Origin of the sequence: Nocardia sp. NPDC049190 (assembly GCF_040648115.1) — a bacterium.
GTDB lineage: Bacteria > Actinomycetota > Actinomycetes > Mycobacteriales > Mycobacteriaceae > Nocardia.
In genome coordinates this window covers 57,672-105,364 of record NZ_JBEZDE010000026.1, presented here as the reverse complement: position 1 = coordinate 105,364, position 47,693 = coordinate 57,672, and the positions used below count along the sequence as shown (strand labels likewise).

35 protein-coding genes and 6 pseudogenes are annotated in these 47,693 nt (G+C 65.8%); 22 read left to right on the top strand and 19 right to left on the bottom strand.

Annotated features, from left to right (window positions below; genetic code table 11):
* Positions 1–257: 257 nt before the first annotated feature.
* Positions 258–1,105, top strand: a pseudogene (locus AB0B25_RS22180) (TIGR03564 family F420-dependent LLM class oxidoreductase); the annotation flags it as partial.
* 180 nt (positions 1,106–1,285) lie between these two features.
* Here the strand turns inward: AB0B25_RS22180 and AB0B25_RS22175 are convergent.
* The 3 genes from AB0B25_RS22175 to AB0B25_RS22165 all read right to left on the bottom strand — a co-directional run bounded on the left by AB0B25_RS22175 (position 1,286) and on the right by AB0B25_RS22165 (position 3,061).
* Positions 1,286–1,954: a hypothetical protein gene (locus AB0B25_RS22175; RefSeq protein ID WP_357182552.1), complete on the bottom strand. Its 669-nt coding sequence runs from the start codon at positions 1,952–1,954 to the stop codon at positions 1,286–1,288.
* A gap of 361 nt (positions 1,955–2,315) precedes the next feature.
* Positions 2,316–2,528, bottom strand: coding sequence for a hypothetical protein (locus tag AB0B25_RS22170; RefSeq protein WP_357182549.1), 213 nt, complete (start codon positions 2,526–2,528; stop codon positions 2,316–2,318).
* 68 nt (positions 2,529–2,596) lie between these two features.
* Positions 2,597–3,061, bottom strand: a complete 465-nt coding sequence (locus AB0B25_RS22165; RefSeq protein WP_357182546.1) for a carboxymuconolactone decarboxylase family protein — start codon at positions 3,059–3,061, stop codon at positions 2,597–2,599.
* 78 nt (positions 3,062–3,139) lie between these two features.
* On the opposite strand from AB0B25_RS22165, the gene AB0B25_RS22160 reads away from it, so the two are divergent.
* The 5 genes and pseudogenes from AB0B25_RS22160 to AB0B25_RS22140 all read left to right on the top strand — a co-directional run bounded on the left by AB0B25_RS22160 (position 3,140) and on the right by AB0B25_RS22140 (position 7,721).
* Positions 3,140–3,613 (top strand): Rrf2 family transcriptional regulator, encoded by a 474-nt coding sequence (locus tag AB0B25_RS22160; protein ID WP_357182544.1) that lies wholly within the window; start codon positions 3,140–3,142, stop codon positions 3,611–3,613.
* A gap of 71 nt (positions 3,614–3,684) precedes the next feature.
* Positions 3,685–4,137 (top strand): annotated as a pseudogene (locus AB0B25_RS22155) (wax ester/triacylglycerol synthase domain-containing protein); the annotation flags it as partial.
* Between the two features lie 27 nt (positions 4,138–4,164).
* The gene (locus AB0B25_RS22150; RefSeq protein ID WP_357182562.1) at positions 4,165–4,980 is read left to right on the top strand and encodes a hypothetical protein; all 816 of its coding nucleotides are present in this window, start codon (positions 4,165–4,167) and stop codon (positions 4,978–4,980) included.
* 253 nt (positions 4,981–5,233) lie between these two features.
* Positions 5,234–6,511 (top strand): SDR family oxidoreductase, encoded by a 1,278-nt coding sequence (locus AB0B25_RS22145; RefSeq protein WP_357182541.1) that lies wholly within the window; start codon positions 5,234–5,236, stop codon positions 6,509–6,511.
* A gap of 7 nt (positions 6,512–6,518) precedes the next feature.
* A complete protein-coding gene (locus tag AB0B25_RS22140; protein ID WP_357182538.1) occupies positions 6,519–7,721 on the top strand; it encodes a cytochrome P450 in 1,203 nt (400 codons plus the stop codon).
* 39 nt (positions 7,722–7,760) lie between these two features.
* On the opposite strand, the gene AB0B25_RS22135 is transcribed toward AB0B25_RS22140, so the two are convergent.
* From AB0B25_RS22135 to AB0B25_RS22125, 3 genes are read right to left on the bottom strand one after another with little or no spacing between them, the layout of a single operon-like run.
* Positions 7,761–8,717 carry an aldo/keto reductase gene (locus tag AB0B25_RS22135; RefSeq protein WP_357182559.1) on the bottom strand — a complete coding sequence of 319 codons (957 nt, stop codon included), beginning with the start codon at positions 8,715–8,717 and terminating at the stop codon, positions 7,761–7,763.
* A 60-nt stretch (positions 8,718–8,777) separates the two neighbouring features.
* The gene (locus tag AB0B25_RS22130) at positions 8,778–10,148 is read right to left on the bottom strand and encodes an aldehyde dehydrogenase family protein (RefSeq protein ID WP_357182535.1); all 1,371 of its coding nucleotides are present in this window, start codon (positions 10,146–10,148) and stop codon (positions 8,778–8,780) included.
* The gene (locus AB0B25_RS22125) at positions 10,148–11,248 is read right to left on the bottom strand and encodes an AMP-binding protein (protein WP_357182532.1); all 1,101 of its coding nucleotides are present in this window, start codon (positions 11,246–11,248) and stop codon (positions 10,148–10,150) included. Before AB0B25_RS22125 ends, AB0B25_RS22130 begins: the two co-directional genes overlap by 1 nt.
* A gap of 130 nt (positions 11,249–11,378) precedes the next feature.
* On the opposite strand from AB0B25_RS22125, the gene AB0B25_RS22120 reads away from it, so the two are divergent.
* From AB0B25_RS22120 to AB0B25_RS22105, 4 genes are all read left to right on the top strand, one after another.
* Entirely contained in the window at positions 11,379–18,035 is a 6,657-nt protein-coding gene (locus AB0B25_RS22120) for an SDR family NAD(P)-dependent oxidoreductase (protein WP_357182529.1), read from the top strand.
* Positions 18,036–18,106: 71 nt separating this feature from the next.
* On the top strand, positions 18,107–18,373 hold the full coding sequence (locus tag AB0B25_RS22115) for an acyl carrier protein (protein WP_357182526.1): 267 nt from the start codon (positions 18,107–18,109) through the stop codon (positions 18,371–18,373).
* A gap of 34 nt (positions 18,374–18,407) precedes the next feature.
* Positions 18,408–19,655, top strand: coding sequence for a wax ester/triacylglycerol synthase domain-containing protein (locus AB0B25_RS22110; protein WP_357182523.1), 1,248 nt, complete (start codon positions 18,408–18,410; stop codon positions 19,653–19,655).
* A 140-nt stretch (positions 19,656–19,795) separates the two neighbouring features.
* Positions 19,796–20,980, top strand: coding sequence for an acyl-CoA dehydrogenase family protein (locus tag AB0B25_RS22105; RefSeq protein ID WP_357182521.1), 1,185 nt, complete (start codon positions 19,796–19,798; stop codon positions 20,978–20,980).
* 372 nt (positions 20,981–21,352) lie between these two features.
* Here AB0B25_RS22105 and AB0B25_RS22100 read toward each other — a convergent pair.
* Positions 21,353–21,816 (bottom strand): annotated as a pseudogene (locus tag AB0B25_RS22100) (DIP1984 family protein).
* A 181-nt stretch (positions 21,817–21,997) separates the two neighbouring features.
* Positions 21,998–22,897 carry an AraC family transcriptional regulator gene (locus tag AB0B25_RS22095; RefSeq protein ID WP_357182518.1) on the bottom strand — a complete coding sequence of 300 codons (900 nt, stop codon included), beginning with the start codon at positions 22,895–22,897 and terminating at the stop codon, positions 21,998–22,000.
* A gap of 171 nt (positions 22,898–23,068) precedes the next feature.
* Between AB0B25_RS22095 and AB0B25_RS22090 the strand changes: the two genes are divergently transcribed.
* On the top strand, positions 23,069–23,827 hold the full coding sequence (locus AB0B25_RS22090) for an SDR family oxidoreductase (RefSeq protein ID WP_357182515.1): 759 nt from the start codon (positions 23,069–23,071) through the stop codon (positions 23,825–23,827).
* Positions 23,828–23,957: 130 nt separating this feature from the next.
* Here AB0B25_RS22090 and AB0B25_RS22085 read toward each other — a convergent pair whose 3' ends face one another.
* The 3 genes from AB0B25_RS22085 to AB0B25_RS22075 form a co-directional block, all read right to left on the bottom strand.
* On the bottom strand, positions 23,958–24,578 hold the full coding sequence (locus AB0B25_RS22085) for a hypothetical protein (RefSeq protein ID WP_357182512.1): 621 nt from the start codon (positions 24,576–24,578) through the stop codon (positions 23,958–23,960).
* A 351-nt stretch (positions 24,579–24,929) separates the two neighbouring features.
* Positions 24,930–25,688: an alpha/beta hydrolase gene (locus AB0B25_RS22080; protein WP_357182509.1), complete on the bottom strand. Its 759-nt coding sequence runs from the start codon at positions 25,686–25,688 to the stop codon at positions 24,930–24,932.
* A gap of 330 nt (positions 25,689–26,018) precedes the next feature.
* Positions 26,019–26,882 carry a LysR family transcriptional regulator gene (locus tag AB0B25_RS22075; protein ID WP_357182507.1) on the bottom strand — a complete coding sequence of 288 codons (864 nt, stop codon included), beginning with the start codon at positions 26,880–26,882 and terminating at the stop codon, positions 26,019–26,021.
* Between the two features lie 109 nt (positions 26,883–26,991).
* Between AB0B25_RS22075 and AB0B25_RS22070 the strand changes: the two genes are divergently transcribed.
* A complete protein-coding gene (locus AB0B25_RS22070) occupies positions 26,992–27,702 on the top strand; it encodes an SDR family oxidoreductase (RefSeq protein WP_357182504.1) in 711 nt (236 codons plus the stop codon).
* A gap of 110 nt (positions 27,703–27,812) precedes the next feature.
* On the opposite strand, the gene AB0B25_RS22065 is transcribed toward AB0B25_RS22070, so the two are convergent.
* Both AB0B25_RS22065 and AB0B25_RS22060 read right to left on the bottom strand, forming a co-directional pair.
* Positions 27,813–30,266, bottom strand: coding sequence for an SDR family oxidoreductase (locus AB0B25_RS22065; protein WP_357182501.1), 2,454 nt, complete (start codon positions 30,264–30,266; stop codon positions 27,813–27,815).
* A 160-nt stretch (positions 30,267–30,426) separates the two neighbouring features.
* On the bottom strand, positions 30,427–30,894 hold the full coding sequence (locus AB0B25_RS22060) for an SRPBCC family protein (RefSeq protein WP_357182498.1): 468 nt from the start codon (positions 30,892–30,894) through the stop codon (positions 30,427–30,429).
* Positions 30,895–31,224: 330 nt separating this feature from the next.
* Here AB0B25_RS22060 and AB0B25_RS22055 point away from each other — a divergent pair, with 330 nt between their 5' ends.
* Both AB0B25_RS22055 and AB0B25_RS22050 read left to right on the top strand, forming a co-directional pair.
* The gene (locus tag AB0B25_RS22055) at positions 31,225–32,631 is read left to right on the top strand and encodes a cytochrome P450 (RefSeq protein WP_357182495.1); all 1,407 of its coding nucleotides are present in this window, start codon (positions 31,225–31,227) and stop codon (positions 32,629–32,631) included.
* A 132-nt stretch (positions 32,632–32,763) separates the two neighbouring features.
* Positions 32,764–33,447, top strand: a complete 684-nt coding sequence (locus AB0B25_RS22050; protein ID WP_357182492.1) for an epimerase — start codon at positions 32,764–32,766, stop codon at positions 33,445–33,447.
* A 330-nt stretch (positions 33,448–33,777) separates the two neighbouring features.
* On the opposite strand, the pseudogene AB0B25_RS22045 reads toward AB0B25_RS22050, so the two are convergent.
* Positions 33,778–33,852, bottom strand: a pseudogene (locus tag AB0B25_RS22045) (hypothetical protein); the annotation flags it as partial.
* A gap of 469 nt (positions 33,853–34,321) precedes the next feature.
* Here AB0B25_RS22045 and AB0B25_RS22040 point away from each other — a divergent pair.
* The 4 genes from AB0B25_RS22040 (at position 34,322) to AB0B25_RS22025 (ending at position 38,976) form a co-directional block, all read left to right on the top strand.
* The gene (locus AB0B25_RS22040) at positions 34,322–35,578 is read left to right on the top strand and encodes an acyl-CoA dehydrogenase family protein (RefSeq protein WP_357182489.1); all 1,257 of its coding nucleotides are present in this window, start codon (positions 34,322–34,324) and stop codon (positions 35,576–35,578) included.
* A complete protein-coding gene (locus tag AB0B25_RS22035; RefSeq protein WP_357182487.1) occupies positions 35,575–36,351 on the top strand; it encodes an SDR family oxidoreductase in 777 nt (258 codons plus the stop codon). The genes AB0B25_RS22040 and AB0B25_RS22035 overlap by 4 nt, the downstream gene beginning before the upstream one ends.
* The gene (locus AB0B25_RS22030; protein WP_357182484.1) at positions 36,348–37,385 is read left to right on the top strand and encodes a phosphotransferase family protein; all 1,038 of its coding nucleotides are present in this window, start codon (positions 36,348–36,350) and stop codon (positions 37,383–37,385) included. The genes AB0B25_RS22035 and AB0B25_RS22030 overlap by 4 nt, the downstream gene beginning before the upstream one ends.
* A gap of 205 nt (positions 37,386–37,590) precedes the next feature.
* Entirely contained in the window at positions 37,591–38,976 is a 1,386-nt protein-coding gene (locus AB0B25_RS22025; RefSeq protein ID WP_357182481.1) for a hypothetical protein, read from the top strand.
* Positions 38,977–39,249: 273 nt separating this feature from the next.
* Here AB0B25_RS22025 and AB0B25_RS22020 read toward each other — a convergent pair whose 3' ends face one another.
* The 3 genes and pseudogenes from AB0B25_RS22020 to AB0B25_RS22010 all read right to left on the bottom strand — a co-directional run.
* A complete protein-coding gene (locus AB0B25_RS22020) occupies positions 39,250–40,158 on the bottom strand; it encodes a TetR family transcriptional regulator (protein WP_357182478.1) in 909 nt (302 codons plus the stop codon).
* 423 nt (positions 40,159–40,581) lie between these two features.
* On the bottom strand, positions 40,582–41,067 hold the full coding sequence (locus tag AB0B25_RS22015; RefSeq protein WP_357182475.1) for an IclR family transcriptional regulator C-terminal domain-containing protein: 486 nt from the start codon (positions 41,065–41,067) through the stop codon (positions 40,582–40,584).
* Between the two features lie 104 nt (positions 41,068–41,171).
* Positions 41,172–41,273, bottom strand: a pseudogene (locus AB0B25_RS22010) (helix-turn-helix domain-containing protein); the annotation flags it as partial.
* Between AB0B25_RS22010 and AB0B25_RS22005 the strand changes: the two are divergent.
* From AB0B25_RS22005 to AB0B25_RS21990, 4 genes and pseudogenes are all read left to right on the top strand, one after another.
* The gene (locus tag AB0B25_RS22005; protein WP_357182472.1) at positions 41,239–41,799 is read left to right on the top strand and encodes an AMP-binding protein; all 561 of its coding nucleotides are present in this window, start codon (positions 41,239–41,241) and stop codon (positions 41,797–41,799) included. The pseudogene AB0B25_RS22010 and the gene AB0B25_RS22005 sit on opposite strands and share 35 nt — an antisense overlap.
* Positions 41,699–42,631: pseudogene (locus AB0B25_RS22000) on the top strand (AMP-binding protein); the annotation flags it as partial. The gene AB0B25_RS22005 and the pseudogene AB0B25_RS22000, both read left to right, overlap by 101 nt.
* Positions 42,588–42,848: a hypothetical protein gene (locus AB0B25_RS21995; RefSeq protein WP_357182557.1), complete on the top strand. Its 261-nt coding sequence runs from the start codon at positions 42,588–42,590 to the stop codon at positions 42,846–42,848. The pseudogene AB0B25_RS22000 and the gene AB0B25_RS21995, both read left to right, overlap by 44 nt.
* Positions 42,849–43,488: 640 nt before the next feature.
* The gene (locus tag AB0B25_RS21990) at positions 43,489–45,570 is read left to right on the top strand and encodes a serine/threonine-protein kinase (RefSeq protein WP_357182469.1); all 2,082 of its coding nucleotides are present in this window, start codon (positions 43,489–43,491) and stop codon (positions 45,568–45,570) included.
* A 243-nt stretch (positions 45,571–45,813) separates the two neighbouring features.
* On the opposite strand, the gene AB0B25_RS21985 is transcribed toward AB0B25_RS21990, so the two are convergent.
* Both AB0B25_RS21985 and AB0B25_RS21980 read right to left on the bottom strand, forming a co-directional pair.
* Entirely contained in the window at positions 45,814–46,728 is a 915-nt protein-coding gene (locus AB0B25_RS21985) for a serine hydrolase (protein WP_357182467.1), read from the bottom strand.
* Positions 46,729–46,960: 232 nt separating this feature from the next.
* Positions 46,961–47,659 (bottom strand): hypothetical protein, encoded by a 699-nt coding sequence (locus AB0B25_RS21980; RefSeq protein ID WP_357182464.1) that lies wholly within the window; start codon positions 47,657–47,659, stop codon positions 46,961–46,963.
* Positions 47,660–47,693 lie beyond the last annotated feature (34 nt).

Here is a 47,693-nt window from a genome sequence, read left to right as displayed (position 1 = left end):
CCACCCGACCAGACTGACCGATGCCCTGACCGACACACCGCAACCTGTCGGCGTGTCGGTGACAACAGGGCAAAGGCTCCCGGGCGCGGCACTAGGCAGGACTGTGCGCAGCCGTGAACTCCGATCCGCGAGTGTCGATCATCGTGATTTCAAACCGGGTACCGAGGGAAGCGGAGGGCCGCTCCGCGGCGTTGTCCGAAAGCATGACACTCGGAGTAGCCCTCGCCGCACAGAATCCCACCAAATAGGTCGACGAGATCGTGCGGCAAGCCCGACTCGTCGCGGAAGCCGGCCTGCGATCGGTGTGGTTCGGGCAGCGCATGGACTACGACTCACCGACGCCGGCCGCCATCGTCGGACGGGAGGTGCCCGAGCTGCAGGTCGGCACTCCGGCGATCCCGGTGATAGGACGTCACCCGCTCTTGGTTTCGTCGCCGGCGCAGACCGCGCAGGCGGCGACGCACGGTCGGTGCCACCTCGGCATCGCTGTCGGATCCACCCTTGCTGCAAGCGCTTTCGGCGTGCCCTTCGACCGGTCGATCACCCGTCTGCGCGAATTTCTCACCGGGCTGCGGGAACTGCTGGCGACCGGGACCGCCGATGTTCACGGGGACCTGCTCACCCCCACGCCACCGTTGCCAACTGCGGTGGCCGGGGCGCAACCGCAGGTTCCGGTCCTGGTCGCCGCCATCGGCCCGCAGGCCCTGCGGGTGGCCGGCGACCTGGCCGACGGCACGCTACCGTATCTGGCCGGCCCGAAGACCCTGCGCGATCACGTCGTCCCGGTGATCACCCGGGCTGCCGCGACCGCTGCGCGCATCATCGCCTTCGAACCAGGCGTGGTCACCTCGGATATCGAGGCCACCCGCGCCAAGGCGGTCGAACAGCTGGCGTTCTACGAACAGGTGCCGTCCTATCGCCGCGTCATCGAACTCGAGGGGGCGGCGCGGGCCGCGGACCTTGCAATCATCGGCGATGAAGAGACCGTCGCGGCCGAATCGAGCGCTACTACGATGCGGGGGCCACTGAGGTCGTGCTCACCACGACCGACCTGGCGGGTGAATCCGATCAGCGCCGGACCTGGAACCTGCTCGGTGAGCTCGCCACACAGCGGCTGGCGCGCTGTATATGTTATTCCGAGGCCGTCGATGCCAGCAGAGCTGGCAGCCACCACGGCCATGGGCGACGTCGGCCAGTCCTCCGGCCATGATCACTGCTGGATGCGGGCTGTCGTGGACGATTCGTCTGTCCTCGGCCACGACAGCCCATAATCGCCCTCCGAGGGTCAGTGAGTGTCGTTCCAGAACTGGGCGCCGGCGGCGATCAGTGCCGGGATCCCGAGGAGGATGGTTCCGACGACGGCGCCCATAGCGGCCAGCGCGGCACCGGTGATCAGGCAGCCACCGATCGCGGCGGGGATGGCGAGAAGCCCGATGGTCACCACGCCACCGGCGGCGCCACCGACGACGCCACCGGCCACACAGCCGATGCCCGCACCGATGGCGCTGCCGAGCAGACTGCCGACGGTGACGGCCGCCATCATCGACATGCTGAAGTTCCCCAGCGCCGCGTTGAGGTTCGGGTGCGACAGCGCGTCGATCTCTTGCGCTGTGGCCGGGCTGACCGGCTGCGCGGCAGCCGGGTCGGTGCTCGGGGTGAGTGTGACGGTGTCACCGTCGAGCTGGGCGACGATCGGCATCGCGTTACCGCCGCGGATGTAGGTCAGTGGCAGTGACGCGACCACCGCGTCGTGCCGGTCGATGAACCGCAGGTGGTTGTCATCGACGGCTAGGGATCCGGCGTCCATGGTGACCACAACCGAGCGGTCGATCGCATTGGCCTGGAAATGGATATCTGGGCTTTCCTGAGCCGGATCGGCTCCGGCATATCCCGCCGTGATGCCCAAAGCAGAAATGACCATTGCCGCGACCGCGGCGCTCTTACGGAAAATCATTGTGGTCGTCACTCCCAATCGAGATGTCGGCAACGCGAATCGGCTGCCACGATCACCAGTCGGGCGCGCTACCACGAAAGTTCCCTTGAACGTGCAGGGGTGCTGTCGTCAAACCATAACCCGGCCGGTCTATTTCGGACTGCGGTAGGCCCGTCGTAGCCGGACTTGTTCGAAATCGGTTGTGCTGACCACTGCTTCGTGGGCGGGTCGGTGGGAGTAGGCCCACGCGGTTTCGGATTCCAGGTGAGCCGGGTGTGATGTCCAAGGGCGACGCCGTCGATGAGGGTTTCCTGCTTGCGCTGCTTGTGCCACACCTCGTAATCGGTGTAGCGGGTTTCGTCCGGATTGAGCGGACCGCGCTCTACGACCAGGCGACTACCGAGCGGTGCTTGTTGCGATTGCGGTCGTAGACCGACGGGTACGGAATCCCCTCCGTGGTGAGGCGTTGCGCGACAGCGAGTACCGCTATGCTCGGCGCGTGTTCGGCTGGAACAGTGATCTCCGACGACATTTCGGTGAATCTCGACGGCAGCGTGAAGAGGCTGGATGTCGGATCGGCGAATTTCGGCGTCACGATGCCGCTTGACAACCGTGCTCAGCGACTTGGAGGGGCATCACGTTTCGGTGATCGGGGTTGCGGAATCACATTGCGGCTCGAGCGGTGACGGCGTAGCGGCTGGTGATGGCTACTCGATTGAAGGCGTTCATCACGATGGTCAACCAGGCGACCGCCGAGATCTGGTGCTGGGTGAGTTCGGTTGCCGCGGTGGCGTAGTGGTCATCGCTGACGTGGTCGTTCGAGACGAGGGTGATCGCCTCGGCCAATTGCAGGGCGGCTCGCTCGGGCGCAGTGAAATAGCCGGTTTCGGCCCACGCCGGCAGGACCGCGAGCCGATCGGGGCTCTCACCCTTCTGCAGGGCGTCGCGGGTATGCATACGTAGGCAGAACGCACATCCATTGATCTGGGAGGTGCGGATCTTCACCAACTCGACCAGGAGTGGGTCGAGTCCCGCTGCTGCCGCGCTCTGCTGGGCGGCCTCCGACAACGCCAGCAATGCCTGGTAGCTGGCCGGATCCTGCGTGCCGATGTTCACACGCTCCTGCATGACTTCTCCTGTCGTTGGATACCTGTCCAACCTATCTCGGACTAAATGAATCTGCAATATCCGAGATAGGATGTGGTCATGAAGCTGCCCGTAAGCACCGAATGGCTACTGCACTGCGCGAGCTCGCTGGCCCAGTTGGAACCAGGAGGCACCGCGTCGGCGGCGCAGCTCGCACAGTATTTCGACCTACCGGCGGCCTACCTCGCCAAGCAACTGCAGGCGCTGGTGCGGGCCGGTGTGCTGGTTGCGACGACGGGTCCACGCGGCGGATTCCGGCTGGCCCGGCCCGCCGCCGAGATCACTCTGCTGCAGATCGTCGAAGCGGTGGACGGCGCGTCATCTCCATACGAGTGCCGTGAGATCCGTCAACAGGGCGGTGGTGCGGTGCCCGCCGAGATGTGCCGGACCCCTTGCATTCTCGCGGTGAAGATGGCCGAAGCGCATGAAGCCTGGCGGCGCAGCCTGGCCGCGACCACCCTCGCCGACATTATCGCCGCTCTGCCCGATTCGATCCCGGTGCGTACCCGGCTGCGACTATCGGGACAGCCATAGCCCAGACATTCATCATCGGAATGACCGTACCGTGATCCGGTCGTATGCTTTTACGAAGGTGACTCGGGCTGATGAACGGGGCGGGCGGGATAACGATGGTCGCTATTCGCAGTGCCCGGGGGGCATCCGCCGCAGCAGTGGACCGGGCGTTCCGGGCGCTTTCGCCCCGCTCCCCCGATACACAAATGCTTGTCGGTGCGGTCCTCCACGCGGAGGGTCGACCTCCAGTCTTGAGCGAGCTTCGGGACCACATTGCCGCCCGATTACCCCTACTTCCTGCCCTGACTTCGTATCTGCCCCTGGGGGCCACCCGGTGGGCAGTCTCCTGTTACCCGGATCTCGAAGTACACGTGGCAGAGCGTGCGGCGACCGGTGAGCAGGAAAACTTGGAAAGTGTCGTCGCTGAACTCACCAGGACCGAATTGCCCGACGACGCCCCGCATTGGCGACTGTGGCTGCTCCATGGCTATGCCCCACGGCAGTATGCCCTGCTGTATCTGGCTCACCACTACCTGCAGGACGCCGGAGGCATCCTGTACACAATGGAGTCGTTGTTCGGCCCGGAAATCCCCGCCGAGGCATCCTCGGCGGTGTATCACGGCTCCACCCGGCGTCGCCCGACGGCGGTGGACTATGGGCGTTGTTTCCTGATGTCCGTCCGCAACGTTCGGCAGGCGAGAAAGTGGAATGTGCAGCACTGCCGGACAACGCCGCACCGCACACTCCACTGGAGCCGTGTACCCATCGACGCGCTCGGATCGATCGCCGCGACTTTCGGCGGAACCCGCAACGATGTTTACATCGCGGCCATGGCCCACAGCCTGGCGCATTGGCTGGGTATTATGAGCGATCTTCCCGATCCACCCGACCTGGCTTTCGCGGTGCCGGCCAATATCCGCCGGCCGGAGGAGGTGGATCTGCCGGGCAATCGAACCGCGCTTACCCACATCAGACTGCCCGCGACGTCTCTCGATCCGGCGCAACGGATAGCCGGCACGATCCGCGCGACCATGCCATTGAAATCTCCGTATGTCCGAGCAGCGCTACGCGCTGGCGTCGACTACGTGCCGATGTGGCTTGCGCGTGCCACCGTGAACACGATCGCAGGTCGTCGACGTGGCCCGGTAGGCGTGTCACAAATCACTCTTCGTCATCGCCTGGCCTTCAGGGGCAGCCCCTTCACCGCCGTATACCCGGTGATGTGCGCACCTGCAGGGACTCCGCTCGCGGTTTTCTCGTTCACCTATGAGGGCTATGCCACGGTATGTTTCAGGGCGGACATCGGATTTCCCGGCCTCGACGGAATTCACCACACGTGGCGGGAAACAATCCGAACCTGGAGCATGAGCGCGCTGCTCGGAAGCTGACTACGCGATGGCCGGCGGCCATCTGGTCTCCAGCGCGCGCGAACCGGCCGCCCCGCCGACTACTCCGGCTCACCGGCCCGGTGCGGTTTGTGCCGGTTGCGAACGCTGCTGCTTCGGCGCCGCTCCAGAATGCGTCCATCACTTCGATCTCGGCGTTGCCTGCGTGATCGCGAAGCTGACAGCATCGGAGATCTGCCGGAGATCGGCGGTGTGAAAGCAGCCCTCGAGCGACCAGCGGGTCGCAACCGCACGAATGAGTTCGTCGTCGTTGGTGCCCGTTGGGTGCCCCTTGGCTCCAGCACCCAACTGCGGTTCAGTCCAGGCCTCGATCTCCTCAAACCGTTATCGGGCAATAGTTTTCGCACCGATCCGGCCGAGGCGGCAATGGCGAACCGGTAGTCTGGGTCTCGCCCGGCGGTCAGCAAAGGTCGATATGTCTTCTGTTGCAGTTACTGGTTCGACCGGTTTTCTCGGTCTTCACCTCGTTCGTGAGTTACTCGTTCGCAATCATGATCTCGTCGCTCTGGTCCGCGATCCTGGGGCGTTGGATCGTATCGCGAGGTTTCTCGAACTCGTGGGCGAGCCGCCTCAGCTATTGGATGCACTGCCCCGGCGAATCCGCATTGTCGAATCGGACGTGTCGTTGCCGATGCTCGGGCTGTCCCACGCGGCCTTCCAGCGGCTGGCCGACGAAGTGGACGTCGTCTGGCACAGCGCCGCCAGCACCGAACTGCACGACGACCTGGAGTCGCTGCGGCCGATCAACGTGGACGGAACTCGCCACATCCTCGAGTTGGTATCGGCCGGGCACCGCAGGCCGCTGCTGTGTCATGTCAGTACCGCTTTCGTAGCGGGAGCCCGTCGAGAGGGGGTGGTGTACGAGTCGGAACTGGACGGTTCGGCAGGGTTCGAGAACGCCTACGAGGAGACCAAATTCGAGGCGGAAACCCTGGTACGGGACTGGTCTCGCCGGCACGACCGGGCTGTGGTCGTGGCGCGTCCCAGTGTCTTGGTGACCGACCGCCCGCCGCATGTGGATCTGCCACCGCATACGTTGTTGTCCCTCGGACAGATCATCCGGGATGCTGTCACCCGCCTGTGCGGGACATCGCGGACTGTGGCGCGCGTGGTCGCGCATCCGCAAGGGCACCTGAACTTCCTCCCGGTGGAACTCGCCGCGCAGACCTTGGCCCGGCTGACCGAAGCGAAGCACCGCCGTCAGGTGGCGACGTACCACGTCGTGCACGGACACGACGTCTCGGTGCGAGTGTTGATGGACCTCATGGAAACCCTGGCTCCGTTGCGGATGACGATGGAATCCGACGTACCTGCCGAACGGACCGCACTGGAAGCATTCCTCGACAGGTCGCCCACCGCGGCAATGCTGAAGCATCACCGCAGGTACGACGACACCCGGACAATGTCACTACTCGGCCCACCCGCGTCACCGGTCCGCATCGACCTCGACTACCTCTCAGCGGGTATCGATACCGCTCTGGTAGCTCCGCGGGTTCCGGCCTCAGAGATTTGAGCTGAATATGGCAAACGCCGCCTACGACTTGCTCACCGCTGAAGCGAGAAACGATCCCTATCCTGTGCTGGGCCGGCTGCGGAACGATCGGCCGGTAACCTTCAGCGAACAGCTGCAAGCCTGGATCGTCACCAGCTATACCGACCTCCGCTGCGGGCTTGCCGCCCCGGCGGTCTCCGCAGACCGGATCAGCCCGCGCTTGGCCCAATTTCCCAAAAGCGAACGCAACCGGTTCGTTCCGCTGTATGAGATATTGAGTCGATGGCCATTGATGCTCGATCACGGTGAGCATGCTCGATTGCGGACGCCGATTGCGCGAGCGATGACACCGGCGACTGTGGCGGGCTTCCGCGAACTGATCCGTGATACAGCCCGGTCGATGCTGTGCGAGGGAGTCGAACGCGGCGGCATGGACATCATCGCGGAACTGGCCTTGCCGCTGCCATTGTCGGTGACATCGCGGATCCTCGGCGTTCCCGACGACGCCATAAACTTGCTGAAGCGCTGCGCTGTGGACATCGTCGACTTCTTCGGTGCGGATCCACCGGCCTATCTGCCCCGCGCGGCGGCCGCGATGGAAGCCGTCCTACTGACGAGCGACCTGCTACGTCCGATTGTGCGCGCCCGGCGCGAGACACCGCGGCACGATCTGCTGAGCACCCTCGCGGGCGATCCGGCGCTGAGCGATGACGATATCGTCGCGATCTGCCTGATGATGGTTTTCGCTGGATTCGAGACCACGAGCAATCTGATCGGCAACGGGATCCTGCTGCTGCTCCAACACCCGGAACAGCACGCCGCGGTGCTTCAGGATCGCGGGCTGATCCGCGGCGCCGTCAAGGAAGCGCTCCGCTACGAAAGCCCCGTACAACGAATCTCGCGCCTGACGACCGGCCCGATCACCCTGCGCGGCACACGAATCGAACAGGGTAACCTCGTCTACTTCCACGCGGGCGCAGCCAATCGCGACCCTGCGGTCTTCCCGCACCCGGATCGGTTCGACATCGGGCGCGGCAGCGACCGACACCTCGCGTTCGGCTATTCGGTACACACCTGCCCCGGTTCGACGCTGGCCCAGGCCGAAGCCGAGATCGTGCTCGACGAGTTGTGCCGCGTCGCGCCCACGGTCCGGCTCGCCGATGAGCCGATTCGATGGCGGATGAACCTGTCTGTTCGCTCGCTCGAATCACTGCCGGTGACCTTCGTTTGATCCGCGGCTGCCCGGCCGGGGGCCGCCGGTCGGCGACCGTCACAGGCCCAACTGTCGGGCCATCGTGGGGTCACAGCGTTCTCCGGCGACGGCAGTCGCCGCAACCGCGGCCGAGAGGTCGCCCAGTTCGGATTCCGACAGGGCAAGATCCGCCGCGAACACATTCTCCTCCAGATACTTTCGACGCTTGGTACCGGGAATCGCGACTACATCCATACCACGGTGATGTACCCATGCCAGCGCCAGCTGTGCTGCGGTCACACCGTGGCGATCAGCGAGCCTTTGCAACCGGGCAACGATCGGCAGGTTGCGTTCCAAGTTCCCATCGGCAAACCGCGGTTGCGTGACCCTGCGGAAGTCCAGTGGCTCGAAATCCGCTGCCGCAGTGAAACGTCCGGTAAAGAACCCCCGACCGAGAGGAGAGGCCGCCACCAGAGTCACGCCGAGTTCCCGGCACGTTCCCAAGACACCGTCCTCTTCCAGGTCGCGGGTCCACAGCGACCATTCGCATTGGACAGCCGCGAGTGGATGCACTGCGTGCGCTCGCCGGATCGTCGCGGCACCCGCTTCGGAGAGCCCCAGCTCCCGGACCTTGCCCGCGGCGACCAGTTCGGCCATCGCCGCGACGGTTTCCTCGATCGGAACCGCCGGATCGACGCGATGCTGGTAGTACAGGTCGATATGGTCCACGCCGAGACGTCGCAGTGACTCCTCGCACGCGCGCCGCACATAACGGGCATCGCCACGCACGGCTCTGCTATATCCATCCGTGGCGCGGACCAAGCCGAACTTGGTGGCGATCACCGCCTCGTCACGACGGTTCGCGAGTGCGTGCCCGATCAGCTTCTCGTTCCCACCCCGGCCGTAGATATCGGCTGTGTCGAAGAGTGTGACACCCAGGTCCAGAGCCCGATGGATGGCGGCGGTGGACTCGACATCGTCTGTCGGACCGTAGAATTCGCTCATTCCGGCACACCCGAGACCTTGCGCTCCCACAGTCAGACCGCCGACTCTGCGTTTCTGCACCGAAGACCTCCTCTGCGTTCCGTCATGTCATCATCGCCAGACCACTTTGCCGCGCATCAGGAAATCCGCCAGATATCCATCCGGTGGAACGCCCGCCTCCATAGCGCATGTCGGGTGGCTGCCGATATGGACGTTGCCGATCGACGGCTCGGCGACCAGCCGGTCGATCAGTTCCTCGTCATCGGTCACCGCGGTCAGCACGAGCGCGTCCCGCAGCGGTCCCGGCCCGTCGGTCCGCGACCACGGGGCGACCCACACGCAGGGGAAGGGCAGCTCGACACCGATTTCCGCAGCCCTTGGCCGGTCCACTTGCACCACTGCCGGCCGCAGTACAGCACTGCCGTCGCCCAGCTCATCCACGACTCCGTCGCTTCCCAGCCACATCCGAGCGTCCTGAACGTGACGCAGCAGGTACTGCTCGATGACCCGTGCACTCGCCAGTGAACGCACGGGAAGCGCTGCCCGGTCGTCCTGCGGGGGCAAGCTCGGCAACTCGGCCAGCCGCGCGGCCAGGGCCTCGGCGAGCGGTCCCGGATCACCGTCGACCAACACGGTTGTCGCATTCACACAGGTGGTGCCACCGTCGTGGGCCACCGAGTGCACGACCATGTCCAGATGGTCACGCCAGTCGTCACCGGCGAGCAGGACCTTCGATCTCCCGGCGCCGTGCGTGGCCACGCTACGGTCGGTCGCGTACCGACCGGCCAGATCCGCTCCGTACACCACCGCCAAGTCCGCGCCGTGGATCAGTGCATCGACGCCCTCGGAGTCCGTCGGCACCAAACTCACCTGATCCGCCCCGAAGCCGGCCGTGCGCAGCGCGGCAACCAGACGGTGCGGGGTGAACGGTTCCTGCGGGGAGGGCCGCACCGCGACGCGATATCCGAGCGCCACCGCCTCCAGCCACTGCGATTGCACGGCGGGGTGATTACCCGCCGCGCTGACGGCGAGTACATCACCGCGCCGAACCCAGGTGACGTGGCGAACTCCGAGTTCGGAACCGGTGCGAGCGCCGTGGTCCGACGCCGCGCGCGGACAGGCATCCCGCACCGCACGTTCGACATGTTCCGCGCAGGTCTGTATCCAGTGCGTCGCGCGGCGCACCGCGGCGATCGGCACACCACTGACCCGGCAGGTCAGCCACTGATAGTCGGCAGGCGACAGCCCACACAGCGTGCTCGTCGCGAACAGGTGACCTGCCCGCGCCAGCATGGCGATGCGCTCCTGAGTCGGCGGCACCGACGCTTGTCGCAGAGCGGACAGCGCGCGACTCACGAACACCTGCGGCGCCAGGCTCAGCTCGGCAACCGAACTCCCGGTGACATCGTCGACGCGTTGGCGGGTTACGGCACGGAACGCACCGCGCGGGCCGAGCACGTCGAGCTGCGCGACGTCCGGCATCAGTACACGCCTTCGATGACCGTCGTCCCGGCGAAGGCAGTCATCGATGTGATGTCAGCGACCGAGTCACCGAGCCGCCCCGGCGGCGGCTCGACCCGGACAGCGAGATCGCGCTCGAAGTTGTTGGGCAGCAACATCGCTCGGCTGACGTGGTGCACGATCACCTGCCCGCGCTCGCCGTACGCGACGGGCAGCCGGGTCTGCGGATCGACGACCTCGAGGGTGATGTGCGGAGAGAAGGTGTCGTAGACGCACCGACTATCGTCGGCCGGACCGGGGCGCTCGATCGTCGTGCCCAGCATCGTGACGTTGCCGTAGTAGCCATACAGTTCGATGTCGGGGAAGACGTCGGCGCGCAGGAACCGGCGGGTATCCGGATCCATTCGCGCTCCCCCCCACACGATCAACTGGACCTTGGCGTTGATCAGCTCGACCAGTTCGTCGTCCCGGCACAGCCGCTCCAGCAAGGGAGGAGTGCACACCAGAACTCCGATGTCCTGGCTGTGCAGGACGTGCGCGCTCTGCGCTATGAGGTGGTCGACGTAGCGGTCGGTGACGGCGGACTCACCCGCACCGATCATCTTCTTCACCCAGCGAGGATCCATATTGATACAGAAACGGACGCCTCCCCGGCGCCGGACCAGTTCGGCGGTCCAGTCGCCGAACAGTTGCGGCCCGCTCGGGACCAGGGTCAGCCAGTTGACACCGTACGGATGGTTGCGGGCGTCCATGTCCCGCATCGCCCAGTCGATGACGCGGTCCATCCAGTCGGCCAGGAACACCAGGCGTTTGGGGCTGCCTGTCGTGCCGCCACTTTCATAGACACCGAATACCGTCGCGTTGCGGCCGTACCCCCGTGGAATCAGGTCCTGGACCGGCACCGTGCGTAGTTCGTCGACAACGTTGGGAAACCGCCGGAGATCGGCAAAGGTCCGGACATCGTGTACCGGATCGAAATCGAGCGCCGCGGCGCGGGCGAGCCAGAAGTTCGACCCGGTGTCCGGGGAGAAATGCCAGCGCATGGCCGCAGCCAGGAAATCCTCGGTGTCGGGTGTTTCGCCGATGGCGGGTTCCAGAACCGGGTACGGGAAGCCTCGCATGCGGATTCCTTTCGATCCCAAGTGGTTTCGTCTCGATGCACGATACGATCATGCCTCGAAGCGCAATGCGAACACTTTCTCGCGAATGACGACCCGCCTGTAATGTCAAGGCCCACAAAGGAAGTGTGCTGTGAACTCTAGCGATGAGTCAATCGTAGCTCCAGATCGTGGGCATCGGGGAAACGGTGGGTTCGGTGTCGCCGCCGACGACCGGCGCCTCGTCGAACTCGTTCGCGAGGCAGCTGCCCGAGCACACGGAAACCTTGCGGCCGAGGCCATCGCGACCGACCGGGCGTTCTGGGACTCGGGTCTCGGATCGATCGCCGGCGTACAGCTGGCCAACCTTCTGTCCGACGCGCTCGACGTGCCCATCGAAGCAAGTGTCGTCTTCGAGTACCCGACCCCGCGGGCGCTCGCCGAATATCTCGGGAGTGTCCTGACCGTCACCGCGCACGCCCCGACGCGACCGACCGTGGCCGCACCGGATCGCGTCCCGTCCGACGAGCCACTCGCCATCGTCGGGATGAGTTGCCGGCTGCCCGGCGCAGTGGCGTCCGCCGACGATCTGTGGCGGCTGGTCGTCGAGGAACGCTCGGCCCTGTCCCCGTTCCCTGGCAACCGGGGCTGGGACCTGGGCAGCCTCTTCGATCCGGACCCGGATCGCCCGGGCACCTGCTACGTGCGCCACGGCGGGTTCCTCGACGATGCCGACCGCTTCGACGCGGCGTTCTTCGGCATCTCGCCCCGCGAGGCACTGGCGATGGACCCACAGCAGCGACTGGTGCTGGAAACGACGTGGGAAGCGATCGAACACGCCCGGATCGACCCGACCAGCCTGCGTGCGACACAGACCGGCGTGTACCTCGGTATGACCACCCACGGGTACGAGAGCCTGCCGCAGGAGCCCGGCCAGGACGGCGCGTACCTGGGCGCCGCCGACTCGTTCGCGGTCACCTCGGGACGCGTGGCGTATGCCCTCGGATTCGAGGGCCCCGCGTTGACAGTGGACACCGCCTGCTCGTCCTCCCTGGTGGCACTGCACTTGGCGGGTCAGGCGCTGCGCGCGGGTGACTGTTCGTTGGCCGTGGCCGGCGGCGTGTCGGTGATCTGCACTCCGACGCCCTTCGTGCAGTTCAGCAAACAACGTGCCCTGGCGCCCGACGCCAGGTGCAAGGCGTTCGCCGCGGCGGCCGACGGAACCGCTTGGGGCGAAGGGGTAGCGGTACTGCTGGTAGAACGACTGGCCGATGCCCACAGGAACGGCCATCGGGTGCTTGCGGTCATCCGCGGATCGGCGATCAACCAGGACGGCCGCAGCAATGGTCTGACCGCACCGCACGGCCCCGCACAGCGCCGGGTGATTCAGCGGGCACTGGCTGACGCCGGCCTGGGGCCGCACGATGTCGACATGGTCGAGGCCCACGGCACCGGTACCCAACTGGGCGACCCGATCGAAGCTCGGGCGCTGATGGCGACCTACGGTCGCGCGCGCCCGCCCGACCGGCCGTTGTGGCTGGGCTCGGTGAAATCGAACCTCACCCACACTCTGGCCGCGGCCGGGATCGCCGGTGTCATCAAGGTTGTGCAGGCGATGCGCCACGGCGTGCTGCCGAGAACGCTGCACGTCGACCGACCGGCGGAGTTGGACTGGCCCGCCGGCGGGGTGTCGCTGCTGACCGAGTCGCGGCCGTGGCCATGCGTCGAACGCCCTCGCCGCGCCGGGGTGTCCTCGTTCGGAATCAGTGGGACGAATGCACACGTGATCCTGGAAGAGGATTCCACGCCCGATGGCCCGCTCTGCTCCGGACCGAGTCCGGCACCCGAGCCCGGCACCGTGCCGTGGGTGGTATCCGGCCGCAGCGGTCCCGCATTGCGCGCACAGGCAGCCCGGCTCGCTGACCACCTGCGCTCCCACCCGGATCTCCGGGTGGTCGATATCGCTTATGCACTGGCCACCACCCGCACGGCGTTCACACACCGCGCCGTTGTGCTCGCGGACGACCGGGACGATTACCTCGGTGGTCTCGACGCGATTGCGGCGGGTCGCGAGCAGTCGGGCGTAGTTCAGGGAACGGCGACACCGGACCCCAAGATCGCGTTCATGTTCACCGGCCAAGGGGCACAGCGTGTGGGCATGGGACGCGAACTGTACGACCACTCCCCCGTTTTCGCGGATGCGCTGGACACGGCCTGCGCCCATCTGGACCCGCTGCTGGACCGGCCGCTGCTGGAAGTCCTGTTCGCCGAATCGGGGTCCGCGGACGCCGAGCTCCTCGATCGGACCGAGTTCGCCCAACCGGCGCTGTTCGCATGTGAACTGGCACTCGTACGCCTGCTCGAGGTGGCTGGAGTTCGGCCGGACATGCTGTTCGGCCACTCGGTCGGCGAACTCGTCGCCGCACATGTCGCGGGCGTGTTGTCGTTGACGGACGCGTGCACGCTGGTCGCCGCGCGGGGCCGGCTGATGCAGGAGATGCCTTCCGGCGGAGCGATGCTGGCGGTTGGGGTCGGCGAACGCGAAGCCGCCGAGGCACTGGCGGTGCACCATCTCGACCTGGCCATCGGGGCGGTCAACGGGTCGGAGTCCGTCGTGCTGTCGGGCGATGCCACTTCCATAGCCGACCAGGCCGCCTACTGGGAGTCGTCGGGGCGCCGGACCCGGCTACTGCGGGTCGGCCGCGCCTTCCACTCACCGCACATGGACGGCATGCTCGAACGGTTTCGACGGGTGGCCGAGAGTGTCACATTCGCCGCACCGCAGATCCCGATCATCTCAGGTGTCACCGGCGCTCCCCTCACGGCAGCGCAGGCATGCTCGCCGGAGTACTGGGTCCGGCAGGCTCGGGACACAGTTCGCTGCTACGACGCGCTGCTCCGGATGGACACCGACGGCGTCACCGGGTACCTGGAGGTCGGCCCGGACGGAGTGCTCACCGCACTGGCCCTCGATTGCCTGCCCGAGGCCCAGCAACTCGGCCCGGTCCTGTGTCCTGGTCGGCCCGAGGCCCGCACCGCGGCAACAGCTCTGGCCAGAGCCCACGTGCACGGAGTGCCCCTACACCAGGAAACCCTCTTCGCCGCACTGCGACCGAGAAAGGTCGACCTGCCGACTTACGCTTTCCAACGGCAACGCTACTGGCCCGCAGGCCGGGCTATCCCACGGATGGGCAGTGACGACCACCCGTGGCTTTCCACACCCGTCGAGCTTGCCGGCACCGCCGGGCATATCTTGGCCGGCCGGCTTTCCCGCCGCAACGACTCGTGGCTCGACGACCACACCATCCGAGGCAATCCGGTTCTCCCGGGAACAGCTCTGATGGAGTTGGCGTTGCATGCCGGCGGCCGCCTCGGCTGCAATCGGCTCGACGAGCTGATTCTGCAGGAACCGCTGCTGCTGCCCGACGACACCGATATTCGGCTCCAGATCTCGGTGGGGGCGCCGGGGGGCGACGGTGACCGACCGTTGACCATCTACGCGCGGCCGGAAACAGCAGTCGATGCCGCCGAGCCCCAGCCATGGATTCGGCATGCGACCGGAGTCCTGCGCTCCGACCACGAGCCACCTGCCGGCGAGGTGCAGTGGCTTCCGCCCGACGCGGTCCCGCTCCCCTTGGACGACCTGTATCAGCAACTCGCCGCGCGGGGAATGGTCTACGGTCCCGCATTCCGTGGCCTGCGAGCCGCGTGGCGTTCGAATGCCGACATCTACGTCGAAGCAAGTCTGCCCGAAGGGGTATCCGTCGACGGGTTCGGCATCCACCCTGCTCTCCTCGACACCCTCCTGCACGCCACCCTCGACACATTCCTGCACGCCACCCTATCCGCGGTACCGACCGGATTGTGGCTGCCGTTCGTGTGGAGTGGCGTCACTCTGGGCGCCCTGCGTCCCGGCACGCTTCGGGCCCGGATCCGGGTCGAAGGTCCCGATGCGAACGATTCGATGAAGTTGTCGCTCAACGTGACCGACGAGACCGGCCGGCCGGTCATCGACGTTGCCTCGCTCATGTTGCGGCCCGTACGGATGTCCGAGGCCGCATCGGGCCAGGCTTCAGAGGTCGGCGCCGGTATGAAGCACCGGCTGTCGACCGCGCGGTCCACGGCGGAGGCCCTGTTCCGGCTCGACTGGGTTCCTGCCCCGGCACCGGACGCATCACCGCGTTCCGCGAAACGCGGTATCGCTGTGCTGGGCACCGACCGGATCGGCGTGACCAGCGCTCTCGAATCGAGCGGGTACTCGGTCCTGACCGCGCCCGACTGGAACACCTTCGCCCGCACCGTGGGACCTGGCGCACCGGCACCGGAGGTGGTTCTGATTCCCTGCACCAGCCCGGACGGGGACGGTACAAGCGTGATCCAGGCGGGACACGCCGAGACCGCTCGCGTCCTGGATCTACTTCGCGCGTGGCTCGCTGATGAGCGCTTCGCCGACTCGCGCCTGGCGGTGGTCACCCGCGAAGCGGTAGCGGTCACCGCGGGCGATCACGTCGCTGACCTCGCCTGCGCGCCGATCTGGGGGCTGGTCCGTGTCGCACAGACCGAGAACCCCGATCGGATCCTGTTGCTGGACGTAGACCTGGGCGCGGGTCTGCCGGCGGCTCTGAACGCGGCGGTCGCCTCTGGACAGACGCAGTCGGCTTCGCGGTCCGGCACCGTATACGTGCCGCGGCTGGCGCGCGCGAACACCGGAACCACGGAACTCGAGCCGCCTACCGACAGCTCATCGTGGCACCTGCACCTCGAGGAGTCGGGCGATCTCGACCGGATGACTCTCGTATCCCGCCCTCTCGCACCGTTGCCGCCGGGGCAAGTACGGATCGCCGTACGCGCGGCGGGTGTCAACTTCCGCGATGTGCTGGTCGCTTTGGATATCTACCCAGGCGTGTCGAGTATGGGGCGGGAGGCTGCGGGAGTGGTGACCGAGGTGGGTGCGGACGTCACCGCCTTCGCTGTCGGCGATCGGGTGATGGGCGTGTTCGACGACGCCTTCGCGACCCATGCCGACGCCGATCACCGCTGCCTGGTCCACATCCCGACCGATTGGTCGTTCGCCCAGGCAGCCGGATTCCCCATTGCGTTCCTCACTGCACATCACGCCTTGGTCGATCTGGGACATCTCACACGGGGCGAGTCGATCCTGATCCATTCGGCCGCCGGGGGTGTCGGTATGGCGGCCGTGCAGTTGGCCCGTCATCTCGGAGCCGAAGTATTCGCTACCGCGAGCCCAGGCAAGTGGGTGGCGCTACGCCGCCAGGGCCTCGACGATCGGCATATTGCGTCCTCGCGCACGCTCGACTTCGAAGAACTCTTCCGGCGGGCAACGGACGAACGCGGAGTCGACGTCGTGCTCAACGCCTTGTCCAGGGAGTTCACCGACGCCTCGCTGCGCCTGCTGCCACGAGGCGGGCGATTCCTGGAAATGGGCAAGACCGACCTCCGTGACCCCGACACGGTCACCGGGGAGCACCCTGGCGTCACCTACCGGCCGTTCGACCTCGCCGATCTCGAACTCGACCGGGTTGCCGACCTGTTCCGGGCACTACAGGCACTGATCGATGAAGGGGCCATCGGCCCACTGCCGGTCCGCGCTTGGGACATTCGGCGGGCCGGAGATGCACTCCGCTACGTAAGCAATGCGCGACATACCGGCAAAGTCGTACTCACCGTGCCGGTTCAGCCGGATCCGGAACGCGCTGTTCTCATCACCGGGGGCACCGGCACCCTCGGCGCCCAGATCGCACGGCACCTGGTAACCCGACACGGTGCGCGGCGCTTGGTGTTGGCCGGTCGTCATGCGCCGACCGCCGAGTCGGTCGCGGAACTCACGACCGAACTGGCCGCGCTGGGAGCCGATGTTCGCATCGTGGCCTGCGATGTCTCGGTGCGCGAAGAGGTTGCCGCACTGCTGACCTCGATTCCCTTCCTGGGATCTGTCGTGCACGCGGCTGGCATCGTGGCTGACGGCACTCTCGAATCTGTCGACACCGACCGGCTGGACCGTGTCCTGCGCCCGAAACTGGACGGCGCTGTTCATCTGCACGAACTGACCCGCGATCTGGATTTGGCCGAGTTCGTGCTGTTCTCCTCGGCCGCAGGCGTCTTCGGCAATGCCGGCCAAGCGAATTACGCTGCGGCCAACACATTTCTGGATGCCCTGGCCTACCACCGCGGGGCCGCAGGGTTGCCTGCCTGCACCGTCGCATGGGGCCTGTGGGCTGCACCCTCGCCGATCAGCCGCGGTCTGGATCCAAGCGGCCACCGGCGCGTCGCCCGTGGCGGAATGGTCCCGCTGTCGACCGCCGATGGCGTCGAGATCTTCGACGCGGCCCGCTTCAGCACACGAGCGATGACGATCGCGGCACGCTGGGATTTGTCGGCCCTGCGCGCTTCCGGAGTCGAACAACCGCCGATACTCCGCGACCTCGTTCCCAGGCGCGAAGGCAAGGTCGGTGCTACCACCGAACCGGCCCGACACGACAAGGGTTCGTGGACCGACAAGCTCGTCGGAGTCACCGAACCGGAGCGCGACCGTCTCGTACTCGAGCTGGTTCTCACGCAGGCAGCCGACGTCCTCGGCTACTCCGACAGCCACTCGATCGCCGCAGGCGAGACTTTCCAGGACCTCGGATTCGACTCACTCACCACCGTGGAGTTGCGCAACCGGGTGAATCGACTGACCGGCCTGAACCTGCGCACCGAGGCGCTCTTCGATAATCCCGATCCCACCGCCCTCGCACGCCGTGTAAGCAAAGAACTCCTACGACGCCCGGCTGCCGATTCCCCCCAGTAGGGCGGCCGCTGACCAGCCGACACGAACACATTTCCAGGTTTTGCCATCATTGCCGAAAGGAATTCAACAGCATGTCGAGCTGGTTGAGCGATGAGCTACGCAGTGTCCTCCAAAAAGATCTCGCCCTCGGTGTGGAGAACATCGGTCCCGACGATCGTTTGATCGAAGATCTCGGCATGGATTCGGTGGCATTCGCGATTGCGCTGGTCGCCATCGAGGAACACACGGGACCGCAGGTGACCGGACAACAACTGATGGAGTGCCGCACGATAGGCGAAGTCGATGCTTTGATTCGGGTCGCGCTCGCGGGCGGTCCGGACATGTCGGCGGATGCGTAACAGTCTCCGCTCGGACGAGGGGAGCACATCTCTCATGCCTGCCGAAATCGAATTGAGCAGCCTCGACAGCCACCACTTGCGCCTGGATGTTCCCGCACATCCGATGAATTGGGTTCTTGTGCTCGAATTGTCCCCCGACGGCGAGCCCGTCCGGATCGAGGATGTGCGGGCGCGCATCGCACAGCGGTTCGGCGAAAGCGATCTGTACCGATTGGTGCTGCCGACACATCCACGACGCAAACCCCGTTTCACTCTCGCAACGTCGATAGACCCGACCGAGCATGCGAAGGAGTATCACGTCGCGGACCGATTCGGAATGCTGCGGCAGGTGGAAGAACTCATGGGTAGCCGAATGCGACGTGATGTTCCGCCTTGGGACTTCACGCTTGTCCACCAGCAGGACACCACATCTCAGGCCTTGCTGTTGCGTGTGCATCATGGGCTGTCGGATGGGCTCGGCGCACCCGGCTTCGTCGCAATGGTCAGCGATACCGCCTCCGGAAGCACCGCGGAGTACCAGCGCTTTGTCAGCACACCGCGATTCGATGTCGGTCCGGTCGGTGTGGTCGCGGCAGTGGCGGCCGGGGCGCGGAGTTCTCGACTGCTCAGGCGTCAAGGTTGGCGCCCGAAACACCTACGCCCCGACGGGGACCGGGCCGTGCGTCGGGTAGCCGAGATCGCCGTACCCACCGAGACGGTGCGGCAGAACCGACTGAAGCTAGGCGCCTCGACACAAGAGTATGTATATGCCGCGGCCGGACTCGCCTTCGCGCGGGCTTTCCCGGAACATGCCGATCGCCCGCTCCGCATAATGTTTCCGGTATCGCTGGACCAGACGCTGGCACACACGGGGAATGCCGCGTCACTGGCGATCCTCGAACTATCCGACGCAGCGGATTCATTGTCGAAGCAAGTCCACAGCATCCGGACTGCACTGCTCAGCTCGGATCCGTCGCGCCAGGCCATCGACGCCCCCAAGACCTCACACGGATTGAGCTACCTGCCGTGGCGCGCCCAGGTGTTGATGACCCAGCTGATGGCAGCTGACAGCTGGGACCTGGCGGTAGGTGTCAATCCTGCTTTCAGTCCGGACAACCGGCTGCTGGGGCGAGAAGTGACGAATGTCGTCGGCTTCCACCCGATGCTGGGTCGTGAACTCGCGGTGACCGCGCTGATCCTGCGCGATCAGGTCACGATCGGGATGATGGCGGACCCCGCCGCGTTGCCCGATGTCGGGCTGTTCGCCGAGCACCTGCGGGAACTCATCGCGGGGCAGGTGTGACGTGGGCACGGCGCTGACCAGAGAGCCCGATCTCCCCCAGGTCGCAAACTGGCGGTGGGACTTCGAGGCATTTCTGATTCGGTTCCCGTCGGACAGTCCGGCGTGTTTGGTTTGCATCGGACAACCATAGGAGGCCCCTGGTGCCGAACAACGCGGTGATGAACGGTAGCTCGGTCGAGAATTTCTGTGCCGCAGTCGAGGCCGTGCTCGATGACGGATTTCGAGAGATGGCGGCGGAAGCGGAGCGACAGGGCGTTTTTCCACGAGAAGTTCTTGCCCGACTCGGCGCTGCCGGGGTCTTCACCGATAAGTGGGCGGGAGGGTATCGGTTTCAACTCGCCAAACTCGTCGGACTGTACACCGCACTCGGTGCGGAATGCTCGGGCGGCGTCGGCGTAGGAGTGAGTCTGCACGATTCAGCGCTCGCGATACTTCACCGATTTGCCAGTTCGGATCATCTCCGCTCGCTCTGCGCCGATGCGACGGCAGGCACTGCGGTGCTCTGCATCGGCGCATCAGAGCAGACGGGCGGCTCGGACCTGCAAGCTGTACGGACGACCGCCGTCCGCGACGGTAGCGGATATGTGTTGACCGGGGCGAAAGCGTTCGTATCGCTGTCCAGCGTCGCGGACTTCGCGCTGGTGCTCGCGCAATGCGTAGAGAACGGCAGCGACCATCGGCCGGGGAACCTCGGTTTGTTCGCACTGCCCCTCACGTCAGCGTCGGTGGGTGAACCGTACGACAAGTTGGGGGCGAACTCATTGGACACGGCCCCGATCGAGTTCGACACATGGTTGCCCGCTGAGGCGCTGTTGGGTCGTCCTGGCATCGGATTGGCCGCGATAACATGGGGATTGACACACGAGCGCCTGTCGATCGCGGCGCAGGTGTCGGGTGCATGCGACCGCGTTCTCGGCCTCACTGTTGCGCGGATGATGCGACGTGAGCAGTTCGGCAAACCCCTGTTCGGCCATCAGGCATTGCGCCTGCGGGTGGCAGATCTGCACGCCAAGGTCGCGATGCTGCGACTGGCGTTGCAGGGGATGGCGGCGTCGGAGCAGATCGACGTGCGAACGGCTGCCGGCTTGAAAGTCACCGCTGCGCGGCTGGGTCAAGAAGTCGTCGGGGAATGCCTCCATATCTTCGGTGGCGCCGGATATCTGACGGCGGAAACTCCGCTTGCCAGATGGTGGCAGGACATGCAATTGTCCCGGATCGGCAGCGGCACCGACGAAGTGTTATGGGAAGTAGTCGCCGCCGGGATGAAGCCGGATTTCAATGAATACGATGCGCTGTTCGGTGAGCCTGAGCCCAGGAAGGAGTAGCGACCCTGGGGATGGCCGAATACACCAGTGGGACTGGAGCAAAAGAGCGCCGGCGCCGGGCTCACGCTTCTCACCTCACTGTCCCCGGAGAAGAGGCGAACCACCGCAAGCTCAGACCGCCGGCCGGGGCTTGTGATTGACGATCATGTCGTATTCGGCGAGCAATGCCGCGCGGATGCGCCGCTTACCGTGTACCCCACGGGGCGGCGGCGGATGTCCTCGACTGCCTCGGCCACCGCGATCCGGCGGACCTCTCTCGTGGGTGTCGGGCGCCAATGATGGAACAGGTAGGTCGACTGGTTCGAACCGGACCATTTCGCCGGCCCAGGGTTGTGCACGCCTCCGCGACAACTACCTTCTCCACCTCGGTCGTCAGTCCAGCAGCTCCCCCTCCCAGTTAGCGCGTTGGATTTGCACGTCGAGTTCGCGCAGCTCCCGGGCAAGCTCATCGGCCTGCCCGCGGAAATCGGCGACCGGCAAAGCGGATAACATCCTCAGCCCGGGCCGCAACTGGCGCGCGTACTCGTTCTTACCTGCCGCCGCGTCTGCCGCGTCGGCGACCACGGAGTGACGCAGGCGCAACGCATCCCGGCGGGCCGACGCGTCGGTCGGGTTTCGTCCGAGCCGATCTGCGCGCCGGCGTTGGTGCGATTGATGAGCCGGATCAGCATCTCGTATTCACCGAATACTTCGCCGGCCTCGGCAAGCAGGGCCGCCGCGTCCTCGGCAGGCTCCTCGCCCTCCTGAAAGCGGGCGCTATTCACGATGCGAACGCGCAGTTGCTCGATCCGACGCGCAGAATCCGCGCGCAGCGACAACACCTCGGCCAGCTTCACGTCCCCACCTCCGATGTCGACTGTGCAGGCTCATCGTATGCGGGATGAAAACACCAGCGGCGCAGTGGCGCTCGACAAGTGAGTAACCTGGCACAATCGCCAGGCGACGCTCGGGCGCCTACGGCGGCGGGCTCGGCCTCGCCCGCACGAACGCAAGAGAGGCCTTGGCGGGGTATACCGATCAGGGGATCATCTGTGGGACTTTCGGTTCGGCGTGCAGCCGGAGAATGTCCTGGCTGGGTGGTGAACCGAACTGGCGGCGGTACTCCCGGCTGAACTGCGACGGGCTGTCGTACCCAACGGCGTAGCCGACACCGGCCACGTCGGCGGAGCGGGTGGCCAGCAGCAATCTGGCCTCCTGCAATCGGATCTGTTTCTGGAACCGGATAGGGGTCATCGCGGTGACGGCTTGAAAGTTGCGGTGGAACGCCGAGACGCTCAGGCCGGACATCCGCGCCAGGTCCTGCACCTGGAATGTCTGCCGATAGTTGTCCCGAATCCAGTGCACGGTGCGGGAGATATGGGCGAGGCTACTGTCGGCCGCGCCCAGCTGTCGCACGGTGCGGCCCTGCTCGCCGGTGATCAACCGCCACAGGATCTCCTGGATGACAAGCGGCGCGAGCACCGTGACGTCCCGTGGCCGGTCCAGCAGCCGCACCAGCCTGACGATGGCGTCGACCAATTCCGCCGACGCGTCGCTGACTGCTATAGCGGACACGGCGCCCCCGGCTCGGGGGATGTCGCCCGGACCGGCTTGCAGAAGCAACTGTGCGATCGTGGCCGGTCGTAACTCGAGCCCGAAACCGATGGCCGGCTCCGCCTCGGTGGCATCGATGAAGTGGCCGGTGACGGGCAGGTCGACCGAGGTGACGAGGTACTGCCCGGCTCGGTACTCGTAGACGCGATCGCCCAGCGCGAGACGTTTGGCGCCTTGGGCGATCAGCGCCATCATCGTCCCGCTCATCGACGCCGAGGGCAGGTTCGGCGCGACGACCTTCGAGATCATCACGCCGTCGATGGCGGTGGTCATGTCCGGTCGTGCGTGCCGGTTCAGCAACGTCCGCAGCTCCTCGAGTCGCATATTCGAAGTGAACCACGTTGCAGCCGCCCTACTGCTCTTCAAAGCAGGATTGTGCAAGAGTCCGCGACCATCGTTCTATGGTTTCCGCAGGTGAACGCGTTCAAATGGAATCTGTCCGAATACCTCGGAGCACTTGAAAGCTTCACAAAACTCATAGACAGGTGGACAGCCATGCGGATCGCAATCGTCACCGGCGCCAGTTCTGGGATCGGTCAGGCCGCGGCCGTGCAGATCGCTGAGCGCGACACGGGCGTCGTCGTGACGTTCAACAACAATCGTCCCGGTGCGCTCGAGACCGTTGCGCTCATCGAGAAAGGCGGTGGGCAGGCGGTGGCGCTCCCGCTGGACGTCAGCCGCACCGAGACGTTCCCCGTCTTCCGGGACGACGTCGCCCAGGTGCTGAAGGACAAGTGGCAGCGGGAGACCTTCGACATCCTGATCAACAACGCGGGCATCGGCGAGGCGATGCCGTTCGAGGACACCTCCGAGGAGATGTTCGATCGGTTGATGCGGATACACCTCAAAGGTCCGTACTTTCTCACCCAGACCCTGCTGCCGTTGCTGGCCGACGGTGGCGTGATCGTCAATACCACCAGCGGCGCAGCCTTGCCGACCAGCGTGGAGCCGGGCTATTCGGTCTACGGGTCGATGAAGGGTGGACTGCTGGTGCTGACCCGCTACATGGCTAAAGAACTGGCCAAGCGGGGCATCCGAGCGAACTCGATCGCCCCGGGAGCCACGCGGACGCGGCTGTCCGACAACGCTTTCGACCGATTCCCCGAAGTCATCCCGCCGCTCGTGGCCAACACTGCCCTCGGTCGGCTCGGCGAGCCCGAAGATGTAGGACTGGCCATCGCGGCGTTGGTGTCCGAGGAAGGCCGGTGGATCACCGCACAGGACATCGAGGTCTCGGGCGGTTTCGGTCTCTGATGCCGATCGGCCGGGTAGCCAGGAATCCGACCGGCGGGAATTCTCAGCGGCGCACCGTGTGTCGTGAACAGATCATTACCGGACGCTGCCACCAGTTTTTCGGATTGCATGATCGACTCTGCACGAGCAGTCAGCCGAACCAGACGACCAGGCGAACATTCTCATCCCCATGCTCGGCAGCGAGATCCCGCATCGCCGTCCACAATCGGGTCCAGCGCTCGTCGTCCGGAGGAGCGAGCATTCGTGCGGTCACGACCACGGGCCGGTACACCGCGCCGTCCAGACACACCTCACCACCCGGCGGCCACTCCGACGGTGCGAGGAGCCGATCCCCGCCGAAGAGGTCGGTCGCCGCCTCGATCAGATCGCCCGAAGCCGCCCATGCAATGTCGGACAGGACAAGTTCGCCGTCCGTGCCTGGCCGCCACTCGCCTGCGTAGTAAAAGGCGGGCCCGTCGGCCAGCGGCGCGTCCCAGTCGACCGCGGCGACTTCAGCCCACGTGGCGTACGTGTGGTTGTGCTGGCAGTCGTTGTCCGGATCAGTACACAACTCCCGCACCGAATCCGAGACGTCGTTCGGCAACCCTCTGTCGGCGAAGAGCGGACGGAGCTCCTCGATGCCGCGGACGTCGAAGAGACAGCCCCACACCTTGTAGTCCCGCCCGAGCTGTAAGTCGAGCAGGTCGACCGCTACCTTCCAACACCCGTCGGCCGAGCGGCTCTCGATGACACCGTCGATGTCTGTTCCCATCGAGACAATGCTCTCAGCATGCCAACGGCGGGAATTGCAGGCCGGAACGCGTCCATCGTGGTCCGGTACATCGCCGAGTTCCACCTCGGCGGCGCACCTCTGCGCCGATGCCAACCAACGACCACAAATCGACAACCTGCTGCGCGGCATCGATGATCTCGTTCACTGCGGCAAGTTCGGCAAGTTCGGCAAGCGTAGTAGGCCGTCTCGTGAGCGCCCTCGTCCCCATCCTTACCTTCCGGATGGGCAGTGAGGAACACCGGCTCTGAAGCGCAGACCCGATCAGGTGCACCACAGTCGGTCGCGCCATGCGCCATCGTGCGCAGAAGGTCGGCATCGAGACCTGACGAGTCAGGTGAGCGCGTCGAGGTGGGCCAGCGTGTCGGCCCAGGCGCCGCTCGACGGGTCGATCAGCACGAAGTGGTCGCCCGGCACGGCGTGCAGCTCGGCGGTCGCACCGGCCTTGGTCACGGCGTCGACGTAGGCCTGCGACTGTGAGATCGGCACGTTGGTGTCTGCCGTTGCGTGGATGCACCACACCGGGATGTCGAGCGGCGCCTGGCGGATCGCGTCGAGCGGGTCGTCGGCGTCGGTCGGCGGGTGGCCGAGGAAGTTCTCGACGGCGCCCCCGCCGAGCTGGTCGACGTACGCCTGGCGTAGGTCGAGCACCCCGGCCTGCGAGATGACGTGACTCACCTTCACCCGTTCTGGCTGCCAGGAGGCGAAGCGGCCCCGCGACGCCGCCCACGTGGCGAGGTGCCCGCCCGCCGAGTGCCCGAGCGTCACCACGGTGGAGGTGTCGAGGCCGAGGTCGGCGACCTTGTCGATGCCGGCGGCGACGTCGTCGAACGTCGTCGGGTTGCCACCGCCGTTGCCCATCCGGCGGTACTCGAGGTTCCACACCGCCCAACCCTGCTCGGCCAGCGACGCCGCGAGCGGAGAGCCCAGCGTGTAGTCGTGCTGCGAGCGCCAGAACCCGCCATGGATGACTACCACGACCCCGCGCGGGGTGCCGCTGGGCAGGTAGAGCTCGCCGAACTGGCTCGGGTCGCTGCCGTAGGACGTCCGTCCCTCGCCGGCGCGGTCGGGCTGTCGTGCAGGAGTGGCCACGTCGTTACCTCCACAAGAGCTGATGCCATGCCGAGCGCGCACCTAGCGCGGGCAGGTTCAGCAGCGTCCATATGTCTATCGGGTCCATCCTCTATCGGACGGCGATCCACCCGCCACCGGTGTTCGGCGCGCCCCGACCCACGGATTTCTAGACGATGTTCCTCAACCTCCTATTGTCGCGAGCGACAAGGGGATCCGGTGGCGGTCCCGGGTCGGGCGCCCGTGGTGGGACATCCCGCCACGGTACGGGTTGTGGTCGGCGGTGTATAGGTCGTTCCGCCTGGCCGCGCGGCGAGGCGCGTAGCAATTGCGCGCGCGTTCGGGCACGACTCAGTGCAGATCGAGCGCGGTGATCTGCTCGAGGAACGCCCGGGCGGCCGTGGACGCGCTGGCGGACACGGCGATGCCCAAGCGCCGCACGGTCTTCGGGACGAGCGGACGGATCACCACACCGTCGGGCAGGTCGGGCAGGCCGGCACTCGGAAGGATGCTGACGCCGAGTCCCGCCCTGACGATCTCGAGCACCGCCGACATTTCGCGGGCTTCGAAGTCGACGTCGAAGTCGACGCCGACCCGGCGCGCGACCGGGGTGAACACCTCGGCGCAGCCACCGGTGGAGCGGATGAACGGCTCGCGCGCCAACTCCGCATAGCTCACCTCTTCGCGGCCGGCCAGCCGGTTGGTCGCTGGCATCACCGCGACCATGTCCTGTTCTCCGAGTACTGCGGTGTCGAGTCCCTTGATGGGCAGGCTGACGACACCCGCCTCGGCGGCGCCGCGATCCAACCAATCCCTGACCTCCTCCTCGCTGCCCTCGAACAGGCGGATCGTGACGGCCGGATAGCGCTCGGAATAAGTCTGCAGTTGCGGAGCGACGAGAGTCCCCGTGACGCTCGGCAGGCTCGCCAGGGCCAGTGTCCCCGTGATCTCACCCGCCAGTGCCGTGACTTCCGCGCTCATCAGCATCAAGTGCCGCACCGCCTCCCGCGCATGGGACAGCGCCAGAGAGCCCGCTTCCGTCAGTGAGACGCCATCGCGGCTGCGGATGAGCAGCGGCAAGCCCAACTCTTTCTCGAGCGTGGCGACGGCGCGGCTGACCGCAGGCTGCGACACACCGAGGCGTCGGCTCGCCGCGGTGAAACCGCCCTCGTCGACGACGGTCACGAAGGACTTCAACTGCAACAGGGTCGACATAAGTCCTCCGGATATGCGTTCGACGGCATACCTATATATCAAGCGCGTTATGCAATTTAGTCCCTCCGAATTGTTGAGGTAATGGCAAACCATTCAACGAGAGGTCATCATGTCGCCACGACGAATACTGATCACAGGGGCATCGAAAGGCATCGGGCGTGCCGTCGCTGACCGACTGGCCGCGGCGGGAAGTCTGCCGGTGGGGCTCGCGCGAACCAGGCCAGCGGACTTCCCGGGCGAGTTCTACGAGGTGGACCTGTCCGACCGGGCGGCTACCGCCGAAGTGTTGGCGCGGATCGTCGCCGCCGGGCCGATCGACGCGGTAGTCAACAACGCCGGCTTCGCACGGTTCGCCCGGATCGGATCGATCGAACTGGACCATCTGTTCGACACCTACGACCGCAACGTGCGCACCGCGGTGCAGGTTGTTCAGGCCGCACTGCCCGGCATGCTCGCCGCAGGCTGGGGCCGGATCGTCAATGTCACCAGTCTGACCACGCTCGGCACCCCGGAACGTACGCCGTATGCCGCGGCCAAGGCAGCGCTGGAAGCCTGCACCCGGATCTGGGCCAACGAGTTGGCGTCGACCGGTATCACGGTCAACGCGGTCGCGCCCGGGCCCACCGAGACCGAGATGTACCGTGAGCGCAGCCCGATCGGGTCCGAGCGGGAAGCGCGCCTTCTGGCGAGGATTCCGTTGAATCGCGTCGGAACGCCACGGGAGATCGCACACGCGATCTGCGCGCTACTCGACGAGGACGCCGGCTACATCACCGGCCAGATCATCCGGGCCGACGGCGGCGGAAGCATCCCCGCGTAGGCGAGGCGATCCTTGCTTGCGCCCCGAGCCGCCGGACACGGACCTGCTGCCGGTGCTCGCCACGGTCGGGTCACAGGTCAGTGCCGTCGCGGATCAGTCGTACGGGCGGATCAGCCGTCGGTAGTCAGTCGCGCCGTTGTGAACTCGCGCCCTATCCGCCGCCGTGTTGGGCCCAGCAGCGCGACGAGTTCCCGAGTGGTGCCCACGGCGCGCCGCCGCGACGGCATGAAGCGCACGAACAGCGATGCCCGCAGTACCCAGGCCAGTCGGCCGGTGAACTGGATGCCGTACAGATGCAGCACGCCCTTGCCCACGCCGAGGCTGCCGGCCCGGCCGAGCCCGAGGTAACTGAAGCGCAGTGGCCGTCGGCCGCGCAGGTCGCGAGCGATGTTACGACCGATGAAGCTGCCGTGTTTGATCGCCCACAGGGCGTTGGGCGGGCACGTGTCGCCAGTGACCAGGTGTGGCACCGCGGCGGCGTCGCCACCGGCCCACACTCCGGCTTGCCCTGGCACGCGCAGGTGGCCGTCGGTGCGCATGCGCCCGTCAGGGTCACGTTCGAGTTCTTCCGTTCCAGGAATCCGCACCGGGCGTTGCCCGAGCGCGGCGATGACGAGATCGGCCGCGAGCACGGTGCCGTCGGCGAGCACCACCTTGTGCTGGATCACTTTGTCGACGCGCGTGCCGGTCCGGATGTCCACGCCGTACTCGACCAGGCGGTCGTGGGCATAGTTCGCAAGGCGGCGGAACCGAGGTCGCAACTCCGGTAGCAACTCGGCGCCGGAGTGGACCAGCACGATGCGGGGAGAAGGCCGGACGCCGGCGCGAACGAACCACTCGGAGACGGCGGCGCACATCTCCACACCGGCCAGGCCGCCGCCGACGACCACGATCGTGCTCGCGGCCGCGTCCGGGTCCGCCGCCAGGGCCTGCAGCCGTTGGTGCAACTTCGCCAGCTCGGCGGGCTTTTTGGGCGACAGCGCGTTCTCACCGAGCCCCGGCACCATGTCGCCGTCGGCCGAACCCGGGCCGAGAACGAGTTGGTCGTAGTGCAGCACCGTCGTGCGGTCCGTGCTGGCGCCGGTCACTGCGTCTGTCGCCCGCACGGTCACCGTGCGGCCGGGTAGGTCGACCATTGTGACGACGCCGTCGATCACCTCGGCGTCGGGCCAGACGTCGGTGAAGAAGGTGCGCTGATTCGCCAGGGCGAGGACACCGGTGAGCAATTCCCCCGTCCAGCCGTGGAAGTGGTGCGCGCCACCGGGGGCGATGATCGAGATCTGTACGCTGCCGCGGGCCATCGCGCGGCGCACTCGCCAGCGCAGTGCACGGTAGGCCAGCAGACTGGTGTACCCGCCGCCGACCAGGACGATCCGGGTCACCCCCGCGGCGGAGCCGTCGGCCGGCGTACGCCGCGGTTCGGGTTCACGGTTCGTTGGGGACGTGGGCACTCCCGTGCCGGATGACCCGATGCGGTTCGATGCGGCGTACCAGGCGCAGAGATCGCCGAGCGTCGCATCGTCGACGCCCTCGGGAGGCGCACAACCCATGACCGCGTCGGTGTTGATGCGTGCGAAGCGCCGGTCGCCCCGCAGATACGTCGCGTAGAAACCGAGCCGCTGGTCGAGCCGCCGCTCGGGATCCCGCAGGTGCGCAGGGTCACTCACGAACGTCGGATCGGGTAGGCCGACTGCCCGGCACCATGCGTTGAGCAGCGCGCCGACGCCGACCGGACGCCCGCCCGTGAGGTGGTACACCGCTTGGTCCGTTCCGCGCAGCCCGCAGCCGACCGCCTCGCGGGCAACCTGGTCGATCGGCACCACGTCCAGTGTGTCGCCGGGGTCGAGGGCGATCCGGACCGGGCCGCTGGGCCGTTCACCGGTCGTGTACGACCCCAGGTGGTAGCCCAGACCGTAGATGCCGGTCAGGCTGCCGCTGACGGCCGACGTCACGCTGTGTCCGACCACCACACTGGGCCGCAGGATCGTGACCCGCAGCCCGGCAGGCGCCTGTGTGAGCACCAGTTCCTCGGCGCGAACCTTCGTCTCCTCGTACACGTTGTTCGACGTGCCCGCCTCGACCGGGCGTTCGAGAAGGTGACCGTTGGCAGTTCCCACGACGTAGGCGGTGCTGAGGTAATGGAACGCGCTCGCGCCGACGGCCCCCGCGAACCGCAGCATCCGGCCGGTTCCGTCGATGTTGGTACGTTCCACGGCCTCCCGGTCCCGTTCGCGATAGCGGAGGGAGGCGGCGCAGTGCCAGATCTGGTCCACCTGCCCGGCCATCGTGGTCGCGAGGTCGTCCAGCGCGCCGTCGAGGTCGCCGGCGACGGCTCGGCATCGGCGGGCAATGTCGGCGCCGACCGATTCCTCGCTTCCGTAAGCCACGGCGGCCTCCATGAGGGCCTCGTGGAGGCGCTCGTCGCTGTGCTCGGCGTCCGACGAATCCGGCGGTCGGACAAGGCAGATGACATCGGCGTCTGTACGAGCGAGCAGTTCGAGGATGAGTGCGCGACCAACGAAGCCCGTGCCACCGGTCACCAGGTGGCTGCGCGGCCCAGCCATGAACGCTCCTTCAGTTGTTATTCTTTTGACAAGATCAAGAAATATGATCGCTTAAGCGCAATCTCTATGGGGCACCGGGGTACTGGCGGCGGGCGGCGAGAAGACCGAGTTCGGCGAAGCTGTTGGCCCGGCCACTGTGGGTGGCGAGAAGTCGTGCCACTCACGTGCCGGGTGAATTTCGCTCCATCGACTTCTTGAGGTTCGCCAATACCGCCGTCTGAGCTGAGACGACCCCTGTATGAACCGTTTTCATGAGCACGCGGGCTGCGGTGACGTCGATCCGCTCCCGAACCACGACACCGTCACCATCGGGCTCGCACCACAGGGTCGTGCGCAGGCGGATGCCCGGTGGAACACGAGTGTCGTATTCGATCACGCCATCGACGTCGAGCGATACCCTGCTGCGGTAGGTAAACGTGATCGGCAACGGACCGAACATCATTCGGTCGCGCACCAGAAAGTGCTCCACCGAGGCGCCGTCGGTCGTCGTCTCCTTCAGGATGCTTGTGGCCGACACGGCCAGCGGGTCGAGTGCGAGCATATCGGTCATCAGCCGAATGAGGCTGTCGCGCACCGGCTCCGCCGGAGCCGCGATCGACACGGCTTGATGGAAGGTTCTACGAGCCACGGACAGTCCACCGTTTTCCGGAGATGCTCACGCTCGGCTCTTCTCGAAGACTTCGCTTACTCATCTTCATGATCCTCAGACTATTTCTCATGACGGGCGAAGGCCGGTGACCAGCACCCAGGACCTCCCTGCATTGGGAATCTTTAGCAGATGAGCCCAGCGAGCGTAGTCTCGCACGTCTCGATGGTCGCCGCGTCGAGATGTCGAATTCCGTTCACGAGAACGGCTTCACCAGGAAGTCCGTATGTCACGACGTCTCACGTTGTCGCCGTCGAGCGCCCGCCGATTCCATGCCGGTGCCGAATACCGCCTGCGCGAAGAAGGATCCAGATGAAGCCAGTTCGAGTGGCGTCCGCAGTATTGTCCGTCGCGGCGGGATTGGCCGCATGGCGTTCGTGGCGCAGTTACACCACCCCGGCTGACGTCCCGCCGGGCTACCGGCCTGCGCCGCTGGCGCTCGACGGCGCCGACGCCATTCCGCTCGTCGGTTTCGTGACCAGATTGCGGAAGGTCGTCACCGACCCGGTGGGTTTGGTGTACGACTCGGCCCACAACCACGGCGCGGTCTTCACTATCCGCATCCCGTCCCGGTTCGACCTCACCTATCTGCTCGATCGCGCGGCATACGACAAGGTGATATCGCTGCCTGCCGAGCACGCTGCCATGGGACCGGTCTTCGGGAACGTCCCGACCATCGGGTTCTGGTTTCCCCGGCGCCAGAACGACCACGAGTCGCTGCAGGAACTCGTGCTCACCGGAAAGCGGATCATGGCGGGTTTTCTGTCACCGGAGAAGGTCGGCGGGCTGCCGCCGCTGACCAAGTCGGTGCTGAACGAGCACCTCGCACGCTGGCCACGAACGGTGGACCTTGCGCGCACGGTCTATCCCGCGATCTACGAGATTTCCGGCCGATTCTTCGCCGGCGACGAGTTCTGGGACCGCTACGGATGCGAGATCACTCCCGCACTGCGCGCAATCGCCGACGGGATCGACATTCCTCGCGCAACGCTGGCGGTGACACCGTGGCGGTACGCGATGCCCGAGTATCGAGGGACGCGCCGTCTCGCGGACATTCTCTCCGGCGCGGCGCGACATATGCCGGAAGCGCCTCTGTTCCAGGCAATCCGGTCGGCGAATGTCCACGATGACGACGTGGCCTGGATGGCGATGTACGTCTTATGGAACGCCGTGACGTACCCGGGCAGCTACGGTGTGTGGACGTTGGTCGACATCGTGCGCAACCGCAGTGTCTATGACGCCGCTATGGCCGCTCCGGACCGGCTGAGCTACCTCGGCTGGTGCCTGTGGGAGACGATCCGCCTGAACCCGATCTCGTCGCTCGTCCGCGCACTGCAGTCGCCGTTGACCTACGACAGCGGCGAGCAGCGGTACCACCTTCCCACCGGAACCATAGTCGGTGTTTGCCCCGCCATGCTCAACCGCGATCCTGTGGCCTGGACGCAGCCTGACACCTATGTACCGGAACGCTTCCAACACATCACGAACCCTCGCAGAGCGCTCTTCGGCTCCGGACCGTTCGGATGCGTCGCAGGTGAATTTTCCAAGTCGCTCATCGCCGGGGTGTGTGACGAGATTCTGAGCAACGTGTCACTGCAGTTGATCGACCCGGTGCCACAACGACGATGCCGGGTCCACCTCACCTATCCCGCCCAACCCATCCTGGCCGACCTGCTGCCGATCGGAGCGACGAGTCGATCGCTTGATCACAGTGCCTAGCGACATATCGTCGAGTTTCTGAACCGGGAGGAATAGCCGACGACCGCACCGACCTGTGCCTGACCGTCGCTTGCGGTCTGACGGCATGAGCCTCGGATCACCATCGCAGCAGATCCCTCGATCCTCTTGCCGATGGGGCAAGATCCTGGCATGAAGGTCATCATCTTCGGCGCGACCGGCATGATTGGGCAGGGCGTCCTCAACGAGTGCCTCCGAGACGAGCGGGTCGAGCAGGTCCTCGCCGTCGGGCGCAGTTCGCTGGGCATCGAGAACCCCCGGTTGCGCGAGTTCGTCCAGCCCGATCCGACCGATCTCGCCGCGGTCTCCGGCGAGCTGCCGGAGTTCGACGCCTGCTTCTTCTGCCTCGGCGTCTCGTCCGTCGGCATGAAAGAGGAGGACTACCGCCGGATTACCTACGACCTGGCCTTGAAGGTCGGTCGCACGTTGGCGGCCGCGAACCCGACGCTGACGTTCGTCTATGTCTCCGGGCAGGGCACCGACAGCACCGAGAAGGGCCGGTCGATGTGGGGGCGGGTGAAGGGGAAGACCGAGAACGATCTGCTCGCACTTCCTTTCCAGGCGTATATGTTCCGGCCCGGATTCGTTCAGCCCACGGACGGCGTCGTCTCCAAGACCAGGCTGTATCGCGCCGTGTATGCGCTCACGAAGCCGTTGATCCCGCTGTTCAAGCGGCTGGCGCCGAACGCGGTCAACGACAATCGGGAGATCGGTCGCGCCATGCTCGCCGTCGCGGCCTCCGGGTCGGACACTCGCGTGCTCACGCCACGAGAAATCACCGCGCGAGCTGCGTCCTAGCGCGGAGTATCGGCTTCCTGCGGGAAGTCGCCGACGTGGGCGAGGAACGGCTCGCGGTGGCGGGTCGGTCAGGTCGGTTCGGCGATGAGGGGGTGGGCGGAGTCGAGCGGGATGTCGGGGCGAAGGCGGAGATGACGAGCCCGTCAGGTTCCCGGCCCTCGCTTCCACCCTGCCGTCTGTCGTCGCGGCCGATTCAGCAGGACGCGACCCGGTCGAGTAGCAGCGCGCGCTCGGCGCTCGGGCGTGGCAGGCGGCGATCGAGGCCTGCAGCACGTAGGGCGGCCGCCGAGGTGTTCGGCCCGCCGCAACGCACCCTCGGCGTGTGATGAGCAACCGGTCCCAGCGGGTCCGGTCCTGACGGTCGAGCGGCACCGGCCGGTCGTCGGCGTCCGTTCGGGTCCGGAGCCGGGACTGCGCTGACCATAATCAGCGGGCCTCAGAACAGAACGGCCGCGCCGAGGCTCGCGGTCAACCTCGCTGGCGACCGGGAACGCGCAACTCCACAATGTCGGCGCGTGATCGACGCCAGCTGGGGCTGTCCACCGTTGTTCAGTGTAGCCGAACACGCCTTCGATTCTTAGGGTGCGACTGGCGAAAATTCCTTGCTAGAAAGCAGTTGCAGACGCCACTACGCTCCGACTGAACAAACCGAACGAACGGTAGGATAAAGTGGTACGCCTGCACCATGTCGGAGTCCGATCAGCGCGCCGGCGCAGCACCCCTCGACCGGCGATCCATGCGCCGAGTCGACCTCTCCGTGTCGGGCTCGCCTTCAGCAGGCGTGCGTGGCGACTGGACCGCAACAGCGACCGATGTGCGCTATCGCGGCGAACGCTGGCGCGCGATCTCGAAACCGTCAGCCAAAGGAGAGGCAATGTTTGAGATATCCGAGCGCTCGCGGCGCTACCGCGACGAACTGCTCGAATTCATGACCGATTCGGTCTATCCGGCCGAGTCGGAATATGAACGCGAGATCGCCGAGGCGGGTGACCCGCATCACCAGCCGCAGGTCCTCGAACAGCTCAAAGTCGAGGCTCGCCGCCGCGGGCTGTGGAACCTGTTCCACCCCGATCCGCAGTGGGGCCCGGGGCTGAGCAATCTGGAGTACGCGCCGCTCGCGGAAATCATGGGCCGCAGCGCGATCGCGTCGGAGGCCTGCAACTGCAATGCCCTGGACACCGGCAACATCGAGGTGCTCAGCCGATTCGGAACGGCAGCGCATCACAAGCACTACCTCCAACCGTTGCTGGACGGAACGATGGCCTCGGGTTTCGCCATGACCGAGCCCGACGTGGCGAGTTCGGATGCCACCAACATCGAACTCGACATCCGTCGCACCGGCGATCACTACATCCTCAACGGACGGAAGTGGTTCACCACCAACGCCTTGCACAAGAACTTCGGGGTGTTGATCGTGATGGGCAAGACCGATAAGTCTGCACCGACCCACCGGCAGCAGTCGATGCTCGTCGTACCCGCTGACGCACCAGGCATCACAATCATTCGCAACCTGCCCATCTTCGGCTACCACGATCGCGAAGGTCACGGGGAACTGCTGTTCGAAGACGTCCAGGTCCCGGTTGCCGACCTGCTCGGCGAGGAAGGTGACGGATTCGCCATCGGTCAGGCCAGGCTGGGGCCCGGTCGGATTCACCATTGCATGCGGGCACTGGGTGCCGCCGAACGCGCACTGGAGCTGATGTGTCAGCGCGCCCAGTCTCGGACAACCTTCGGACTGCCGCTGGCTGAGCGCAGCAATATCCAGGATTGGATTGCCGAGTCCCGCATAGACATCGAGATGGCGCGGTTGCTGACACTCAATGCGGCGCACCTGATGGACACCGTCGGGAACAAACAGGCCCAAAGCGCGATTGCGGCGATCAAGGTGGCAGTGCCAGCGGTGGCGCTGAAGGTCGTCGATCGCGCGATCCAGGTCCACGGAGGCGCGGGACTCACCGGCGACTTACCCTTGGCCCGCATGTACGCCCACCTGCGGACGTTGCGACTTGCCGACGGGCCGGACGAGGTGCACAAGCGCGCAATCGCCCGCATCGAACTGCGGAAACATTCCGCGCCGCAGAACCCCGACCGGGCAGAGCGAATTCCCGAGATCGCAGTGGGTAGGCAATGACCAGCCCGCAGTTCACCGGCAAGGTCGCGATCGTTACCGGAGCGTCCCGCGGGATCGGCCTCGCGGCCGGACAGGCGTTGGCCACGGGAGGCGCCAACGTCGTCGTCACCGCCCGGGCACTCGAGTCCGCCACCGCCGCCGCCGGTGAAATCGGCAGTAGCGCAGTCGGTTTCGCGGCCCATGCGGCAGACGAGAACAGCGCCCGCGAGTGCATCGACTTCGTCGGGCGACGATTCGGCCGGATCGACATTCTCGTCAACAATGCCGGCACCAATCCGGCATTCGGACCGATCATCGACCAAGACCATACGCGTTTCGCGAAACTGTTCGACATCAATCTCTGGGCACCGATCCTGTGGACCCGACTGGCGGCTGCGGCATGGATGCGCGAGCACGGCGGTGTCGTCATCAATACCGCATCGATCAACGGCATGTCGGTCAGCGCCGACTTGGGTCTGTACAACGTGTCGAAGGCCGCGTTGATCCATCTGACCAAGCAACTGGCGTTGGAGTTGTCCCCACGAATCCGTGTCAATGCCGTCGCACCCGGCGTGGTTCGCACCAAGCTGGCCGAAGCTCTATGGAAGGACCACGAGGCAGAAGTCGCGGCATCGACCCCACTGGAGCGTCTCGGCGAGCCCGATGACATCGGTTCGGCCATCGCATTTATGGCTTCCGACGCGGCGTCGTGGATCACAGGTGAAACCTTGGTGATCGACGGCGGCCAACTGCTCACCTATACCGCCGAGCCCCGGACGAAGGCAGACCGTTGACCACTGAAACCACGGCAACACCAGGCGTCGACACATCGGCAGTCAGTAAATGGTTCGACACGCTCGGCCTCACGCGGACCGGCTCGCTGCGATTCGACCGCATCGGGCTCGGTCAGTCGAATCTCACCTATCTGGTCCGCGACGATGCCGGGCACCAATGGGTGCTACGGAGGCCGCCGGTCGGACACACACTGGATTCGGCCCACGACGTCGTCCGCGAAGCCCGGATTCTGCAAGCGTTGGACTCCACCGAAATACCGACTCCACGGGTTCTCGGTGTCGCAGACGAGGGCACTGTCGGTGACTCCCCGGTTGTCCTGATGGAATTCGTCGACGGGCACGTCATCGACGGCGCCGCGGCGCTGGAGTCGCTGACGCCACAGCTGCGTCGGACCACAGCGCTATCCATGGTGGACACGCTCGCGCGGATCCATGCGGTGGACCTGGACCGGGCTGGATTGTCCGACCTCGCCAGTCACAGCCCCTACGCTCAACGGCAATTGAAACGGTGGACACGACAGTGGTACGCCACCTGGAGTGGGGACAATCGCGAATTCGACGAGTTGACCGCACGCCTCACCGCGGCGATTCCGGCGAAGCAGGAGATCTCCCTGGTGCACGGTGATTTCCACCTGCGCAACGTCATCACGTCGCGGACAACCGGCGCCGTTGACGCCGTGCTGGACTGGGAGCTGTGCACCTTGGGCGACCCATTGGCCGACATGGGCTCGACACTGGCATATTGGCCCAAGCCAGGTGAAATCGCGTTCGGTCACGGTATGCCCGCGTTGGCGGGGTTGCCCAGCCACGACGAAATGGCGAATGCATATCTGAGCGCGACCGGTCGAGACGGGGCCGCCCTGCGCTTTTGGTATGTGCTCGGACTATGGAAAATCGCGGTTATCTACGCGGGCATCATGCGCCGCACACTCGATGATCCCAACAACCGCTCGGGCCTCCGGCCACCCGACGAAGCCGATGTCCTGTCCCTGCTCGGCTCGGCCTCCGGCGCCGCGAAAGAAGTGGAGTTGTAGCGGAACTCCAGTCGATCACTCGTCCATGATGGTGATCGAGGCAGGTGGCGATCTCTGAAATCTTCGAGGTGGCAGAGCAGTTCGCGGATTTGTCCGGCGGCCTCGGGGGCGACGTCCTGACCGCAGATCTCGGTCCCAGCTCTGGGAAGGCTCGACAATGAGGACCCGAGAACGCGGCGGCTCGCGCTGGTATTAGGAGGATTGTTTGGGGGGCGAACCGCGCGATCCAGCCGCCGAGCGGCGGCTCACTGATGCGCTGAAAGCGCTCGGCCCCACGGGCTGGCAGCAAGCGGATGCGGTATTCGCGGTCACGGTGGCGGGGGAAGTCGGACAACTCGCGTACTCCGTGGGCGATCAGATGGTTCCGCTATCGCCACCGGAGTCGGTGTTCGCGCTGGTCCGGGAACTGCGGACGCTTGCGGCTCGATCCGATGGCGGGCCGTGGTGGCGCATTCTCGTCGTACTGGCCGAGTCCGGCGCGATCGACATCGATTACGACTATGGCGAGCAGCCGTTCCCACCCGGACAGTTGTTCGCTCCAGAGGCGTACCGCGCCGACCTCGAGGCGTATCCGCGCGCCGAGGTACCGGTGTGGTTGGGCGCCTACATCGGCCACGGCGACCGGCAACGGCGCACTCCGCAACAGGCCGCCGCCCAAGCGCGTGGCGATCGATCACGCCAGGTGTGGGCGACGCTGGCGGAGAACGAATTTCCCCCGTTCCCGCAGATGTGGGCGCGCTGGGTGACGATCGCCGCGGCATTCGTCGCAGCCCGGTCGGAGCTCGGTCCGCGCATGCAGCCGTGGACGGGAGTGTTCGAGGGGGCGGCGTTGGACGGGTCGACGCTGCATGCGCTCCCGGCCGGGCGGGCGGTGCTCTCTGGCGGGGTGTGGAATGCCCCGACCTTGGACGCGGTCTACAACGGCGGCGAGCCGATGCCGAATCTCTATGCCGGCGCACCGGATTGGGTGGCGGATCCGGTGCTCGATCCGCGCGTTGCGTCGGGTCTGCTGTCGTTTTGCTATTGGTGGGAGGCAGGGCGCTGGTATCGCGGGGATTCACCGTCGGCGCAGGACTGCGCCGTGGCGGTGCCCGGGGTGTGGGCCAGGGAAACGGTGTTCGGTATCGTCTCCGATCTGCTCGGCACCGAGTCGAGTCCGGGTGCGCGGGAAGCGATTGCCGCACTGCTTGCCACGGCCGAGGTCGGCCGGGTCACGCGGCGGGAACTGGTTGAGGTGTTCGGCGAGGATGGCCGGTTCGATATCGACGGTGCGCTCTATCAATACTCGGTGGCGGGATTGGTGCCTCCGGCGCCGGAGCCGATGCACGCCGCGGAGGCGATCTCCCGGGTGCGGGATTACATCACCGGGCGCGTACTGGACACCACGGGATACCCGCTCGAACAGTTGGTCGCCGAACGATTCAGCGTCGGCTGGATGGTGTATGTGCCTGTGCCCGCCGGGATGGTCGCGACGGATCGGGCGATCTTCTATCTCGGTGACGACGGTCTGTTCGAGCAGTCGTCGACGTCCGTCGATCCGCCGGTCTATATCGCCGATTTCGAACGCCGTTATGCCGAACGCCACGGCTGAGACCTGGAAAGACGACAGAGGTCATGGACCGTTGGAAACGCGATCGTCGACGGACCTGACCGAATCGGCATCGGCATCGGCATCGGCATCGGAAGATGTTGTGCCGCAGCAAGATCCATGCACATACCCTCGACGTACTTCGCGGGGACCGGTGTCGAAATGATGCCGGAAGGCGGAACTGAGGGCGCTGGCGGAACTGAAGCCGAGTTCGATCGCGCGGCGATCCGCGTGGCCCGCCGCTCGATGTGTCTGTCCCGCACATCATCCTGTTCATCAGTATTGGTCCGGCGCCGGACGCTGGCGCACCGGGCTGCCGTGGCCGCGTAGGACGTCGATGGCGAACTGGGCGTATTCGACCGCGATCTGCTGTTCGGAGACAGCGCCATCGGCGCGGAACCATTGCGGCAGTGAGGTGCACATGGTGGAGATGGCGCGGGTGGCTTCGTGTGGGTACGGGGTGGTGAATTCGCCGGTGCGGATGCCCGCGGCGACCTGGTCGTCGAGCATGTGTTGGATGTCCATCCGGCGGGCGGCGATGCGGGTGCGATCGGGGTCGTCGAGGCTGCGCATTTCGCTGGCGCCGATGAACGCCAACTCCGGACGGTGGGTGTGGAACAGCGCGAGGGCTTCGACCATGTTGGCGAATCGTTCGATCACGTCGGCGCCGTCGTCTCGAGCGGCCGGGATGCGCCAGTGCAGTTCGGTCATCGCGAGGTCGAGGATGGCGATGAGCAGGTCTCGTTTGCTCGGATAGTGGTGGTAGACGCCGGCGACGCTCATGCCGGCGTTTGCCGCGATGATCCGCATCGTCGCGCCATGGTAACCGGTTTGCACGAATGTGGATATCGCCGCCTCGAGGGTGGGATCGAGCGGTAGCGGCGCGAAGGTGCGCCAGGTGTGGCGGGCTGCACTGTGGGTGTGGTCGCTCGTGCGGGTGTCGACGACCGATGCGGGGCGGGCGGTTAGGATATCGACGGTGGATACGCCCAGTTCGGCGGCGATGCGGTCGAGGCGGTCCACGGTGAGCGGTGTTTTGCCGTTCTCGATGGCGCTGAGGGTTCCAGGGCTGACGTCGATCCGGCGCGCGAGTTCACGTAACGACACACCGGCGGCACCGCGAACCCGCCGCACGAGCCGACCCGTGCCCCGTGTGGCTTCACCCGGCTCCGCATGTTCAGTCATGCTGAACATGCTATCTGGATTTGAGCAGGAAGTGAGGGGCAGTGCTCCGCTGTCTTGCGCGACATTGCGCTGCGGCGTGGTGGCCTTATGAACGTCAACCAATCGAACGTACGGTCTGTTCGGTCGGATGACGTAACGGGATGTCGGCCGTTTCGGCGGCACCAACTGACTTGCTCGACGAAGGGTTGGTCACCGTCTGATGAGACCGAGCCCACGACGTACCGCGCGATCCCATCGCACTGGAAGCGTTGGATCCCCTGAAGTTTCGGGTCAGCCTTGTACTCTCTGGGAATTACACTTTCTCATGCTGCGCATGCTGGTCACCGTGCGGTTGGCTTTGTCGGATTCGGTGCCGCACCGGCACTCTCGGTCATCATGGTCGATCCGATTCCTTTGTCGATCAGGGGTGGAGGGCGCTGACGATCAGGAGTTCATGCGGGTGGACAGGGCGGCGGCGAACTCGATTACGCGCGCCACGGTCCGCTCGCGGAGCCCGTCGGTGAAGCGGTTGGTCGGGCCGCCGACGCTCAGCGACGCCACCGCATGGCCGTCGGGGCCGAGTGTGGGGGCCGCGACGGCGCATACGTCGTCGCTGTAGTCCTCCATGCTGATCGCGTAACCCTGTTCGCGAACCTCGGCGAATTTGGCCCGCAATGCCGTCTTCGCGGTAGTGCTGCGGGGCGTGAACTGCCGGCGTTCGTCAGCCAGGGCGACCGCCTCGATCTCCGGCGAGAACGCCGCCAGCACGACGGGCCCCGCCGCGACGTGGTACGGGATCACGGCACCGACCGCGAGTCCGTGTACCTGCACCGCGTTGCTTCCCACGCTCGTCTCGATCGTCGCCGCTCCGTGCTGGCCCGGGACCATGAGGAAGGCGGTGTCGCCGAATTCGTCCGCCAGTCGCTGCATGAACGGCAGGGCCTCGTTGCGCAGGTCGAGAGGGCTCGTGCGATCGCGCCCAGGACCAGGAGTCGGGTGCCCAGGCGATAGCCGCCGTTCGCCGACCGAACCAGCCAACCGACGGACACCAGGGTCTGGAGGAGCCGGTAGGTCGTCGTCTTGTTGTAGCCGGTCTCACGGGTGAAGTCGGCCGAGTTCGCCAACCTCCTCGACATGTTCACCGACGCGGTTCGGCGCGCACCCGACCAGGACGCGATCCGGTACTTCGACGGCGCGTTGAGTGTGGCCGACCTGGACGCGGCGTCGGACGCACTCGCGGCAGCGCTGCAGGGGCTCGGCTTGGCCGCAGGCGACCGCTTGGCGCTTTTCTCCCAGAACAACCGCGCCTTCGTGATCGGCATGCTCGCGACATGGAAGGCAGGCGGCATCGCGGTCTCCGCCAACCCGATGTACAAGGAACGCGAGCTCGGCCACGTCCCGCGCGACTCCGGTTCCCGGGCGCTGATCTGCCGCGACGGGCTGCACGGCGTCGCGCGAACAGTGCTGGCTGACGGCGACACCGAGGTCGACATGGTCGTCTGCTTCTCGGGCCGCGACTTCCAGACCCGCGACGACGAGCGTGTGTTCGGCCTCGGCAACGGTGCACGCACCACGATCGAGGGGACGCACGACCCTCGTCACACTGCTCGAGGAACACACCGGGCGTCGACCGATCGTCGTTCCTCCCGCAGGTCCCCATGACACGGCCTTCCTCGTCTACACCTCCGGCACGACAGGCGACCCCAAGGGCGCGAAGCTCACGCATGCCAACTTCGTGTTCAACGCGCGCAGCTACCGCGAGTGGATGCAGCTCGGGCCAGAGGACGCGATCCTCGCCATCGCACCCCTGTTTCACATCACCGGCCTCGTGGGCCACGGGATCCTGTCGCTGCTCATCCCCGCGCCGCTCGTGCTGAGCCATCGATTCCACCCCGCGGTCATGGTCGACGCGATCCGTGAGCACCGACCCGTGTTCACTGTCGGCGCCATTACCGCGTTCGTCGCTCTCGCCGCGGTGCCAGGCGTGGGCCCGCCGGACTTCCGCTCGCTGACGAAGATCTACTCCGGCGGGGCGCCGATCGCACCGGCCGTGGCCGACAAGCTCGAGGTTGTGCTCGGTGGCTACATCCATAACGCCTATGGGCTGACCGAGACATCGTCGATCACCCACGTCGTACCGCCCGACCAGCGCGCGCCGGTCGACCCCGACTCGGGAGCACTCTCGATCGGGGTGCCGATCGCCGCCGTCCACGCTCGGATCGTCGACGAGGACCACCGCGACCTCCCACCGGGTGAGGTCGGCGAGCTGCTGATCTCGGGACCGCAGGTCGCCGCCGGCTACTGGGAACGCCCGGACGCCACCGCCGCGTCCTTCCCGGGCGGCGAACTGCGCACCGGCGACGTCGGGTTCATGGACCCCGACGGCTGGTTCTACCTCGTAGACCGCAAGAAGGACATGATCATCGCCGCCGGCTACAAGGTGTGGCCACGTGAGGTCGAGGACGTGCTCTACTCCCACGATTCGGTTCGTGAAGCCGCCGTCATCGGCGTGCCGGACGAGTACCGAGGGGGAGACGGTGCACGCGTTCGTCGCACTGCGCGCGGGAGCCTCGGTGACCGAGGCCGAGCTGATCGACTTCTGCAAGGCCCGGATGGCAGCGTACAAATACCCGCGTGCGGTCTTCTTCGTCGACGAACTTCCCAAAACCGCCAGCGGCAAGATCCTCCGACGCGAGCTGCGCCGATCCTGAGCCGGAGCCGGCCGCGCACCGGATAACACCACGAAGGAATCGGCCACGCTCAGCCCGCGGCCCGCGGTGGCCTTCGGTGCCGGCCTGAACGCTCGCGCGTACCGGCTGCCGAGGCCCGACGGCACCGTCGACTATGCGCTGGACCGATAGCGTTGTACGACAGCGGCTTCGATCATGCCCTGCCGGCCGCGTGCTGGTGAGCAGCCTGCTGATCTACTTGTCGCCCGCCGCACGGAACCAGCTGTTCGGCCATCGCAGCCGGCATCCCACGCGTGATGCGAAAAGCAGGTCATCGAAATTCAGACCTGCTGCCCATGTGGACCTGCTTATGATCCGCGCTGAGAATCTATGCGGCACGAATGAATCCGATCGGCAACCGATCGTTTTCGCCCCTTTCATGTATTTTTCGATCGTGTCGCCGTTTCGAGCTCGGCAAAATAGGCTGCCGGTCAGAAATTGCGAGCGGTCTGTCGATTTTCCCATCATCTCCGATCAACTCGAATTCGTAGATATCTGTGTCGGATGGAGAAAATTCGGGACCGACACACCAGGAATGCCGGGGTCGATATGATCGGTATGCAGCCTTTCGCTATGCGAATCCTTCATAGCGAACGCGATCCATCCGTGCGGGAGGTGGTCGATGAACGGTATAGCGTTCGGCCGCTACCGATTGCAGGAGCTGATCGGTGAGGGTGGCATGGGCAAGGTGTGGCGGGCCTACGACACCGTCACCGACCGCATAGTGGCGGTCAAATTACTGCCCGCGCACTGCGCGAGCGATCCCATCTTCCGGGAACGATTCCGACGTGAGGCTCACGATACCGCCCAGCTGCGCGAACCACACGTGGTCCCGATCCACGGTTACGGCGAAATCGATGGCCACCTCTACCTGGACATGCGCCTGATCGAGGGCGCCGACGCGAAAACTCTGCTTCACCGTGATGGTGCTATGAAGCCGCAGATGGCGGTGGCGGTGATCACCCAAGCCGCGGCGGCGCTGGATGCGGCACACGCCCAAAGTTTGGTGCACCGCGACGTCAAACCGTCCAATCTGTTGGTCACCGACAGCGGCTTCGTGTATTTGATCGACTTCGGCATCGCCCACGCGGCCGATGACACCGCGTTGACCAGTACCGGCACCCAGGTAGGAACTTTGGCCTACATGGCTCCGGAGCGATTCACAACCAGCGTTGCCGACTCCCGATCCGACGTGTACGCCCTCACCTGTGTGCTGTGCGAATGCCTGACGGGAATCCCACCTTATCTGGGCAACAGCACGGAGCAACAGATCGCAGCACACCTGACAGCCGATCCTCCCGCGCCGACCACGCGCCGACCCGACCTGCCGGGCGGGTTCGACGATGTCGTCGCCCGGGGCATGGCGAAAAGCCCAGACGACCGCTACCCGACCGCAGGAGAACTGGCCGCGGCCGCCCGCGACGCCCTCAGCACCGGTCCCGTGGTCATCACCGGAAGTAGCAGCAGAACCAGAACTACATCAACCCCAACGCACGGATTCGAAGGTCACAGCGATCGGCCCGGCACACCGCCGCGGATCCCGCTCACAGAACCAGGCACGGAGCAAGATTCCACAGCCCACGCCGGACCCGTCATACATCCTGGGGGCCCGCAACCCCTCCGATCCGAATCGGTGCGGATCCGGAGAGACGGCGTGGCGCCACCGCGACGTAAACGGCCTGTCATTCGCATAACGGTGGCCGTGGTTGCCGTACTGATCGCCGCGGCGATGGTGGCGGGAATTTGGCAACTGACCCACCGCTCCATAGCCCAGCTCGCTTTCGACGGCAAGTACGAGGTCACCTATACCCCCCGAACTATGAACGGGAAGCCGGACGACCGGCCCCGAGATACTCGGGTGTGGTCGGTTCGATCGCACTGCCCACCACAGAGCGAACGCTGTGTAGCCGCGATAACCAGCCAGAACCCGTCCGAGCCGGAGAAAGCTCCAACTCAGTTCGTCGCGGACTATCGCGACGGCACGTGGTTGATCACGAGAGAGCTATCGCCCCAGCCCGATGCCGATTGTGAAAGTCCGATCACCAATATGCCCCAAATCGTCCCGGCATGGCAGCGGCTCCAATTTCGATCCAGTGCCCCGTCGTGGACCGGAACCTACTCCGCCTTCGTCGGCGGGCCCTGCGCGTACATCCAAGAGGAAGAGATAACGCTTTCCCGCCTCGGCGACATCGACCCGAAGGTCGCCGTCGTTCCGCCCGAAACCATTCCCGTCCGCGTCGATAGCCCGCCCATCGCGCTGATCAGTGGCACCTACGACGTGACCGTCACCTACACAGCGACACCGGATCTTCCCAAGCCTCCACCGCCGGACAAGATCAGGCAGCGATACGACACCATCTGCGTACGCAGCGGCGACCGCTGCGCCGCGACGACACAGGCAGATCCGCGGACAGATCCACGCGCCGTCTTTTCTCCGTTGTTCGTGCTCGAAAGCGGGGTATGGCAAACCAGCTATACCAGTCCTTATCCCTGCAACGTGGGCTCGAACGAGCCGCACACCAACGCGACATTTCATTGGCAGTTGTTCCCGTCCACTGCCAGACCCGACCCCACCGAATTCTTTGCAGGCACATGGGTCCGTGACAAAGCCGACCCGTGTCCCGCGACCAGCCGCGCCACTGTCGAAATGCAGCTGGTCGGCTCGGTCGGCGCGCGGCCCGCTGTCGCCGGACACCAACGCTGACCAGCAGCCCTATCCATCAGCCGTTGGGTGGGCCGGCCTTCATGCGCATCAATCCCCGCACTGGTTGTCGCCCTCGCCATCGACAATGTCGAAGCCCGCCTGACCGGCAATGCCGAGGGTTGCACGACCGGCGTACCGTGTCCGACCCGCGCACTACGCTCGGACAGCACCGGTTTCGACTCGACAGCGGCAAGGACCTTGTAGGGAAGGGCACCATCCGCGGGCGGACTGCCGCATTCGGCGCTAACCGATCGGCAGCGCGCTCAGGATCGGGTCGTAGACCCAGTCCAACATGCGCTCGGCGTCGTTCTTTGCGGCGACGTCGCTGTCGGGTGAACTGTGCAGGACGACACCGATCAGCGGTATCCCTGCCCGGACCGTCTCGAACAGCAAACAGGTTCCCGCGGCGTCGGTGTATCCGGTTTTGATGCCGACGGTGCCGGGATAGTCGTGCAGCAGCAAGTTCGTGGTCTGCCAGAGATGATCGCGGTTGCCCGGGCCGGCGGGCAGGTGATAGCTCTGCGACCCGGCGATGTCGCGGAACACCGGCAGGCTCATAGCGCGCAGGCCGAGGGCCACCAAGTCCGCCGGTGTGGAGTAGGTGGAGTGGTCGGTGGGGGCGGGAAGTCCGCTGGGGTCGGTGAAATGCGTTCCGGTCAAGCCCATTTGATGTGCGGTCTCGTTCATTGTGGCGATGAAGTTTTCTTGGCCGGGCCCGTAGGCCTCGGCAAGGGCATAGGCCGCGTCGCAGCCGGACGGCAGCATCATCGCGTAGAGGAGCTGGCGCGCGGTGAGCACCTCGCCGGGGACCAGGTCTGCGGTGCTTCCGTCGTACTCGGCGCTGTAGGCGATGGCTTCTTGCGGCACGGTAATGGTCCGGTCGAGGTCGCCGGTGTTGATCACGACCAGTGCCGTCATCACCTTCGTGATGCTGGCGATCGGGACCGGGATATTCGGCTGTCGCGACCACAGCACCGTGCCGGTGATTCCGTCCGCCAGCGCTGCCCCGGACGCCTGCACCGCAGCCGGCTCGGAAGTCAGCCAAGGCAACTGAAGGTGGGCATCGCTCGCGGCAGGGGTGGCCGCGACGCTATGACCGGCTACCACGACCAGCGTCCCGGCGATGGCAGCGTGCAACAATCGGGCAAATGTCCGCATCGCCACATTGTGTCGTGCGACCCCGTCGACCAGTGGGATTTCATCGACGGAATCGCCGCGCCGTTTCGGCGAGCATGCGGCCGGCTGATCCAGAGATGTTCTGAGGCCGACGCTTCTCGGGTGCGACCGCTGCGCGTCCCGCCCACTGACGGCATCGACACAGTTCACCGCAACGGGCCTGGCCCGCGGGCGACACGGCCGGGGATCGTCTCGGCATGGGGCCCTTTGTCGGTCAGGTCGGATCGGCGATGAGGTGGTGGTAGGCGGTGTCGAGCGGGATGTCGACTGCGTACCAGGCCGCGGGTCGATCGCCGTCGCGGGGGCACCAGGCGGTCGCGATACATAGTCGGGCCACTTCCCCGGTGGCCAGGCCGGGCAGATGCCACGTAATTCGGGCCGGATCTGTGTATCGCACACCGTATGCGGTGGGGATCTCGTGCTCACCGGTGCGCAGCAGGTGCGCCCAACTGGCGGGCATCAGCCGACCGTCCGCGGCATGCATGGCCAGCAGTTCGGAATCCGGGCCGCCGATCGACACCATGAAGTGTTCGTTCTCGACACTCACGGCCGCGAGGCATTCGCCGGAATCCGGGCCGCCGTAGGCATCGGCGGGCACGTTGGTCAGTTCGGCCGAGACGACCAATCCGGGCAACCCGTCGCATGCCTGCACCTGCCAGATTCCGGCCCACATCGGGACCGGTACGTCGCCGTCCCAGGGCGGTACGTCGATGCTTCCGATCAGCAGATCAACCGTTGCGGTTGGATGGCGCCACCGGTGCAGGCGTGAGCCGTTCGCCAAGCGCCATACAGTATTCGGCTCGGCCGGTAGCGCATCCGATCCGAGCGAGACGGAGAACTCGACTGTGCCGAGGGGTGTAACGATCACAGCGGGATGACGGTCCGCCTGTGCCAGATGGTCGGTGGGGAGCATGCGCCCCATCATGCAGGTTTGCCTTCACGAACCA

Excerpts from the sequence above, each read along its gene's own strand:
- AB0B25_RS22130 (WP_357182535.1), bottom strand. The coding sequence starts at position 10,148 with ATGCCGGACGTCGCGCAGCTCGACGTGCTCGGCCCGCGCGGTGCGTTC.
- AB0B25_RS22140 (WP_357182538.1), top strand. The coding sequence starts at position 6,519 with ATGGCAAACGCCGCCTACGACTTGCTCACCGCTGAAGCGAGAAACGAT.
- AB0B25_RS22175 (WP_357182552.1), bottom strand. The coding sequence starts at position 1,954 with ATGATTTTCCGTAAGAGCGCCGCGGTCGCGGCAATGGTCATTTCTGCT.
- AB0B25_RS22145 (WP_357182541.1), top strand. The coding sequence starts at position 5,234 with ATGAGTTCGTCGTCGTTGGTGCCCGTTGGGTGCCCCTTGGCTCCAGCA.
- AB0B25_RS22070 (WP_357182504.1), top strand. The coding sequence starts at position 26,992 with ATGTCGCCACGACGAATACTGATCACAGGGGCATCGAAAGGCATCGGG.
- AB0B25_RS22015 (WP_357182475.1), bottom strand. The coding sequence starts at position 41,067 with ATGCAGCGACTGGCGGACGAATTCGGCGACACCGCCTTCCTCATGGTC.
- AB0B25_RS22095 (WP_357182518.1), bottom strand. The coding sequence starts at position 22,897 with ATGCGACTCGAGGAGCTGCGGACGTTGCTGAACCGGCACGCACGACCG.
- AB0B25_RS22110 (WP_357182523.1), top strand. The coding sequence starts at position 18,408 with ATGCCTGCCGAAATCGAATTGAGCAGCCTCGACAGCCACCACTTGCGC.
- AB0B25_RS22090 (WP_357182515.1), top strand. The coding sequence starts at position 23,069 with ATGCGGATCGCAATCGTCACCGGCGCCAGTTCTGGGATCGGTCAGGCC.
- AB0B25_RS22125 (WP_357182532.1), bottom strand. The coding sequence starts at position 11,248 with ATGCGAGGCTTCCCGTACCCGGTTCTGGAACCCGCCATCGGCGAAACA.
- AB0B25_RS22160 (WP_357182544.1), top strand. The coding sequence starts at position 3,140 with ATGAAGCTGCCCGTAAGCACCGAATGGCTACTGCACTGCGCGAGCTCG.
- AB0B25_RS22115 (WP_357182526.1), top strand. The coding sequence starts at position 18,107 with ATGTCGAGCTGGTTGAGCGATGAGCTACGCAGTGTCCTCCAAAAAGAT.
- AB0B25_RS22055 (WP_357182495.1), top strand. The coding sequence starts at position 31,225 with ATGAAGCCAGTTCGAGTGGCGTCCGCAGTATTGTCCGTCGCGGCGGGA.
- AB0B25_RS21980 (WP_357182464.1), bottom strand. The coding sequence starts at position 47,659 with ATGCTCCCCACCGACCATCTGGCACAGGCGGACCGTCATCCCGCTGTG.
- AB0B25_RS22075 (WP_357182507.1), bottom strand. The coding sequence starts at position 26,882 with ATGTCGACCCTGTTGCAGTTGAAGTCCTTCGTGACCGTCGTCGACGAG.
- AB0B25_RS22035 (WP_357182487.1), top strand. The coding sequence starts at position 35,575 with ATGACCAGCCCGCAGTTCACCGGCAAGGTCGCGATCGTTACCGGAGCG.
- AB0B25_RS21985 (WP_357182467.1), bottom strand. The coding sequence starts at position 46,728 with ATGCGGACATTTGCCCGATTGTTGCACGCTGCCATCGCCGGGACGCTG.
- AB0B25_RS22085 (WP_357182512.1), bottom strand. The coding sequence starts at position 24,578 with ATGGGAACAGACATCGACGGTGTCATCGAGAGCCGCTCGGCCGACGGG.
- AB0B25_RS22050 (WP_357182492.1), top strand. The coding sequence starts at position 32,764 with ATGGGGCAAGATCCTGGCATGAAGGTCATCATCTTCGGCGCGACCGGC.
- AB0B25_RS21990 (WP_357182469.1), top strand. The coding sequence starts at position 43,489 with ATGAACGGTATAGCGTTCGGCCGCTACCGATTGCAGGAGCTGATCGGT.
- AB0B25_RS22020 (WP_357182478.1), bottom strand. The coding sequence starts at position 40,158 with ATGACTGAACATGCGGAGCCGGGTGAAGCCACACGGGGCACGGGTCGG.
- AB0B25_RS22065 (WP_357182501.1), bottom strand. The coding sequence starts at position 30,266 with ATGGCTGGGCCGCGCAGCCACCTGGTGACCGGTGGCACGGGCTTCGTT.
- AB0B25_RS22040 (WP_357182489.1), top strand. The coding sequence starts at position 34,322 with ATGTTTGAGATATCCGAGCGCTCGCGGCGCTACCGCGACGAACTGCTC.
- AB0B25_RS22165 (WP_357182546.1), bottom strand. The coding sequence starts at position 3,061 with ATGCAGGAGCGTGTGAACATCGGCACGCAGGATCCGGCCAGCTACCAG.